Source organism: Bacillus sp. FSL K6-0268 (assembly GCF_038005425.1).
Classification (GTDB): domain Bacteria; phylum Bacillota; class Bacilli; order Bacillales; family Bacillaceae_G; genus Bacillus_A; species Bacillus_A thuringiensis_S.
This window is the reverse complement of the sequence record NZ_JBBOTF010000004.1, coordinates 1-57,671: the sequence shown is the minus strand read 5'-3', so window position 1 is coordinate 57,671 and position 57,671 is coordinate 1. Positions and strand designations below refer to the sequence as shown.

Genomic DNA, 57,671 nt, shown 5'->3' with positions numbered 1-57,671 from the left:
ACATAATCCACATGCACATGTTTTATTAACAATGCGTCCCTTCAATGAAGATGGAACATGGGGATTGAAAAAGAAAAAAGTAAATGGAAAAACTGTTTCCATGACAACTTGGAATGATCGAGGTAACGTCACAAAATGGCGTGAAAATTGGGCAACTCTTCAAAATGAAAAATTCTTAGAAAAAGGTTTAGATATTCGTGTTTCTCATGAGTCATATGAAAAGCAAGGATTAGATATTGTTCCTACAAAACATATTGGATATAAATCATATGCAATGGAACAAAGAGCGAAAGAGCAAGCCTTGAAAGAGGGAAAAGAATATAAACCTGTTACGCATTATGGAAAAGAAAATGCAGAAATTGCAAAGTATAATGACGAATTAAGAAAGCTCGAAAAAGAGGAAGTCATTCTTCTTGAAGAATATAAAAAAGAAAAACAAAATCAAAGACAACAATTTGATTTCAAAATGCAATTGACTCCTGATGAAAGAATCGCTGTAGAAAAAGTAAGGAATCGTGTGAAGCGATTTGTTGATTATAAAGTAGCATTAGATACTGCACAATCTCTTGGAAATTGGAAACGAAAATTAGAAAAACAGGAACGTGAAATTCAAGCCGAAAAGAATATCTTAAATCGTGCGAATCACACTTATAAAAGCGAAAATGATAAACAAAATATTGATTATTATGGATTCCATGTTGAAGAAAAACTGTTTGCACAGCAAATGCAAGAAAGAATCTCAAATTTACAGGAAAGAACAAATGAATTAGAGGAAGAGAAAAATAAATTCGATGATCTATATACATCTGTTCACACCGTTATTTCTCTTCATAAACAATTTGTAGAACAAGAATTTGAAACCTTGTATGAGGGGAACTATCAAGAATTAGATACCCTTGAAAAGTATCATGTTTTACAACAATTCACAAAACACGGAATTGTGATGAATGATGAAGAGATACAAACGTTTATCACAACATTACAAAGTGAAAATCAGAAGTTATATGATGTAGATTTAGAAAATGCAAGGCGTTCTTTTGTTATTACTGGTTTATCTGTTCGTAAAAAACAGAATGAACATCGTTCAGCTTTAAAAACAAAAGATGTTGAGAAGACGTATGGCACGGTGACAAAACTAGAAATACTAAAAGTTCACCAAAAAGCATACGAAAAAGAATTGAAAAAACAACTGTATCAGAATTTGTCTCCAGAGCAAGTCGAAGCATTTGAATTTGTTTCTAAACAAGAAAAACAATTTGTTGCGGATTATGCACAAGTAGCATTTTTACAACGTGGATTTTTGCAACAAGAAAGACAACTTCAACGAACAGAAAGAGCGTTAAAAGCCGAAAAATCGTTATTACAAGAAGTAGTTGCAACTCAAAAAGAACATCCAAAAGAAATTGTGAAATATGGATTCACTGTAGAGAATTATCAGCAAGAAATGAAAGAACGTTTTGCTTTGCTATCATCTAAAGCAACAAAATGGAAACAAGAACAAGAGAAATTTGAAGCATTAAAATTAAATTTTGAAAAGGTGTCACACGTTCACAAGGGAATTGTGGATAAAGAATTTGATGCAATTTATGGAACGAATGATGAACTTAGTACAATACAGAAATATCACTTAGTCCAAGAATTTAAACAGTACAATGAAAAAGTTGACACGCTAGATTATGAAGCATTCTTTACAGAAAAAGGTCTTCGTCAAGATCATATACAGCATAAAAAACCATCACAAGAAGAGTTGAAACGTTCGATTACACTAACAGGATTTGCGATTTTAAAACAGGAACGTTTGAAGAAAGAAGCTCTTTCAAAAGGAAATATAGAACAAGTATATGAAGCATTGAAAAAAGTGAAAGAATTACACTTGCAAAAAGAGGAACAGCTTATGGCATATAAGCCATATCTGTATACGCAATTACATGGTGAAGAGAAACATGCTTTTGATATCGTAGAACAAAAATTGCATACATTCCCTGTAGATTATCGACAAGTTCTTTCTATACAACAATCCGTAGCATTTACGGAAAAACGATTAGAACGACGTGAAAAAGAGTTGAAAGTTGAAAAGGCCGTTTTACAACAAGTTGTAGAAGTTCACCGTGAAGAACCAGAAGAAGTCGTGAAGTATGGATTTACTGTAGACAATTATCAGCAAGAAATGAAAGAACGTTTTGATGAATTGTCCATAAAAGCTCATACATGGAAAGAAGAAAAAGACAATTTAGAAGAACTGAAACAGCATGTACAGGTTATAACGAATGTTCACGAAAGATTATTGAATCAAGAATTCAATCAGGTGTATACAGAAGATATGGAACGTACAATGATTGAAAAATATCACTTGATTGAAGAATATAAGCAATATCAAGAAATCGTAGCCCCTGCTCACTATGAACAGTTCTTTGCAGAAAAGGTGTATAACAAACCTGTAGAACCAGAAGTGGAAATCACTCCTGAAGAGCAAATCGAAAAGATACGTAAAACTATCTTGGGGTTAGGTGGATTGATTCGAAGAGAAGAAGCGACACGGGAAAAATTCATGGAGAAATTGGATGTAGGTCTTGTGAATCAGCTAGCACAAAAAGTGCAATCTCTTCTATCCAATAAAGAAGCTGTAAAAGAAGTAGAGGATGAAAAGACAGTTGGTTTATATGAACTGACGAAGAAAATACAGTCTCTTGTCCTTAGAAGAGATGAAGCGTATCAGGCGTATAAACAACTGTTTGCTGAGAAAGAAGGGTTATCTCATACAGAAGTGCAAGCAATTGAAAAAGTCGAGCAATTAGCGGAGAAACACATTTTAAGCTATCAAGATGTTCAATATATTGAGCGCAATTGGCAATATGAGAATAAGCAATTGCAAAATGAAAAAGAGGAACTGCAAGGAGAAAAAGCTGTCTTGCAACAGGCTCATGAAGCATACAAGATATCCAAGCGTAGTGTTGCGGAGCACGGATTCCATCCAGCTACATTCTTGCAAGAATTTCAGCAAAAATTTGATACATTAAAAGTGGCTGCGTTTGAAATACAGGGGAAATTAGAAGCGCATGAACAGTTGAAAGAACAACTGGATATTGTAACACAGGTTTATGAACGATCTGTATCGAATCAATATCAACGTGTATTTGGAGAAGAGATAGACCTGAAACAAAATACAGTAGAAAAACTGTATCATATACAGGCGTACCAATTGTTTGGGCATAAAGAGGAACAAGCAAATGAGCGAATGGTATATGTACAAGAGAAACTTAGCAAACAAAAAGAGCCAACTATATATGAGCAAGCCAAACAATTATATGCATCACTTCGTATTAATCAATTAAGCACTTGGAAACAAGAGAAAGTGAAAAGAGATGCGACTGAGCATAGAGATTATCCAACGATTTATGAAGCGAGTAAGAAATTAGAGCAATTGAAATTGCAAAAGGCATCTTTAGAAGCGGATGTTGAACCATTACTTGCATATCAACAACTATATTTAGAAAAACAGTTTCCACATTATATAAAAGCGATTCAAGCATTAGATGGGGTTATCATCAATGAGATTGCTGAAAGAGTTCGTATGAAACAAGAATGTGGTGTGAAGTATATTAGCTTTAGACAAGAGCTGAAAGCATATGAGAAAGAAATCCAGCACAACCAAGATAAGCAACAATCATTCTCTCCATATACGAACCGTTCCCTGTTAGACAATGTGTTAGTGGCGTTAGAAGAGGTAAGTCAGGAACGAAACAAGCGTAGATTACAAAAGGGACGTTCTAGAAGCGGAAGACGTGTACACACAAAACGTTTAGACACGGATTTAGAGTTATAGCATGAGGAAGGAGAAGAGATTTTTCTCTCTTCCCCTTCTACTCTATATAGAAGGGAATGATTCGTTGTGACAGGTTATTTTATGATGGATATTTGGTTAAGTCGTTTGACGATGATGTTTGTATTTGGGATATTTGTGACAATCCTTTGGCGTATTATTCGCATTTGGTTTCGAGGGTTTTTGGCTTGGATCGTTATAATGGGGATAGGATATGGCATTGTATATATGTTCGTGTATATTCGACAATTTAGTGATATGTAGTGGAAATTTGAATGAAACCACTGTGTGGATAATCCTTTAAATATAATATTTGGAAAATTTTTATTATTTTATATAATTAGAATATAAAATTAAAAAGGAGTGTTGAAATGCCCGTTTCTTTTACACCAACTCAACCAATGAAGAAAGTAGAATTTGACTTTGAAGGTTATTTAGATTATTTAGGAGAGCATATAGGTAGTTTATCTTTTTTCCCAGAATGGAAAAAATATTGGTTAGAAACTTTTTTAGAGCAAGAAGAAGGATTAGATGAATACATGAAGAAGTTTCCTAACTCGAACCCCATTTTGCAAAGACTAAAATATTATCCAGATTTTGCATTGTACAATGAAAATTATGAAATGTTTCAGTTTGAGCATGTAACAGATTACGGGACATTTGTTTTCCATTTTGATGTGGAACGGGTGAGACATTTTCTATCTTCCAATTCCATGCAAACAGAAACAATTCAATTGAAGGATTTATATATTGATCCTGAAACTCCAGTAATAAGGGAGAAGTTACAAGATAAAAGAGAACCATATTTTGTTAGAATTTATGGGACTCCACAAGCATATATTTGTATCGATGGAAACAAGCGTATTCAGGCTAAAATCCAAGAAGGAAAAACGTCCTTTACAGGGTATGTATTTACACCAGAACATCATGAAATTTTATTTTTTGGATTAACAGAAGTATACTATTATATTTTAAATTATGAAGTGGATATGATCCTACGCTTAATGAATGAGGGGCAAGCAGAAAGAGACATCTATGAGGTCACTCAAATGGCTTTACAAGCCCAACAACAAAATATGTAATAAAAATAAGCTATTCCTTACATTCGTGTGAAAAGGAATAGCTTATTTTTATTGTTTTTAATGGTACAAATTCAGAATATAACAACGTATTCATATGTATCTAGAGAACCTAGAATCTTATGTGGATGGTGGTGCGAAACGTTGTTAGACCAAGAACAGGTGGCTTCGGCTATCATGTTCGTAAAATCTAGCGGATCCTGTTTCTAAAGATTTACTGGGGTCTAAGTAATATACTGTTATTTCAAATGAAGGGGTAACGCCTGGAAGGGAATACACGAGGTCGGAGTGCACGAACTGGAAGGTAAATTTCAGCGTGTTCTAAGCCCGATGTCATATGGTGGAAGAATCCGCCCTTATCTTTTGATAGGGAAAACCAGCCCGAGGGGGACGGTGTGGGTCATGCTGCTGGTGTCTGGTTGTCATGGTGAGAATGTGCTCTAAAATCCATTTAATATGGAGGACAGCACTGACGAACTTTCGAATGTACGAATCTAAACCATAGCCCCCTCTAAGCGATGGGGTGTAGCTGAAGGCTACGATGATTGAGGATAAGTAAAACTCACCATTATGAAAGTCCTTGCAGAGTTACAGGCTCTGGATAATTATCAGGTTCATAGGAAGCACCTAAAGCAATCACTGGGTTTCAATAAATAATTGAACACAGTAAAAGAACGGTATATTGCAACGTTGTAAGCCAGGGACGTGGAGGATTTGCCTCCTGTGAAGCGGTCATAGTGAATACTTAAGGTGATATTAGCCGATAAAGGATAAGCTAGTTTTGCTCTGGTGAAGGTGGAGGCACAGTACCACACGAAGCTTGCTGTAATGGCAGGTGGATAAGGGATAGCCTCTAGTCTTTCAAGAGGTTACACACTTTCAAATTAAGATTCTATGACGCTTTCAAGGTTCGAATACGACTAAGAAAAGTGAATCTTTGCACTCTTCACCCGCAAGGAGGAACCAACTTGAATTCAAAAAAGAAGCTTAGGCACAAGGAGTATTATGGACTTCAAGAATTATTTGATGGTCTCTATTCAAAAAGCCTAGAAGGACAAAAATTCTATAAACTAATCCATTTAATGACATCTGAAGAAAATATCCGGTTAGCTTATCGAAATATCAAGAAGAACACTGGAAGCAAGACAAGAGGAACAGATGGACTTACTATTAATTATATATCTAAACTTTCTATTGAAGAGGTTGTTGGGAAAATAAGAAGTATGTTTGACTACTATTTTCCTTCGCCTGTCAGAAGAATGTGGATCGAAAAAGATAATGGTAAGATGAGACCCTTGGGAATTCCAACTATGTGGGATCGACTGTTTCAACAATGCATCTTACAAATACTAGAGCCAATATGCGAAGCTAAATTCTACAAACATTCATATGGATTTCGTCCGAATAGAAGTACAAAGCACGCTATTGCGAGACTGATGTATTTAGTGAGTCGTGCGAAATTTTACCATTGCGTTGACATCGACATTAAAGGGTTCTTTGACAATGTTGATCATGGGAAACTACTGAAACAGATGTGGACCATCGGCATAAAAGACAAAAAACTCCTTTCCATCGTGTCGGCAATGCTAAAAGCTGAAATAAAAGGGGAAGGAATACCAACTAAAGGCACACCGCAAGGTGGTATACTTTCTCCTCTTCTGTCGAACATCGTCTTAAATGAATTAGATTGGTGGATTGCAAGTCAGTGGGAATTATTTCCGGCAAGGAGCCGGAGGGGCAAAACAAAAGGTTTACCATATGACAATATAAACAAATTTAGAGCTTTGCGTAAAGCTTCAAACCTTAAGGAAATCTTCATTGTAAGATACGCCGATGATTTTAAGATACTTTGTAAAACTGCAACCCAAGCAAAATTAATTTCTGCATCTGTTAAGAACTTTCTTTGGAAACGATTGAAATTGGAATGTTCGGAGGATAAATCTAAAGTTGTTAACCTGAAGAAAAAGAGTTCCGAATTTCTAGGACTTGAACTTAAGGCAGTCTGGAAAAGGAAAAGGTCCGTTGACAAATACTTTACAACCAAAAAAGGCGGAAAAAAGAAAGCAAATCCAAAGAGAATCAAGACCACCAATCGTGAACGTAAGAAAAATGGTAATAGTGCAGAGTATAAAGAGTTATGGTCCATATCCAGTGTGATGTCTGTTAAGTCTATACACAAAGCTAAACGGAAAATCAAAGATGCTATTAAAATGTTACAAAAACGTCCTACACGACAGACGGTTGCCAATTATAATTCAGTCATACATGGTATTCAAAATTACTACAAAATGGCAACATTGATTACTAAAAACCTATCAGAGATTAACTTTCACTGTCGCAAGAGCTTGAATTGCCGTCTTAAACAGAAATGGATCGACGGAAATCGAACTCATATGGATAAACACCAAACTGAAAGGTTCAAAGGGTACGCATGGGTTATGAAAGAAATACAAGGTAAAGTTTTATCACCTATATATGCTCAAAAGCATGTATCGCCTATGAATTTCAGTCAAGACATCAACAACTATACAATTGAGGGAAGAAATTCGATTCATAAGAACTTAGAGCGAATAAACTCAGTTACTCTCCAGCATGTTATGAGGTCATATATCCCAAGCTGTTCTATCGAATATAATGACAATAGAATATCTAAGTTTATCTCACAAAATGGGAAATGTGCCATAACCAAAATGGAGCTGGGTAAGCATGATTGGGAATGTCATCATATTATGCCATTTAGGAAAACGGCAGACGACTCTTACCAAAACCTTTTAATTCTCTGTAGTGACATTCACAAATTGGTAAGAATAAAAGACATTATCAAAATTAGAAGAATTGTTGAAACATATTCCCTGACGGAACAACAAATTGACAAAATCAATGCTCTAAGGAAATATGAAGCCGTTCCATTGATCAATCTTAATGTTTTATATGAAAAATCTAACAGCCCTGTAGCATAGTAAATTTTATTTTAAAAGTTGCATTAGCTATAAAGGTTAGTTTATGGAATGTGTAACTGGAGGAAGATGGGACGCCGTGTGAGCTCGAAAGTCTCACGCACGGTGTTAGGCGGGGGAAAACTGTAAGATAATATCAAGCAGTAACCTATCGCAACAGAATGTATGGGACAATATCAAATGTTGTACAGCACACCGTATCTCTATTCTTCTCGTACGTTGCAACAACTGTACAAAAGTGCAAGGAAAGAAGAGGATGTAACAGCGATACAGGAGCATATGCTCCGTCATGACGTGTATTTAGATCGGCAATATCGAGGGTACTATTCTTTGAGTGAAAAAATTGAAGATGATTTGTATGGAAACGAACATCCTGTCTCTTGGAATGAGTTATTAGAAGATTACCAGTTATACAAGGATTCTCAAGGGAATTTATCCATTCAACCGAAAGGATGGCGATAACATGACCATTGTAGGCGAATTAGGGGTTGTATATGGCGTGACAGGTGCAACCGTTATGGGTATTAAATTGCTGAAAAGAAAAGGGCTTCACCTTCCCGATTGGGTGCTACGTGCGGGTCTTAAATGCTTGTTGATTGGCACGGTCTGGTATGTGCTACGTGATATGCTCGATGTATTTCTACGCTAGTATTTTATCGGGTAGTTGAAGGGAGCTGTCGCAATGCATGGAAACAACTTCTTTCTTATGTACTACATAACCCCAACTACCTCTAGGGAGGTATGGAGTTTATGTTTTCGCTTTTGGTAATTCCAGTTACTTTTTTAACAGTAGCGTATTTTTTTAAGGGAAAAGAGCTAAGTGATAAAAAGAAAATCAAAGCGTTTTTTGAAATCACGAAAGTGTGTGTACAGCATAAAGGAGAAATGCAGTACCCCGTATTTTTGAAACAAACAGAGGATGATATTAGTACAACATTTGTCTATCGGCTGCCATTAGGTGTGCCGAGTCAGCTCATACAGAAGTTAGCGCAAGTATTAGAGGAAGGGTTGTATAAACCCGTAATGATTTCCTTTCAAAAACGGGAGCTGTTTATACGAGTATTCCAGCAATGTATTCCTGAAAAATGGCATTGGTCGAGTGAATTGTTACGAGAGAAGACATGGAACGTCATTATGGGAAGAGCGTTAGATCGAATGATTTATCATGATTTTGAAAAAACACCGCATATGTGCGTGAGTGGGATGACTCGTTTTGGCAAGACAGTTTTTCTCAAAAATATGATGACCAGCTTAATTTTACAGCAACCCAGTCATGTGAAATTCTATGTGATTGACTTAAAAGAAGGATTGGAATTCAGCCCTTACAAGGACTTGGCACAAGTAGAAGAAGTGGCGGAGAATCCCATGCAAGCATTTGGCGCGACACGTTTCTCTATAAGCGTTTAGACGTGAAGTGAGAGTGTTGCTGGAATTTATCTTTAGCAACAATAACTAATATATCGAGAGTTGGAATGAAATTCGTCATGTTGAATTGAAACAACTCCATTAATACTCCTACATGCATGATTTGTTAGTAGACAGATTGTGTATGAAGCTAGGTGAAGTCGGCTGAACGAGCCTAAGTGATTTTTAATCATATGGTGTAGGATAGGTCGGATGGCTGAAAAGATAACTATGGTGAGAATGGCTCTTATGGGTCTGACGAATTTGCGAATGTACGGGTCTAAAATTGCACTATATCGAAAGGTATAGCACACAAGAGTGTGGTAGAGCACCGAAAAGTAAGGGTCGGATGGCTGAAATTCGGGATAAGCAACGATGAGCTTATAAACTCTACAGGCTTATAGCAAACACCTACGGTTATCATGAATAGCTAGATATATTGGAACGTGGGAAGCAAAAAACTGCTACATGCAAACAGCTACTACTGGGCAGGTGGATATAAGGTGATGAGCCGAAATTCCTTTATTTTTGTGAAGGTAGGGGCACAGTACCGTTGAAGCGTCTAATGAACGTGGAGGGATGGTCCCAAGTCTAGTTTGGTTTATGTTTAATTTTAAGAAAATGAAGCTCAATGGTCAGGTAGGAATGTGGGCAAAAACCGAGGAGGTTTCCACAGTTGAGCACAACAATGAGATATTGGGAATATTACAATATGCAAGAAACATTTGATAGGTTATATGAAGAAAGTCAAGGAAATAAATCATTCCATGGTCTATATGAACTGATTACTTCGGAGAACAATATTCTTTTAGCATACCGAATAATAAAATCTAATAAGGGATCCAAAACAGCTGGCACGGATTTGTTCACGATAGATAATTATAAACCAATGTATAAAAAGGAATTTTTATCATTGGTTTGTAAACAACTAGAGATATACAAACCAAAAGCAGTAAAGAGAGTTTTTATTCCTAAGCCCAATGGAGATAAAAGACCTTTAGGTATTCCAACTATGTTTGATCGGTTAATTCAACAAATGATTAGGCAAATTTTGGAGCCGATTTGCGAGGCGAAATTTTACGAACATAGTTATGGATTTCGTCCGATGAGAGGAACAAAACATGCCATTTCTAGAGTAATGTTTTTGATAAGCAGAAATACTTTTCATTACGCGGTAGATATAGATATAAAAGGATTCTTTGACAATGTTAATCACACATTACTTCTAAAACAATTGTGGAATATGGGTATTAAAGATAAGCGAGTGTTAAAACTTATCTATTTAATTCTAAAAGCACCAATTAAGGGATTTGGAATTCCAAAAAAGGGAACACCACAAGGTGGAATACTCTCGCCATTACTATCCAATATAGTTTTAAATGATTTAGACCAATGGATAGCAAGTCAATGGCACTATTTTGAAACATCATATCCATATACAAATAATGCAAATCAAAAGCGAGCGATGAAAGGTACTAAATTGAAACAAGGATTTATTGTTCGTTATGCAGATGATTTTAAAATTATGGCAAAGGATTTCCGAACGGCACAAAAATGGTTTTTCGCGATAAAAATGTATCTCAAGGAACGATTGAAGCTAGATATTTCACCAGAAAAATCCAGAATAATCAACCTTAGGAAAAACAAATCTGAGTTCTTAGGATATTCATTATATGTAGTACCTAAAAGAAACAAATGGGTGTGTAACTCTAGGATATCAAATAAGAAAAAGAAGCAAATCAAACTTGAGATTAAAAAGCGAATAAAGGCTATTCAATTGTCAACAACTCGGAAAAATGTGCAATTATATAATGCCTATGTACTTGGACTGCGTAACTATTTTAGGTATGCTACACATGTAAATATTGAAATGAAACAGCTTGCATTTAACCTATCATTAGTAATATTCAATCGATTAAAAGGTGTCGGGAAATATGAAGTTCCAATCAATGCACCTCCGGTGTATACAAAATTCTTTAAAAATAAGTATCGAACATTTAAAGTATGTGGTATTTACCTATTTCCACTAGCGGATATACAAACAGCAACTATATGGAATTACACGCAAACTCAAACGCCTTATACTCAACAAGGCCGAAGGATTGCCAAACATATTGAGTTAAATAAATTGGTGTTAAGCGAAATTAAGAAACTATTAACTGCAAATATCCCGAATGAAAGTATAGAATACTTGGATAATCGAATGGCAAGGTATTCTATGTTGAATGGAAAATGTGAGATACTCAAAGAATTTTTATCAGCAAGTGAGCTGCATTGCCATCATTATATTCCGAAGGAATTAGGTGGAACAGATGAATACGCAAATCTTAGAATCATTCATAAAGAACTTCATAGATTAATTCACATGACAAATAAACAAACGATTGAATTTTACTTTCAAAGACATTCGTTGACTGTGGAACAAGTTAAACGAATAAACCAATATCGAAGAGCTTGTAATTTAGAAAAAATTAAACAATAAGCAAATTAGATGGAGCGCCGTATGAGATGAAAGTCTCACGTACGGTGTGGAGTGGGGGAAAAGGTAGAGATAACTTCAAATCCTTACCTATCACTAACATATGTTGAATCGTATCCGTGAAAAGATGGTAGAACAGGTAGTACGCATGAAAGAATCTTATTTTACCAACATTGTAGATACACCAATCAAAGAACGCTATTTCATTATAGTTGATGAATCAGCGAACTTGTGTCCAACACAGGGATTGCCAAAACAAAAGAGAGATATGCTCTATATGTGTCAAGAAATGTTATCGGAAATAGCGAGGATTGGCGGAGCATTGGGGTTTCGCCTGATTTTTTGTACCCAGTACCCGACTTCTGATACATTACCGAGACAAATAAAACAAAACAGCGACGCCAAGATTGGATTCCGCTTACCGACCGTAGTGGCTTCACAGGTGGCAATAGATGAAAGTGGATTAGAAGAACTTCCATCCATACCAGGGCGAGCACTTTTCAAAACAGATCGTGTAGAAGAAATTCAAGTGCCTTATCTGTCCAATAAGGAAATGTGGAATGCATTAAAACAGTATAAGGTGGTGAAACAAATTGAAACATCAAAAACTAAAACAAAAAGCGAGACAAATCGAGATTTTATCGAGTTTAAGTAAATTGGAATTTGCGTCTAGACGACAGTTGCAAGCCATTCATTGTCTAGGTAGCATTCGGAATGCCAATCGTATTCTGAAGGATTTACGCTCCTACTGTCATGTGACTTCGCACAACCGAGAGTATGTGTATTACCTCAATAAAAAAGGGATGGCATTGCTCGGCATACAGGCGAAAGAACGAAAAAGGAAGCATCAATTAGAACATATTTTATTGCGAAATGAAGCATGGATGTGGTTAGATTTTCCTGATTGGAAAACAGAGCAAGTCATCACTCTGCGCTATCAAGGAGAAGAAAAAACAATTGTTCCAGACGCATTTTTCACAAAAGACAATGTTCCTCACTTTGTAGAAGTAGACCGGCTACAGCATATGAAGGTAAATGAGAAAAAAATACAGTATTATGCTTATTTAACTAACATTTATCAGAAACAACAACAAATTAAGCCCATCATCATCTTTTGTACGATATCTGACTGTAGGGAGAAGCAATTAATGAATTATGCGCTGAAACATAATGTGTATGTACAGACGTATTTGCTACAAGATGTGATATAAAAGGTGAGACTAAAGCCAAAAATCACTATAGTCTACATTTTTATTTGTTAATTTTTTTAAAGCTAAAAGAACTCTCTTACCATTTTTAAAGGATGGATGGAAAGCATCACCTTTACACAAACGACTAATAGTAGATTTACTCAGACCACTCATTTCTGAAACTTCTTTTTGAGTTAATTTATGATGATCTAAAAATTTTCCAAATTTACTTCTAGGCTTATTAATAAAAAACCAATTCAATGGAATCACCTCGAAAATATAAATTTATTATCATCAGCTTGTCCATAAGTTTCAGTTTTTAAAACTTCCTAAAAATTTGGAATGAATTACAATTAAGTTCATAGAATAATAAAGAAGCAATCTAAGAAAGGTGTAATTATTTTGTGGAATATAGCATACATATTAATAGCTACAAGTTGCGACTACATTGAAGTATAAATTGCAACTTGTTGTAAAGGGTATGCTAGTAAAATAACAAAGCGAAAACTCTTACTCTCGCAAGGGGTTTCGCTTTTTGTATGGAGTGAGGAAGTGGAAGTAGATAAGTAGAAAACTAATAATTTCACGTACTATAATGTAAAAACATGTAAAATAAGAGAGAAACATCTCAAATAAGGGGTTTTCTCTGTCATCCTGTCGATATTTGCTGTATAATAAGGAAAATCAATTAATATGACTTCCAATATGCGGAGTTTAACATGTTTCACTTTTTTCATAGTAGCTTCAACAAAAATCAAAATCCCTATGGATAGCAGGCACACAATACTGACGTTGTATTGTATGCCTGCTCTTTTTTTAGTATAGGTAAGCGTAGCAAAGCACACAGTCTTGGCAACGGAATGGCTATAGAATAAGAGAGTAGTAGCGAGGTGTGTAAAGGGAATCCCCTTGAGAGTCACATGCATGTTTCATGCGATTCCAAGGGGATTTTGTGTAGGAACACATGATGAATTTTCCAGTATTCCTCTATAGGAGTATATGATACAATCAAGGTGTTCCTTATATTCCATTATATTGAACACCGATAGCAAATGCCTACAAGCAGGAGGCATTTGTTTCGATTTTTCCCTTTAGGTAAGCTAACGACCTGAAGGGTTTTTATCGTTAGAAAAGGGACAGTTGGATGGGTTCGTGTTCTTCTTTTTCTTGATTTGTACAAGAGATATGTCGATTGTATCCCTTCCCTAATCTTCGCTGCATTTCATCATCTAGTAATTGAATCGCACGCTCTTGTGAGGCTGTATACATGAATACTTCTTGTGTCGGGTATATTTCTCCACTTGGTGCTACGATGGTATAAGAAAGTGTATAGGCACTAATTTTCAAAAAAACGCCTCCTTATTGCGCATAATAGTGAAAGCAATAGAATACATACGTGATGAGGACACCTACAAATATGATACCGTATAATTTTAATCCGATCAGTGCGCATTTAGAAAAAATAGATAATCCTTTTTTTAGAAATGTAAATAAAACACCAGCCAAGAATAAGACAACAGAACCACTTATGAGAAAACTAATCAATATTTTCACCTCTTTTTTTGTGTATGCTGTATGATCGGTTATAGTCTTCCAAATCTGTTTCCATCATGTATACAGGTGCAACGTGTTCTTGTTCCAGCAAGGTTTGCAACTGTTGTTGGAGTTCAAATCCATCTCCCTACTCAGCCAGCAGAAAAGACTTTGAAAAGTTGTTTCCATCCACAGAATAGCTCACATCAAATAGGTACATACTCACTGTGCCACTTTTTACAGGATTTGAATGGAACGGGTTTATATTGCTCATGTCGAACAACTTGGCGTCCATCAATTCCAAGTTGGAAAAAGGATTCCATTTCAGAAATATCTACCATACTAGTATGTTCAAGTACCTTTACAATGTATCCTGTTACTTGCAGAGAAAATTATGACGATAAGAAAATGTTACATAATCCCCAACGTTAATTTTATTAATGCTTCCATTAGAAGCCATAGTAGACACCTCCCATCACGTACGTTATTGTGAATAGAATAATAGGTGCAAGAAAAGTACCGAAAAAGTATAGTTGAGACTCGTTACAACCATCAATTCCAAACCATTCACACAGTGCGTAATATTTGGTAAGTAGCTTATTTTTTGGCGTCTGAGGTGTCTGTTGTGGTCTTTCAGAATGTGATACAATAGCTTCATCATTTTTAATTTGTAAAGCGTTTGACATATTTGTCATCCTTTCTGAATGGAAATGATATTGTGGAAAGTCCTCGCAGTCTTGGTGGGTGCTGAGGGCTTTCTATTACCTTCTTTTTTCTTTACCATAAAGACGTTCCATCGCTTCAACAGTGAATAAATATTCTCCACGTTTGTTTCCGGGTTTCAGGAAATACTTAATTAATCCTTGTGTTTTTAACTCGTCGATTATAGGACTATTTTTAATCCGCATTCGTAAGGTGGATTCGTTAATATTCCATCGATAGCTTGCTTCGTTAGTGGTCATAACATCTTGTAGTTTCATGTCATTCATATGCATCTCCTATATGTTGTAAAGGTCTAATGTTCTCTTTTTCCTATATTATAGGTCTATTGTAATGACTTATAAGTCAATTGTAAATTGATATTTTCAAAAAATTATATTTTTAATTGAACGAACTTGAATATCGAGATAAAATAATGCAATGTGACAAAATGTTCAAACAGAAATGGAGAGAGGCATCGCATGTATCCCAAATGGATTGACAAAATGGCATTTTCAAAAGCACATCAAGAGTTATTAATTCAGTTGTATAGAAAGCAAATCACACGAAGAGAATATGATTCTTTGGTGAATGAGCTATATGTTTTAGAAACAAAGGGGATCTCAAAATAAAACATTAAAAAAATTATTTTGAGAGGTTTTTGATATGGAAATAGAATGGAGTGAACTGTAATGAGGGGCAATAAAAAAGAAGAGCAAATACAGAAATTCATACTTATGCAAGAAGAAATCCGGCTATGGATTCAATATGTATTTCAGCAATGGGAGAGCAAGAAACAAGAACAGCACAATTCATTTCCGAAATTAGCATATATAGAGACAGTAGCATTTGAAAGCTCAGAATCATATCAAGAAATAAAAAGACTTTCTGTAGGAATGGTGCGGGAGATGAAAACATATAAAAGAGAAAAATTATTGCTACAAATAACGGAATTGCATCAACATATGCAAAGCATTGTGTCAGCTGTCCTAGAAACGATACAAAAATATTCTGCATCCTAATTAATATATATGGTGATATCCCATTTGAAAAAGTATTGTAAGTGAACAGTAAGTAATAAAAAAAGAGTAGCTAATAATGGCTACTCAAAATGGAATACATATTATGGATGATTAACAGTTTTCTCATACAAGCTGTACTTTATACAAAAGGTTAAGAAAATTATAGGTGGTTTGTATCTTTTGTCTGTTTTTATTTTAAGCATGTTGTTTCAATTTGGATCGAGAACTGGTATTGCTCGTGTGATTCTTCTTCTAACAAAGTAGCGAGCGCTTGTAATTGGTGAATGACTTTCTGTTTTGATTTACGGCCTGTATAGTGGATATGAAAGGATTCTGGAATAGAAGGCTCTATCGGTGCTGACGGAATTGTTGTCGGTTTAGTTTCTGAAATCACGGGTACATCTTGCATTGGGATAGTTGATGGGAGTGTTTGCGTTTGAGCTGGTTCGGTGGAATGAGTATATTCTAGAGTGTTAGGTGTATCTTCTTTGGGAGTAGTTTTTTCTTTTCCTTTTCGTTTTGCCTGCATGTGCCCTTGGGTCGTAATTTCATGTTTTTTATACAAATCATAGAGTTTATTTTTATAGGTTCCTAATCCTTCTAAGATTTCTTTGCTTGAAAAGTGCTCTTTCCAATATTGTAGTCGCATCTTTTGTTCTTCCACAGGTAGTGCTTCTAAAGAAGCCAAAGGCAAGAATGTGTTGAGTTCCTCAATTTTTACGATTTCTGTCAATGAAAATCACTCCTCTAAACAGGGTATGGTGTATAGATTCGATAAAAAGACGAAATTCCCTTTGAACAAAGAATGAGAGTGGTAGTTCGAAACTGTTTTTTGTGAAAGTAATGGAAGGAAAAATATAATTTCTGAAAAGTTAAAAAACTATTGCATCTATATCCATTCAACGTTATAATAAGAAAAATTCTTTATTAGGGAAGGGGATTTATACATATGGCCATCACAATCGCTGTGTTAACATTTTTCGGAGCTGTTATTCCAGCAGCTATAGAATTATTAAAAGTACTAGGTACATAGTCTAATCCCATCTTTTTTATCTTGTCATATATATAAGTAGGATAGATTATTATCTTGTTCCGGAGTAATTCGCATATGAGTACCTGTTCCGTAAACATGTGCTTGCTCATCATCCTGATTGGTACGCCTTGGTTTTGATACCAAGGCGTACTTTTTGTTTGAAATCCTTGTAAAGGCCTTGAAAAAGATTACATGGTGTTCGTTTTTTCATTTGTTTTAGAAAAAGAATTATATAACATATAGCGATGATATGTTGAATAGGTATCGCAAGGGTAGAACATGTTTATAATATGTTTTCTGCCACTTCGATGCCAAGTAACGATCGTACATGTTCTATATGATTGGCGATTGTAACTGAGGTTGAACCAGCAAATAACAAGCCAATGGCAACGCCATCATTTGTCGTGATTAAAGAGCCAGAGTCTCCGCCCGAAGAAAGGTTGGTTGTGACAATTTGATCTCGAAACCGTGCAACCCTACCACTTCCGTAATTTACATCGACGGTTGCGTTTACTGCAGTGATGACGCCATGTGTATGATTTGTGGTCCGTCCCGTTTTCATGACGCGTGTACCGACGGTAACATTTTGTTTTCGTCGCCAGCCTTGCACAGAACCAATCCAATGAATCGAACGATCTATCTGATGAAATGGTGCTTCTGCAATCGCGGCATCAACGAGATTGTTTTGATTTTCAAGTGGTACTTGCGAAGAAAAGGTAATTGGGATAAACCTTGATAAGGTTGCAATCCGATCCGTTGGATCGCTTCCCCCATCAATTGGACCAGGTTGTAAAATAGGATCGCCTATGTTTGCATTATTACTATTCGCTAATACATGATTGTTACTTAGTATATAATATCGACTTGGGATACCATATCCATGTGCGGGCGGATTGGTAGAACCATTCGGTAATATATCATATACGCAAGTCGCAATCGTACCTGCCGTCACATTTCGATGAGCAACGCTATACCCTCCTTTTGCTGGGCGAACTCGAGTGGAAAGGGCTTGTGTATCAACTTGTAATGTTTGTTGAGTCCCAGCAAATAGATATCCTGTTTGAATGACGTCGGTTTTGATTCCGTTTATTTCTTTTGGAATGACTTGATTCGTTTCTAATATTTCAATAGGTAGTTTTTGGTCTACAAATACAAGTAAAGAGGGTGTGCCTGTCATAACCCCGTTTACCTGTTGAATACCAGCTCCAATACCTGTTACATTCCGAAACTGTAAGAAAGCATCCTCTACATCTTGCTGCACCTTTTGAATGTCTTGTTGTTCCTGAACAGTCAACACCTTTATATTTGAATGTTTCCCCATAACACTCTCCTCCTTATCCCGTGTAATGATTTGTAATGGTCCCCACTTCTATAATGTTCGTTGGGTATGTTTCTAATTGTGTAGGTATTTGTTCCGCTGCTTTTAATGGAGAACGTGGTACTTTTTTCGAAACAAATACTTGAATCACTTCTTTTTCTTGTACAAATCCCATTCCTACTCCTACAACATAAGGTAAACGTAATAAATCTGTTTCATATTTGCGCACAACTTGTTCTAATTCCATCGGACCGCTCCCTCTTCATTTAGATGATATATTCGGTTTGTCTTCGATGGTTTTAAAAAAATGGTGTATGACACCACTATAAGTATTTAACTATACTCCTGTATTTTCCTTCTTGAAGCATAGATGAGAAAGAAAAAAAGAGACCTTCTATAGAAAGTCTCTCTAAAAAACTTATTTTGTTTCCTACTCTTACAAAATAAGTTACATAACAGCTTACTTATAAAATACTAGAAATTTTCTGTATAAAAAATCAGGAAAATATGTAAAAATATAGAATTTCGGAATATAACATTGCAAAATATAAGCCCCACTGAATTATAAACAGGGCTTAAGCTATTGATAAAACATAGATACAATTCGTCCTTTTCATATTCAGCAGTAACAGATGGTGTACGAGTATGTATTCATATTTTGTAGACAAACGAACATATAGGATTAGAAATATGCCTATTTATTTTCTCAATAGATTCCCTGTATTTCTACATAAAAAATGATAACAAAATGATAACGCTCTTATTATAATAGACAGCGTAGAAAGAACTTCTGAGAATGTTTTACATGTCTGCATTCTACAATTAAAAATGAAAGGCGTGGAAAAGATGATGAAAGGGTTATCAAAATTTACATTAGCTGCCTTGATTGGCTGCAGTATCATTGTTGCACCGCAAGCCCATGCAGCTGGTCAAGAAAAAATTACTGCTATGAACCAAGAATTTCTACAAAATGACCAATATGTCTATAATGGCTATCGTGTAAAGGAAGTAGGAAAACCAGCCATCTATTTAGTGGATAGAGGCATGAAACGTTACATTACAGATTCAGATACGTATAATCGTATTTTTAAAAATTGGGATGGGGTATTAGAATTTCAAAGCTTACATACGATTCCAAATGGAAGAAGTATTGATCCGGATATGGGATTAGTACGGTTTGAAAAGGATTCGTTCATCTATTTTCTTGATAAAGATGCGACTGGAAAACCAATGAAACGCTGGATTACGAGTCCGTCTGCCTTGAACAAGTATGCTTTTCATTCAAAGGCAGCTATGCTTCCTCAGTGGATGAAAAATGCTATACCAAATGGCGCAGCTATTCGTTAAATATAAAGATTCATAACATAAGTAATAGAAAATAGAACGTTATTTTTTATAAACTTGTATGCTAGCTATGGAATGTATTAAGGATCTTTATAAATACAACAAACAGAGGCGTATACCAAAGTACCTTCTGTTTGTTGTATAAGAAGAGATTCTGGGTTCTATCTTAATGAAAATAATGATTGGGATCGTCCAAATTGGAGGTTGTTCCATGTAAGGGAACCTATCAATTTTTCATTTTACATACATATATGATGCGCTACTCGTTACAAGAAGAAGCTATCGCATCATTGGTACCTGTATACAGATAGGCGTCACTCATCCAATACCCATTTGTTAGTTGATTCCATCTATTTGTGCTCCCCTTACGACCAGTAAATGTCGCCCCATTTGCGGTACAAGAAACCGTTACAACCTCTCCATCATGAAGAGAACCTACAACCGAATAGTTCGTACCGGGGCCTGTACGAAGGTTTACTGTACGCCCTCCATTGGCATCTACAATTCCTTGATTCACCAGAAGTTTTCCGTAATTATACAAAGTATTGCCTGTATATCTCATTGTACTCCCATGCATTGCATAGCCATTATAAGGAGAGGTTTCAAAGAATACCCAGCCACCTAGTTCTTTTCCTTGTAAAGGGATACGCGTATTGCCCTGCAAGAGCGAAAAATGCACATGGCGACCACTTGCATATCCACCACACGATACATCCGTCCCCGTATACCCTAAAAAGGTTCCTTCTTGGACTGGCTGACCATTTGGTATCATATTATTCCACAAATGATAGTAATCCGTGGCATATCCATTTTCATGATAGATACGGATCCAGCCTCTGTTATTTGCGCACATGGTGTAAGCGATGCCATCTCCCGCAGCTAACACGCGTTGGTCTCCGCCATATAAATCAAGAGAACTATAGGGTCTATCTGATCCTGACCATCCATGAGGACCGCCAGACATCACCCAAGATTGTCCTTTTTCGTAAGGTAACCGAAGTTCAGGCCTATTCTGTGAGAGGGCCTGCGCATTCCCAAGTAAAGAAAATGCCTTCTTTTCTTGCGCGCTCATCATTGCATCGGGAATTTGTTGTGAGAGTTCGCTGAACAAATCCATTCCTTCTAAAGCGACTTCCCAATTTGTAGTAGCGTGTTTCGCAATAAAGAGTTTTCCTTCTGGAAATGCGCCTGTTACATTGGGGGCCAATATCACTACAGATCCAAATGCCCAGTGCTCATCTTTGGATAATCGCTTCACATTCACCTGCACTTGTGTATCTGTAATCTGTGGTTCTTCCCCTAGTGTCTTTTTTTGTTGCGATAATTCCTGTAAAACAGCATGTTTAATCGACGTTTCTGGTGTTTGCACGGGTAGTGCGTTCTTCATCGGTTTTGGATTGTCTGGTCGTAATATTGAAGAATACCCCACTCCTATTAGTAGTAATACTAGAAATACACCAAATAAAATCCATCGAAACCTCTTCTGTAACCTCATTCTTTCACCCCTTACCTTTATAAAAATAGCTTTCATAAGGGGTATATGCTATGTTTTAGCATTTATTATTGAGAAAATCATGTGGATAGGTATTTTATACTTGAGAGCAAAAATAAAAAGTAGCAAGATGTTAGGGATACACGTAACTTTGTATAGCGATGCATTTCGAAAAGCGAGATGACCATAGAATTTTCTCAATATGTCATGTTTTGATTTCCATATAAACTTCTCTCTATTCGTGCTATATCTATATCAAGGGGGTCTTACATAGATTAGAAATAGAATAGGAGGAACAAAATATGTCATTCAAAAAGAAATTAGGGGTAGGAGTGGTTTCTGCCGCTCTTGGTTTATCTTTCATCGGTGGGGGAACATATGCCTATTTTAGCGATCAAGTGGTAACGAATAACACATTTACGGCGGGTACATTAGATTTAGCTATGCAACCTACTACTTCATTGGATTTAAATCAGTTGAAACCAGGGGATAAAATATTAAAAAAATTCAACTTAAAAAATAGTGGTACGTTAGATATTCAAGATGTTGTGATGAAAATAGATTATACGGTAAACGATGTTCTGAAAAATAATCAAGCAGATGATTTTGGTAAGCATATAAAAGTACAATTCCTTTGGGATTGGGACCCAGCAAAGAGCCCTGTTTATGAAACAACCCTTGCAGAACTAAAAGAACAAGGATCAGAAGTCGTTTCAAAGAAAGTATTTGCATCCAAGTGGACGGAATCACGAGGGTTACAACCTGGGAAAATGGATTGGTTTTGGATGAAGTTTATATTTGAAGACAATGGAAACGATCAAAATATGTTCCAAGGAGATAGTATTGCTTTGAAAATGGAATTCCAAGCAAATCAAACAGAAGGAAGGGAAAGATAAAAAATACTGCACAAAAAATTCGTGATACAATAAGCACTTGATGTATCAAGCTATTGTATAGAGTAATTTACAAATTCAAATGACACATAAAAAACCTTTATATTTGTTTCATTACAAAATATAAAGGTTTTTATAGATGTTTATCCCTTTTCACTATTCTTTTCATCCTATATTCTTTTGTGTGATGATTGTACTTTTCTATCTCTTTATTTACAAATAGGGAATTCCGCCCTTAGCCATGCTAGATATCCACCTTGTACATTTATTACTTCCTTTACACTATGTTTCTGTAATATACTTGCTGCAATAGCGGAACGTGTACCAGAACGACACTGCACAATAATCGGACGATCTTTTGGAATGTCTTGTACATGCTTTGTCAGGTGTTCTAGCGTGATATGTTTGGCATGCGGAAGATGTCCCTCGTTCCATTCCGATTGATTTCGAACATCAATAACGGGATGGGTTCCCGATTGTATAAGAGGGAACAATTCTTGAACAGTTCTTTCTTCATACGTCTCTAATGGCTCTATATCTTCCAGTGTGTTTGAAGGCATATAGGCTATCGTACGGTCTAGTCCAATTTCTTCCAAATCTCTCCGTACCTCGTTTATATTCGCAGACAGAGGATCGATAACGATGATAAGGTCCTGGCTATCCTCTAGGAGCCAACCACACCAGGTTGTAAAAGACTGGTTATAAGGAATATTCAGGGATCCCTTTACGTGACCAGATGCAAAAACCGTTGGTTCTCTTGTATCAATGATTTGTTGGTCTGCATGTGCTAGTTGTTGCCATGCAGGGAAAGAATGTATTTCTTTTATGAGACCTTGTGTACGAATCGGCGGGCCAGCTTGATTAATTCGTTTCATTTTAGAAAAATAAGGTGGTGGTTCCGGCTGTCCACTTAATACATGCATCACAAAAGAATTTTGTTCCTCTGTTTGAAAGGCCCAATTAAAAAGTTTCTCATAGCCTATTGTAGAGGAGGGAATGGCGCCTAATGATTTTCCACATGCGCTACCAGCACGATGGGAGGGCCAAATTTGTAGGTATACCGGCATCGTTTTGATTTTTTGGATCGAATGAAATAAGTCTTTGGCACTACTCTTCGCATGATGTGGAATACCAACAGCGGTTTCTAATAAATCTGGTCTACCTACATCACCAACAAATAGAAAATCTCCTGTAAAAATCCCTATCGGTTTGTCATTGGTTTCATTATGCTGTTTTGTATCTATGACTAGAAATGAAATACTTTCAGGCGTATGTCCTGGCGTGTGCATAACTTGAAATTGAATCGTACCAATATGAAATGCACTACCACCTTTGACGAGATGGTATGGCACTTGATCGAGATACTGATATTTCCACGTGCTTCCCCCTTCAGCTGATGCATAAAACGTTGCGTTACAAGATAACGCAAGCTCTTTCGCACCAGATACAAAATCAGCATGAATATGTGTTTCTGTTACCGCAATGATGCTTAATCCGCGCTTTCTAGCAAATTCCATATATTGTTCGATGTGGCGTCCCGGATCAATAACGATGGCTACTCCGTGATCCTGACACCCCACAATATAAGATGCATGAGCCAATTTGTTATGATAAAAGCATTCGAATAACATACATCTGCCCCCTTACATTTCAAATTCTTTTTTAGCCAGGATTTCTTTTGACAATGTATCATTTCTTATACAATGCCTTTCAGCATATATCTCCAATATAGAAAAGGAAGTGCATATCTCTTTAACAAAAACATACTATATCTTTCTTTCGATTGATCAAACGGAAATGTTTCTTGTTCTTCCTGATGATAATCAAATTCTGCTAAAATCAAACTTTTATATCCCGTGACAATGGGGCAAGATGTATAGCCATCGTATGTCGCTTGTACCTCCTGTCCCTGTAAAAATGCCAACAGGTTTTCTCTTACAACAGGGATTTGTTTTCGAATAGCCGCCCCCGTTTTAGAAGTTGGCAAATTGGTACAATCCCCAATTCCAAATATATTGGGGTACCGTACATGCTGCAGTGTATAAGGGTTTATATCTACCCATCCCTCTTCGTCTCCTAGTAAACTATTCTTGATCATATCAGGTGGTCCCATAGGCGGGACAACATGTAAGAGATGATACGGTATGCTTTCTCTGTTACCTGTTTGTATATCTTCAAAAATCGCTTCTTTTTTTTCAGCGTTAATTTCTACTAAATTCTGATGAAATTTCGTTATAATTTGTTTCCTCTGAATTACCTTTTCTAAAGAGGAAGCATAGCGAGGTACATGAAAAATATGTGGATTTGCTGTTTGAAACATAATCTTACTTTTCTCCCGGACACCTTGGCGACAAAAGTATTCCTCGGCTAAATACATAATTTTTTGAGGTGCACCGCCACACTTGATAGGGGTATTCGGATGCGTAAAGATGGCGTTTCCTCCTTTAAATTGTTGGATTTCTCTCCAGGTTGCATCCGTATAGTCATACGAGTAATTACTACAAACCCCATTTTTTCCAATCGATTCTTTCAATCCTTTAATGTGATCCCAATGAATTTGAATACCCGCAGCTACAATTAACATTTCATAGGCAATAATAGTTCCATCCTCTAGTAGCAACCTGTTTTCTCCCGGACTTATTTCCGAAACTTTCCTTTGCATCCAATGTACGCCTTCTGGAATGAGGTCGGATTGCTTTTTCATCGTTGCTTCTTTTTTGACAATCCCAGCTCCCGCAAAGGTCCATAGTGGCTGGAAATAATGTGTTTGAGCAGGGTCTATGATGGCCACCTGTTCTTTTAATACAGGGGCATGACGGAGCAAATGGGCAGCCAAGGAAATCCCAGCTGTACCAGCTCCGATAACAACAATTGTATATGCTTGTTTCATGTTTATTCACGTCTCCCAAAAGTTTATTCGAACGTATGTCTTCCGTTCTACTGTAATTGAAAAACAGCACTCACAGGATTATGATCACTATGTGTAAACTGTAAATCGTGTCCCTTGACTTGAAGGATTTCCACATTAGGTGAGACTACAAATCCATCAATAATGGTCACAAAACTTTTTCCTTTGATGTATGCCGTACGATTATCGCGTACCGTATACACAGAAGAATCTACAGCCCATTGAAACCCTCCTTCTGTAAAATCTTGGGGCAAACGCACTAACCATTTGGGCCAGGCGGCTAGAAATGCGGGGTCTTGTAACTGAATATCTGACAGTAGCTGATTCCAGTCGCCACCTATAATCACATAATCCCCCTTCTGATACTGTGTATGCATATACTGTTTTATGTATTGCAATTGTTGTTTGCGGATATTCCCACCTGCATCATATGCCGAGACATGTAGATTTACGATTCGTAAGTTCTTTCCATTTTCAATCGGGATCATGTGTTCTACCATCGCACGATCTAAATCAAAGAGTTGCTTAGGCCAAGGCTCTCTCCCTGGTAATTGAAAACGAGTTGCTTGTTGTATGAAGTAGGTAGAAAACGTAGCGAGTCCTGATTCCACATATCCCATGGGACGCAAAAAGGGAACCGGAACCCATGGATTCCTATAATTATAACCAAATGTAGACGCATGAGAGGATAACTCCTGTTGAAAAAATTGATATTCATTTTGATCAAAAGAACGGAATGCTTTCATATCGACTTCTTGTAACAAGACAAAATCTGCATAATCTGCTTTTAAGAAGGAAGACATGTGCTGTAAATTCTGTTTGGTTTGTTCTTTACTACGAGAACGTGAGCCTGTTCCTCCGTCCATGAAGAAATCTTGTTTTGCATCTAATCCTGCGTAACCAATGTTGAAGGTAGTAACTTGGAATGGCGTATAGGATGGTAATCTGTTTTCTTGCGAGTTTTCTATCATAAGATTTACAGATTCGGATGGTTTTTTATGCTTCCATGTAATAAAAGCTAAAAAGATGATAGGCAGTCCGAGCAAAACCAATGAGAAAGTAACCAATATTCGGGTTCCACTTTTCATCCTCTTCCCCTCCTTTTTCTATGTTCCTAGACAATCCTGCCAGGTCTCCCCATTATATATCGGATATAAGGGAAGTATTTTGAGAAATATCTCGAAACGGCTAGAATAAAAGGTTTTTCTCTTTTGGAGACCGAATATCATGAGAAATTATATGTACAAAAGGGGGGCCGAGAAGATGTAATCTTCATTTGAAAGTGTGTATAAAGATTAAACACATGGGGGGATCCATTTGAAACATTGTAAAATACTATTGCAAGCATTTCTTTTGATTTTCTTATTTTCTATTTTTTATAACGCGCCTTCTGTATCTGCAGAAACACATCCAGATTACGGAAAAGTATTTCCACCAAAAGAAACATTCCGACCGGGCGATTGGTTTGTAGGGGCAACACCTGCACAGGTAGATCCTACAAAATCACCAATTGTATTTGTACATGGAAAAAATGGAAATGCAAAAGATTGGTATGGAGATACATACTATCATGGGAAAAATACTATGTATGATCGTGCTTACTATGCTGGCTATCAAACTGCTTTTGTACAACTGTATGATGCGGCAGGAACAGGGTCTGTAAGTCCTTGGACAAATGGGAAATTATTAGCTGAAAAATTAGAAACCATTTCTCAACATTTTGGAAAAAAAGTAAACATCATCGCACATAGTAAAGGGGGCATTGATACACAAGCGGCCCTTGTACAATATGGTGCGCATCGCTTTGTTGATAAAGTAATCACACTTGGATCCCCTCATTATGGGACACATCTAGCAGATTTATCCTATAGTTGGTGGGCAGGATGGCTTGCCTCTTTACTAGGACAGAAAGATGAAGGAACGTATGCGTTACAAACCGGGGAAATGGCACGCTTTCGCTCGATTATTGATACGAACCCTATCACAAAATCCAATCAGTATTACACGATAGCAGGAACCAGTTGGGGGCCTACTTTTTCTGCTTTATCTATGGGAGGATTGTATTTGTCACCATATGGAAATAATGATGGCCTTGTCAGTGAATGGAGTACCACTTTGCCGTACGGTGCCCACCTTTTTTCTGATGTTACATTAGATCATGATTCAATTCGAACGGGAAGTGCCGTCTTTTCTCGCATAGAACCTTACTTACGAACGAAAAAATGGGGCCAGTATGGTCACCGTCTGCCGCGCCTTCTAGGAATGAGCCCTATACAGAGTTAGGACCGACAGAAAACCAAACGGTTTTAGGCGGAGAACTGATCCCACATCAAGAAAATCGCGCTGTGTTTTCTGTGGATACATTGACATCAGGAACTGTATCGGTTTTGACTGCGCGTAAACAAGTAGAGATACAACTTATTTCGCCATCAGGGAAGGTTTACACCAAACAGGATGCGGTAGTAACAACGGGTGATGATACCTTTTTTAAAGGGGCCTTTATTCATACATTTCAAATAAAAAGTATGGAAGTGGGAGACTGGAAGATACGTATGAATACGGAAGGGAAAGATGCTTATTTAGCGATGGTACAGTATCAACAAGAAGCACCTTTCCATTTGAAAATACCGGCTAAGCTGAAAGCAAATCAAGCAAAATTACAAATCCAATCTGCTGATAAAAACCCAGTTGAAGCGGAGGATGTCTCTATGACGGTTCGAATTGTCGATCAGACAGGTACACTGATTTCACAATCTGATGGCGTTCAGCAAGTAGATGCACATACGCTATCTACCACGTTACAGCATATAGAGCAATCCGGTGTATACAATCTTACCATTGATGTGAAAGGGAAAAATAAGGCGGGGCATCCATACACACGTACGATTATACGTTCTATATATATTGAGAAGTAATATATATATTAAAATTCTATAAACAGAAAAAGGTACCTCTAGGAGCACCTTTTTCTGTTTGTTACATGTATTCATTTTCAATCTTATCATGATCCATGTAACTGTTTCTGGATTAGGATTGTCCATACCCGTATATATTCTAATAAGAAAGGTATACAAATAGTGATGGACCTTGTAGGATTTGAACCTACGACCGGACGGTTATGAGCCGTCTGCTCTTACCAACTGAGCTAAAGGTCCCTAGAAAAGCATATGGATAAGGAGTATATATGTATTACATACTCTTTTTCTTAGCACTCATTATTTTTGGAAAAAGAAAAACACTCTCATGGGTGTCTTCCTTTGACTTGATAACCACTTTAATTTTAATAACATCTCTTGATATACTGACAAATATACATAAAATTCCTATCTAGATTTATTCTATCATATGTACCTAACATTTTTGTTGAGAAAATAATCGCGCTCACTATGACTTCGCACATACACAGCTGATATATGTGATGGGAGAAGGAACTTACTGTGAATTATTCAGGTACCATTTCAAAAGTGACAAACTCTTCAAGATGTTGTAACGTATCATGAAATTCATTTTTATCAAAGGATGCACAGCGCCCCCTCACTTGTACCACTTTTCCCTTTTCATATTAAGGTTCAAGATATGTGATTACAAATATATCTACATTACGATCTGGAAAACAGTAAAAAATCACTTTTTTTCCGGACCAAGCTAATGGATAAATGTTTTGTGATTTTTTCCTTGTGGCTTCATCTCCAAGATGCGGTGCAGTATCTATGGTTTGTCCTACAAAATCAGTTCTTTGTTGATGAACAGTTTGTAATAATGCATGATTCACATCAGTAAAAACATAGTCCCCTTCGTCTTGTTTGAACATAAAATACATACGTGAGTGATGTTTTTCATAGTCTCGCAACAACTCTTCTAATAATGAACATAAGACCATTTTCATCTCTTTTTAATCCCTTCTGTGAGAATGATAGAATATAGGTTTATTTTAATTCAAATGTTGAGAAAAAAGCAAATTCAAAATTCCGAATTTTGAATTTGCTTTTATTACCCTCGAATATCTACTGGTCTGTAATTACATTGCTCCTAAAAAGTTTATCTCTTCGGAATATGCATGATCTTACACATTCATTTTAAGCGCCATGCACCCTATATGTAATAAAAAGTTGTTACATATAGATTACAAGACATCTTTATTTCTCAATCATTTAGCTATAAGGACAATATGTTTTTTCTAATATAACAAACTTGGTTCATTTCATACAAATTATAAATAAAGGGGGTTTTTTATAAAAACATCTAACAAATTCTGTGTTATTTTCAAGCAAATTACATGTATCTAAACTAGCGATTATAAAGGCAATCAAGATGGTAATAAAAAAAAGGTAATAGAAATTGATGTATTTTATTGTAACTATTTTTGAAAGCCAATTAGCCTCCATTTATGAAAAACTTCATCAAAAAGCGGAGAACCATTATCATCTATTTGATACATTTGATGAAGTAAGATTAGATATTATTATTCCCTTTTGAAATGCATGGACAAACGAAATACGGAAGGAGTGATTGTGTTGAATAAAGAACAAGCTTATACATTTCTAAAACAAGTGTATCAAGATGTTATCTTAAATTTGAAATTATATAAAATATCAGATTGTTTTAGTGACCAATATATGCAAGTTACGGATGGTACAGAGGTGAATATACAAGGGTTTCATACTCATATGGAAACTTTAAAAAGTATAGTAGACACACTGGCATTGTCACCTTTTTACGATTTTTGAATTGAAAGATGGGAAAATTTTACGTTGTAATGAACTAACTCGTTCCTTACAACCTGATGATGAATTTCATACCATTGGAAAAATTAATATAAAAAAATAACACCTAAGTTTGCATGCATCATATGTTGCGAAGCCAAAACCTAAGCTCAGGTTTTGGCTTCGTTTGGCTAGTATACGGCTTATGTTCATCCTATTGAAGCAAATTTACTTCCTTCCATACCCACTAGCATGTCTCTCAATAAGAACTGGCAGATGAGCAAAAATACCGCATGCTAACATTGCAAGCTTTTTATGCACTTTTAAATACCATCCATATTCTTATAACATCGTTGATACATCATTCATATAGTCCACGCTTTTTCAAATGCTCACGTAAACTACTGGCGCGACATTTTAACCGTTTTGCAATTTCCACATATCCCATTCCTGTATTCCGTAACTGAACCGTATCCTCACACAATTGATCCCATTTCCATTCTGCATTCTTTGCTTTCACATTTTCCTCCCCAGACAAATGCTTTCCTAACTGGTATACTTCTTTCCCCCATTTACAATTTGCAATGCAATGTTGATAGGAGCCGAATAGATATTCACATCCACGGCAATGCTGTTCTTGTATATTTATAATTTGAATTCTCGTTTCTTTTGCATTCATTTTCTATTCTCCCCTATGTTTCTTTTTCCTTATGATAACAAAAGAAACATATTTTGTTTATGAAACTAATTCCGGCGCTAAAATAGCTTGTTTTACAATTTTCGACACAAATAACTCATAGAGCATCTTATTCTTTTATAACATGTATCCAAATTTTAATTGAGAAAATTCGGATTGTGTTTACAAGAGGAGAGACTCGATTTATTATATGCGCATATATAAATTGGAAATTTAAAGGAGGTTTGTTATGCAAGCGAAAATAGGAGAAACAATCGTATTTGAAAGAGATGGTATGGAGATTACTGGTATCGTGATCAAAAAGTATGAACGATCCATATTAATTGAAATTGTAACCGCTATGGGTGGCGACTTTCCATATGATAGAACCGTTGTGAATCATAGAAAATATCGACTTTGTATAGACAAGGCTAAATAACGGGGAGACTTTTTATGTATAAAAATAAGCGAGTTTCATTTTAAAAAATAATAATTCTCAATGGTATTGATGTTTCTTGTTTCATGATATGGAACTTGATTACGAACCGCTATGTCTAATTAGGATGAATCGTAATACAAGATTTTAGAAATATAAATTGGTAAGGTCACTGAAGATAGAGCGATACAAAGGTAATCCCCCTCCGCTGATTCAGAGGATAATCAATCGAAATAAGGAGTATACAGTGTATATGGAGTTGTATTTCACCTACGAAAAACACCTATTGTATTTAAAGGTATCTAAAACCTTTATAAACGATTAGTAATCGATTTATTCGTTTTTTGCTATTCAACTTAATTTAAAACGTCTTACAATAGAATATCAGCGCCACAAATGAACTGACAGCGAGAACGTTTGGTCGTTACAGCCAATTCATATGAATTATTGGTTGTAACGATAGGTGCTTTTTCTGCAGGTACACACAATAAATTAGATACATTGATTATCGCAACAATGCATGAATCTTTTTAGCTATGCCTGATTGTACAAAATAGTGGTTCTGGTGCAAAAAATTCGAGGAATTGCAAGTAATCTCTAAACTTTGGACATACTGATAGTATTACTCTATAAAAGATGTGTGATTAGTATGCAAAGGGACAATTTGTTTAAATGGAAGCATTACCAACCGGATATCATTGTATTAACTGTACGTTGGTACCTACGGTACAATCTAAGTTTTCGAGACTTGGTGGAAATGATGGAAGAAAGAGGATTATCCTTAGCTCATACCACGATTATGCGCTGGGTCCATCAATACGGGCCGGAACTGGATAAACGGATCCGACGTCATCTTAAACAAATGATTCATGGCGAGTGGATGAAACGTACATAAAAGTAAAAGGGCAATGGGTGTATTTATACCGCGTGGTTGATTCTGAGGGAAATACGATTGACTTTTAGCTCAGTAAAACTAGGAATCATAAGGCTGCAAAGCGATTCTTTAAGAAAGCTTTGCAGTCTTTTCATGTCTCAAAACCTTGTACAATCACAATTGATAAAAATCCTGCTTATCCAGTTGCCATCACTAAATTAAAGAAAGAGAAAAAAGTGCCGTTAGGCACTCAAATTCGACAGATAAAATATCTAAATAACGTAGTGGAGCAAGACCATCGGTTCATTAAAAAACGTTTACGCTCTATGTTAGGATTTAAATCTTTTGGCACAGCTACATGTATTCTTGCAGGAGTAGAAGTCATACATATGATAAAAAAAGAACAGGTTGATTTACGGAATCAGTCTGTTCAAAATCAAAAAGAATTTATTCATCAATTATTTGGATTAACAGCGTAAAGAACGATTCCGATAGGAATCCCCATTGCTCTTTGGAATGTATCCTTTATTTGCACCAGAACCATATGACGGAAATGGTATATTTTAGAGGGGCACAGAAACCCATATAAAGAGATGGGGGATCAAGATTTTGTAAGATACCTTGTTGTAGACAACACTGGCGTTTTACTTTCACCTGATAGTGGGCTAGGTATTGGAAGAAGGGGGTTACGTACGCATCGCGTGCAGTTTTTTCGCAAAGTGTTCAAAATCAATAAGGAGATATACAAAATTTTGTATATCTCCTTATTCTTATTCTATATTTGTAGTGTCCAACTATGCCACAGGACTTTATTACGTGTGTTTTTTATGTTTGCTTTCATTCAATACGCCATCAGCTAGAAATTTAATGCTAGCTCCAATACTTAAAGCAAATATAACTCCCCCTATTTTAGTCTGATAGAAATTAAATATAAATAATACAAGAGAAAGTACAATACTTAAGATGGCAATCATATAATACTTATTCATAGACTCACTCCTTTTATTGTAATGTTGAAAGAGTTTTATTTCGAATCTCATAGATAAAATCACTTAGTTGATTTTTAAACTCTTCAATATGAGTAACAAATAGTAAACTATTTCCTTTTTCAAGAAAGGTAATTAAAACTTTATATATTTCTTGTTGAGAATTTTTATCAAGTGCTGTAAAAGGTTCATCTAATAATAGAAGGTTAATATTACGACTAATCATAGAGATAAGAAAGAGTTTATATTTCATTCCCAAAGAATAAGTATGTACTTGATCATGTAAAGATTCTTGACTAAGTTCAAATAAATCACAGTACATTTGAACATTTTTCAGGTAATTCTCTTTATCTTTTATTTTCCACAAAGAGCTTATATACTGAATATTTTCCCATCCTGTAAGTAAATCAAAAATGGGTGGGTTGTTAGGAATAAAAGCGGTAGTTCTTTTGAACGCTAACAAATCAATTTGTTTTTGATTCTTATAAATTTTTGTTTCAGTTCCTGTCAGTATATAATTTAACAACGTAGTTTTACCAGAGCCATTTGCTCCGGTGATACAGTAGGATTTTCCATCTTCAATGACTAAAGAGGATTCTTGTAATATTATTTTATTTTCAAATTGTAATCTCGGTACTTGAATCTTATATGTCAATATCTATACCTCCAAATAATTGAACCATGTTTAAGCTGATAACTATAATAAATAAAATGGATAAAATAATTTTTGAAAATTTTGTACTAAACCCTACTAATTTCGTGAATCCAACATACATAGCTATACAAACGAATCCAACACTTAGTAATGAGAATACTACAAAAATAAACTGAGGTAAATCTCCTCCAAAATTTATAATGGTTAGAAAGTTTAATGCTTGTGTAATTAAAAAGATTGAAGTTCCTGATAATATTACACTATACATTCTTTTTATGGATAGATCCGGTTTATTCATTAGACCTATCAATGACCAAAACATTGTAAAAATAAAACATAGTATGAGTATAAAGGGTGTTATCATTGCCGTTATTAACACCAGTATAGTTAACCAATCTTTGAATTCATGAAAGGATTTGAAATTGAAAATAATTGTAGATAATAACGTGTTAAAAAATAATAAAGAAACAATATTAAATAAAACAATCTTTTTTTTGTTATTAAAAAATGAACTAGAATTCTTTTCGTTTTCTTTCATAGAAATTCTCCTTTTAAAATGAACTATAGTAACCTTCAATTAAAGATGCGAATCCACAACATATCGATGCAATTAAAATCACACTTCCTATTTCTAAATAGACTTTTTTCCAAAAAAAGGATACGGTTTTTATTTAAAGATAAGAAAGTATAAGTTTTTAAGCACGAATTGCTTCCTTGGAAAGCTTGTTATGTAAGGGATTTTGAACAATATTTGGAATTTCCATAATGCGCTAGATTGTGATATTTTTTAGTTATGGAAGCAAATATATTAAAACGTATTTTCTTTGATGAACATAATCATTGGGAACGATTTAAAGATAAATATGGAGCGAGGATCCGTCCAGTTGTTTTGAAAGAAATTGAAAAATTTAGAGGGTGTGGAGACCCTGAAAATGGATTTAAATTGTTTGTATGTGAAGGGTGTCATCATGTTCGAAAAGTTCCTTATCGTTGTAAAGGACGATTTTGTACAACTTGTTCTGTAGGAGAAAGTGAAGAATGGAGTAGACTTCTTTCAGAAGACGTACTTCAGGTGAATCATCGTCATGTTATTTTTACCGTAGATGAAGGACTTCGAGATATTTTTCTTTTGCACCGCCATTTATTAAAGATTTTTATGGATGAGGCCGCCAGGCTGTTGGTGGATTATTTTCAAAAGAAAATTAAGGTAACACCCGGTATTATCGTAGGTCTTCACACCTTCGGCACTAGAATTAATTTTAATCCGCATGTTCATATACTTGTTACAATGGGTGGGATGACAAAGATTGGAGAGTGGAAAGGGTATGATTTTCTTCCGTTTGAGATGCTTCGGAAACAGTGGCAAACCATCGTGTTAAAACTGATTCGAAAAGAGCTCACGGTGGCAGAAAAAAAGCCAATTCAATCGAAACTTCAAAAAGCATTTTCTGATAATGGGAAAGGCTTCTATGTACATGCTCCGAAACAGAAAGGAAACGTAAAAAAACAACTTCGGTATATTGGCCGCTATATTCGTCGACCTGCTATTGGGTTGAACCGGATCGAGGAATATGATGGGCAATCTGTTTCTTTTACATATACGGACAAATTAGATGGGAGGAAAAAAGTAGAAACGATATCTGTAGAAGAGTTTATTTCTCGATTAATTCGTCATATTCCAGATGAGCAATTCAAAATGATTCGTCATTATGGCATGTATGCACGTCGAATTAAAACATTATGTAAAAAACTATTAAATGAATGGCAAAAGAAAGCCAGACGTTGGATAATAAAAGTGAAAAAAACACTACGTCGTCAGACGTGGAGGGAACGAGTTATCGCGAGTGGAAAAAAAGATCCTCTTCTTTGTCCAAAATGTGAATCATTTTATGAATACAAGGGGGAAGTCTGCCTAGAAAGCAGAGAATGGAAAATAAAAGTAGCTTTATGCCAAAATACGCGAAATTATTTAAAGAGGGTGATTGATTATTTCGCCAGTAAGCAAACATCGAAAAAAGAAAAAGAAGAAAAACACAGTTGGACATAAGCGAATTAGCTATGTACAGTATGTTTGTGTAGGCTGTGCTCAAACAGAAAATATTCCCGATTCTGTGGTAAGAAGATTTGATATCATGGATGTAGGAGATTCGATTGTTCCGCCTAGGTTTTCCTGTGAACGATGTGGTGAAGATATGTATCCGCAGGATTACACAGGGATTGATGGGATTATGTACAATTTATCGGATTTTCGCTAGACGAAAAAGGACCGGGTGGTTTTCCCGGTTTTTCTTATCTCTCTACTCATGTATAATGAGATGAATCCAGAAGGTAAGATTTTTAATAAGGGGAGGAATAGGGTATGTCAATTGCAATCGCAGTCTTAACATTTATTGGGGGAGTTGCTCCATTAGTGACACAATTGTTAAAAGCATTTATGTAGTATATCGTTTCTAACATGTTGAAAAAGAGGTAAATACCCACGGCGTTAGTTATGGGCATCTACCTCTTTTCGTATTGAGAAAGTTACCTTTTAAATTCGGGACAACAAACAATATAAGTAATTCCCGTCCCAATCCTAAGGTAATACGCTGCAATAGGAAATAAACCCCTATTGCAAATCAAGGTCAAATACGAGAAAAAATAAAAAAAGATTGAGTGAGTTCACTCAATCTTAAGAAGGAGACAAATGACAGATTATCACAAAGCTTATTAAATAGTATAACTCATATTGTCAGAAAATTAAATTCATTCTTTGTATATCAAATGCCGTTTCTGTTGCAAAGTTTTACACTACCCTAAAAATATAGAATTGAAATACAAATAGGAAGAATAAATCGTATGAAATATACAAGATGAGGTATAGGGTATTCATAATTTTTGATCGTTTTTAAACTTTGCAACAGAACCTATTTTTCTTCTTGAGGTATACAAGAGAAAAAAAGAGGGCCTTTTATAGAAAGGCCCTCTAAAAATGTATGTCTTTTATAAACAAACGAATAGCTAGGATATAGCAATCTATCCTCCTAATGTTACTTTATGATTTACAGGTTAATTTCCACGGAAGAACGTTTCCTGTCTAAGTCTGTTTCTGTAGATTGTTCAGAAAGTGTCGTGCATTCTTGAAAGGCAAATTGTTTACAGCCCTTACATTTGGATGTCTCTAATTCTTGTAGTGCAAAATGCAATGCTACTCCTGTACGTGTGAAAAAGTGTGATTCGCCAATTCTTTCGTATAATCCTGTTTGGTGGAATATGTCTTTCGGTTGATGCTGGATACCGGAAATCAAAAGGGTTCCTTGTTTTTCTAGCATTTTCTTTCGAATGTGTTCTACTGCTGACTCTGCCGAAGTATCCATAAAAGAAATATTCCCCATACGTAGGAGAAGAATGTGTGCGTTAGACTGTAGGGATGACTCTATAGATGTTTCGAATTCTTTTATAGTGCCGAAGAATAAAGGGCCCTCTACGGTAAAGATACTGATTTGCGGACAATTTTTCCCACTTGTGACGATGTCTGACTTGACATAGGAATCTACTGGATCTGGCAATACTTTTTGAACGTGTAAAGATTTGCTCATTTTTCCAATAAACAGAAGAAACGCAAGGAGTAACCCCACGCTTACTCCGGTTGTAAGATCTGTGAAAATGGTTAAGAAAAAAGTCCAAACAAGTACCAGGGTGTCCCCTGTTCTTGTTTTCAGAATATGAATAAATTCATGCTTCTCACTCATATTCCAAGCAACGACCATTAAAATAGGTGCCATACTAGCTAGTGGAATATGAAAAGCAAGCGGAGACAGGAATAATAATACTAGTAATACGACTATTCCGTGTATCATACCTGATACGGGAGAAGTCGCCCCATTTTTAATATTCGTTGCGGTTCTAGCGATGGCACCCGTCGCAGGAATACCGCCAAATAACGGTGCCACCATATTTGCAATTCCTTGTCCCACCAGTTCTTTATTACTATTATGTTTGCTGTTTGCCATGTTATCTGCCACCATGGCAGACAACAATGATTCAATCCCACCTAATGCCGCAATGATACAGGCTGCTGGAAGTAATATAAGGACAGTATCCCATGTAAATTCAGGCATTTGGAAGTCCGGTAGTTGATGCGGGATATCGCCGTATGTAGTCCCAATCGTTTCGATTTGATTCGGAAATAACAGGGTTGCGATCACACTTGAAATGACCAATCCCAATAATGCGCCTGGAATTCGAGGTAACCATTTTGTAGCTGCAATCACAATTCCTAAGCATAGAAAAGCGGTAAGGATACTATACGGATTTAGTTCTGCGATATTTGTCCCTATTTCTTTCATGTTATAAAAAAAGGTTTCTTGCTTTTCCAGGTGATGAAGCCCTAAAAAATTTGCAATCTGTCCAGAAAAAATAATAACCGCAATCCCCGTTGTAAAACCAATCATGACAGGGCGCGGAATAAAGGTGATAAACCTTCCTAGTTTGCAGACGCCCATGATAACAAGTAAAATTCCTGCCATAAAACCTGCAATCAATAGGTTTTCATAGCCATATTGCATCACAACGCCGAGTAAGATTGGTACAAATGCGCCTGTTGGTCCTGCAATCTGATATTTTGATCCACCAAATACGGATACGAGAGTCCCTGCGATAATCGTCGTATAAATACCATATTCGGGTCGTACGCCACAAGCAATAGCAAATGCCATGGCAAGTGGAATCGCTACGATTCCTACAACCAATCCTGCTAACATATCTTTTTGTAAGTTCGCGAAGTTATATCCTGTGTATCTGCCTGAAAATCTCATCTTTATGCCTCCTCTTCCTGCAGTCATTTCATTTAAGGACTTGTTGTATGTGCGTAGGAATATCCCTCTACAACGACTTCTAAATTTCCTGTTTTGGGGTGAATGACAAGTCCATGCACAGGTACAGAAGACGGTAATAAAGGATGCTGGCGTATCATTTCTACACTATGTTGAACACTTTCCTGTACGTTTCGGAAACCGGTTAACCATGTAGATAGATCGATTCCTGCATGTTGTAAGGTACGAATGCAGGTGGAATCAATGCCTTGCTGTTTTACCTTTTCTAATAGCGGCTCAGCTTGCAAACCCGCCATGCCACAATCTTCATGACCAATTACACAAATTTCCTCCACTTGTAATTCATAAATGCCCAGTATGATACTTCGCATCATACTACCAAAAGGATGGGAAATCACAGCACCTGCGTTCTTTATGACTTTAGCATCTCCATTTTGTAAGCCCAATGCCTGTGGTAACAATGTTAGCAGTCTGGTATCCATACACGTTACAATCAATAACTTTTTATTTGGAAATTTGGTCGTAGAAAAAGGTTTGTACTCTTGTTTTTGTACAAACGTTTCATTATGCGTCAATATATTTTCTAGCAATGTCACTTGATAACGCCTCCCTTATTAAGTACGATCACATGAATAGGCTGAAATAAAAAAAACTTGCCAATTTTTAAGATTGGTAAGCTTTTGATACGAATTCGGACGTGATCTTATGTTTAGTCTAGAGAGGATAAAATTTGGTGTCAATAACCTAAAACATGAGAAATATATTCTTATATTCTATAGATTTCTTATAAAATATGAAATTCTTTTTTCTGATTCTTACCTGTATCTCATGTTAAGAACATATATAGGAAAAATAAGTATCATAAAATCACTATACATCTACGTTGTTTCGATTTTTCACTGTTCTACACAGGGAAACATTGTTTTCTGATTCGCAATATGCGTAGGTTGAGAAATACAGATAGTACCTTGTATGTCATATGAAATCCATTTACAATGTAACTAAAGTATCGTTAATGATGCATTTAAGTTTCGCTAACATGAGAATTACCTATATATAATTGATTCATGGTGAAATAGAAAAGAATGAAAGCTGAATCTATCATCATGATAGCTGTTTTATGTAAAACTTGGAATTGTTACGAGGGAGACAAATTGAGAAAAATGGATGTTTATTAGGAACAATCCATTTCATATATGAAGGAGGAAATAGAATGAACAAAACTGTAAAATATGCAATTCGATTTCTAGCTGTACCCTTTGTAACAGGTGCAGTTCTGTTTAGTGCAGCGGCAACGCAAAATGTACAAGCAGCTAGTGAACCATCACTACAAACACAAAAAAGTGAAGTGGGAACATTAGAAATTACATTGACAGCTATGGAATGGAAATATGATCATAGTGAGCCCGGGGGATTTAAATATTATCCTGGAAACAACTTAGCAAATGTAGAATTTACAATCTATAATAAAAAGGACAATACAGAGTATGCAAAGAAACGAACGGATAAAAATGGAAAAGTTTCGTTTCAACTCCCTTTGAATCTTTCTTTTTCCTGTAAACAAACATCCGCATATCCAGAAACAAATGGGGGAAGATATGTCCCTGAGACAAGAACGTTTTCTGGATCTTTTAAAACAAATGGAGAAATCTATCAGCATAATGTGTACAATATGTTCACATTATATTAAAAAACAAAACCCTTTGAAAAACGATTTCAGTTTTTCAAAGGGTTTTAACGTACTAGAGATTATGTAAATATTTTAGTATGAGTTCCAAATTTGCGGAACCCATTCAGGGTAATCAATAAGTGGATTTTGATTCCTTTCAAAATCTTCGCCATGCTTCACGTACATTAAAAGGAATCGAAACGATTCATGCTATATATAGGCAAAAGAGAAGTCACATTCTTGATTTCTCTTTTGCGGCGTGCAAGGAATTACAGGAGTTATTCAGGGTACTTAAAATCTAACCAGATTTTGTGAATTATCGTATACTTTTTCGAGCTTTGCAACAGAACCTAATAATGTTATAAATTTTGATAGTAGTTACAATAAAATGTATTAAGCTTTAAAACGGCTTGTAATACTTTTCTTGGATCATCTTTTTCAAGCATTTGTGTGATGGATAAATAATATAACCTGTCATTTAATTGATTTGATTTTATAGTCATTCTTAAACCTTTAAGTTCGTTTAACATTAAATGATATCTTTTAGCATCTTCAGGATTACTAGGAATATTTTGTTTTATAATACGCTCACAATCTAGAGCTAAACTTATAAATTCATGATGATTTGTCACGGTATCCTCCTAATCATTTTTTATTGTAACCAGTTGTTATCTACCTTATTAATCCAGTATTGCATAGCCCCACCTTCCCTATATTCTTGAACTATACTTGTACTTTCAAGGTATTGAGTTTGAGAAGCTGTAATTCCTTTAAGTATTCTGCTCCCTTCAGGTACCGTGATTTTATATTGTATATTGAGCGGATTCCCCCAAGCCTCTAATACGGCTAACTCATTTCTAGTTTCTTCAATATTTCTTTCTTTATCTCCCCACCAATAACCAAGACCACGTTTAGATTCTGGTTCACCAGCCTTGCTTCTTCTATATAATGTAAGTACCTGATCAATCTCTATAATTTCTATTTTTAATTCCTTAAATGCTAATACGTCTGCATTTGTTCCTTTAAAATCGAAATTAGAAAATCCTGAAGAACGTATGACCTCGCTTTTTAAACTTGCTCGTTCCATTATACTCAGATTTAAATTATCTAATTTATCTAGGACCTGATTCATTTCTTGAACTGGCCAATCATTCAAATCATTATTTCTAATATAGCTGATTTTTTCTCCTAGATTAGTATTATCGTTAAAAACGCTAATCATTTTCTCAATATTACTTAAATGGCTGTTGTTTTCCTGTGCATATGTAACGGATACAGGAAGATAAACCATGAATAAAATCAACATAGTCATACTAAAAAAATATTTTCTCATACTTAATTCTGTTCCCCTTATATGAATCTATTTTTAACTATTTCAATTTTAAAGCGTTTCACTTTTTGCACCAGAACCTGTTAGCTTAATAGCGATGTGGTGGAACCAAAAATTAATAAAACATATTTCATTATTACTTCACTGCTTTGGCTACAAGTGCTGCGTAAGCTTCTGCACCTACTTTGGTTAAATGCACACCGTCAGGTGCAAAGTAGTCTTTCTTTCCAGCACTTGCTGCATACCAATCAACTAGAGTTATATTCGGGTATTCAGATGCCGTAGCTTTCAGTCTCTCATTCACGATTGATTCCCATGGACGTGGTACTCTCGTATTAATAAATATGATTTTACGTTCGTTTCCAATTACTTTTATTAATGAGACAAGTTGCTCAGTAGTAAAGGCTCCATTTGTACCTAATCCAATAATGACATAGTTTCCTAAATTCCCTTCATATTTTAACTGTTCAACTACCGGAATCGCTTTTGACAGCTGGCGACCAATTTGCGCATCAACCCTAATATCAGGAAAAGTATTTTTTAAATACGGAGTAATATCAATCATAACGGAATCGCCTATCGCAGTAACTGTCAGTGAATTTTTAGGTTGCGCAGAATTTACTTCTCTTGATTCCCCTTGTTTTTGAGACGTCACTTGATTTGGATTTTCCCAAACTGCAACTGGATGTGGCGCCGGTTGTGTTTGTGCTGTTTCCACCTTATCTTGTTGAGAATTCTCCTTAGCCTTACTAGCTTTTGATAACCCTACGACGGCTATTGACGAAACGAATAATGTACAAATTAAAGCTAACTTAACACCTAAAGTGACATTTTGAATTCTTAAATTCTTAAACTGAATGTTCTGGAGCGCTCCTTGTCGGATTGGTTTTTCAATAAACTTCCATGAAATTTGCGCAATCAATATAATCAAAAGAAATTGAAGGATTGCTCTTATTAATGAAAAATCCTCAGCGTTTACCTTTGGAGTCGTCAATGTAAGAATTGGATAATGCCAGAGGTATATGCCATACGATCTTATCCCTATCCAGCGTAAAGGTCTAAATCGTAAAAATTGAGCAATACGACTAGCTGGATGAGCTAGATTTGCCACTAACAATGCTGTTGCAATTGATAAAAGAACCATTCCTCCCTTGTATAGAAATGGATCATATTGATTGGTCTTCCAAAACATAATCAAAATAATAATAAGGGCAATGCCCCCCACTACATCAAGAATGAAACGCGCCTTTGGGATAATTTTATTTGCTAGCCTATTGCTTGGCCAAACTAAGGCAAGTACCGCTCCGATAAGTAAGGAAAAGGCCCTCGTATCTGTACCATAATATATTCTGCTCGGATCAGCTCCAGGTTCATACAAAATTGCCATCGCTAAAGCGGAAGCAACGGCTCCCAGACAAATTAATAAAATCATACGGGATTGTTTTTTTATGTAGTAAAGCCCTAAACTAATGATAAACGGCCAAACAACGTAGAATTGTTCCTCAACTGCTAACGACCAAAAATGATTCAATGGTGAAAGCTGGTTAAAATTATCAAAGTACGATAATTTATGATAAATATACCACCAGTTACTAACATAAAATAATGCCGCTAATGAATCTCCGCGCATTTTTTCAAGTAAAGAGCTATGAAAAATCGTAATCCATGCCAACGTTATAACGAGCATAACAAGCATTCCCGGAAGTAATCTCCTTGCCCTACTAAGCCAGAATTTTTTTAAATCAATTCTCTTATTTCTCTTCCACTCTATCGCTAGAATATCTGTAATCAAATAACCTGAAAGTACAAAAAATACAGTAACTCCTAAAAAACCTCCAGGCATCCAATTAAAATTAATATGATACAAAATAACACCTAGTATAGCTAGGCCCCTTAGACTGTCCAACCCAACCATATAACGACTACTTTTTTTAAAAGGTTTAGTCATCCTACATTCACCTCTATTTCTTGGAAATTAGGTTAATAATAATGGCACAAAATGATATTAATCCCCTAAAATTGTATAAGCTAAACTATTACAAATAGCATTTCGTAAGAATTTTTTTTAATTGCATGCACAGTAATTATTCAGACTCCCTTAAACGTTAACCATATTTTGCAAATGAGTTTATGTTTTTTTACACTTTGCAGCAAAACCTAAAATCCTACACTTGAAAAAATTGTAGCCCACTATGGTTATTTCGTAGGCATCTTTTTATAAAGATGCCTGGTATTCCATAACTGAAGAAGAATTTATACGTATTTTATCGTATTCGAATATATATGACAATCAAAAATGGTCAAAGAAAAAACACTCTTACGAGTGTTTCCCCTTGACTTGATAACCACTTCAATTTTAATAACATATGATTTTGTAGATGTACATACGGACTTAGCCCATCCTATATCCATTCTATCATAGATGTTTCGTGTTTTTGTTGAGAAAATGATAAGAGGAATGTTTTCATTACACACAGTATCTAGCCATTTAAATAGAATATATTTCTCAATACACTGGCAAAGGTTAAAAAAATGATTTGCCATATATATAAGTACTGTTGGGATGATTTTAAACCAATAAACGATAGGCCAAAAGCTCATACAAGTTAGATACCTTTATATTGGTACAATCCCAACAAGACAAAAAAGAAGAATGGAGGAATAGTTATGAAAACTATTTGTGTTTTTCATGAATCCTTGCCATAGTCAAACCATTTGGTTTCCATACTCTATGAGAAAATCTAAACCATCATGTGACAGTCAACTAGAATTTTTGATTTTTGAAATGGAGGAATTGGATGAAACGTATAAGTAAAATTATACTCATGTTGTTGTGTTGTACGATGTTAGGTTCCATACATGTTGTACAGGCAAGTTCTATACAAGTTTCTAGTAAACCAATCGTATCTAGGCCGGTTAGTAGTGTAGCGCAAGGTATGCTTGGGAGTTCATTGGTACCACCACCTAATCCAAGCCCATATGGTTTCCATGTAAATTCATCAAAAATCAAAAGACAATATATGTCCCAAAAAACTTTCCATAAACCATATCCATATACTTCAAATTTGTTCCCTACACCATTTCAAATCGACCGATCGATTCAACCACCTAATGAAAAAATAAACTTTGCAACGCTCACTACTACATTATCCGCTCAGCAAACATATACGATGGCACAATTACAAGCGCTTAGCTATGGAAACCTTGTACAAGTACTTTCAACCATACGTTGGAGTGACATTACGGATTTATTTCAATTTAATACAGACTCACTCGCATTCTATCAGGATAAAAGTCGTGTTCAATTCTTAATTCAAGCATTAGAAAAAAGAGGAGCGACGTATACCGCAACCAATTCAAATGGGATAGAAACGTTAGTGGAAGTATTGCGTTCAGGATTCTATTTAGGCTATTACTATAAAGAGCTTGCCTATCTCAATGAGCGAACGTTTCATGATACATGCTTACCTGCTTTACAAGCAATCGCAAGCAACCCTGCTTTTCGACTTGGAACAATGGAACAAGATCGAGTCGTGGCGGCTTATGGGAATTTAATTGGAAATGCCTCGAGTAATCCAGAAATTGTATCGTTAGCGGTTCCCATTTTAAATCAATTTAATCAAAATTTACAAATGTACGCGAAAGAATATTCAAAAGGAACAGCGGTATACAGTCTCTTAAGTGGCATTGACTATGATCTTCAAACGTATTTGTACCAAACTGGTACATCACCTAACCAATCGCCTTGGTATGGGGAAATAAACGCTTTTATCGATGAAATTGGAAAGATAGCATTATATGGTCAAGTCAATGCCGATACAGCATGGATGATTAATAATGGGATTTATTACACAAGTAGAGTCGGTGTCTTTCATACTACGCAACAAAAGGGGTTACAAATGATTACGAATGCATTACAAGTTTATCCCTATTTAAGTGAAGCATATCTAATTGCCGCTCAACAAATTGACGAAAGATATAATGGAAAAGATTATAAAGGAAATCTGATTTCGTACAAACAAATCCAAGAAGCAGGGAAGAAAAAATATATACCGAAAGCTTACACATTTGATAACGGATCTATGATCATTCGAACGGGCCAACAAGTAACGGCGGAGAAAGCCCAAAGACTGTATTGGGCGTCTAAAGAAGTCCAATCCCAATTTTATCGTGTAGTGGGGTCGGATACGCCATTAGAGCAAGGACATCGCGATGATATTTTGACTATGGTGATTTATAATAATCCAGAAGAATATCGGTTGAATCGTTTATTATATGGGTATGATACGAATAATGGTGGGATGTATATTGAACAAGATGGAACCTTCTTTACGTATGAGCGAACGCCACAGGATAGTATCTATAGTTTAGAAGAGTTATTTCGTCATGAGTATACCCACTATCTTCAAGGACGTTATCTCGTTCCAGGGTTATTTGGTGAAGGGAAGCTCTATGAAAATGAGCGTTTAACTTGGTTCGAAGAAGGTGGTGCAGAATTTTTTGCTGGCTCTACCCGTACCCATCAAGTTGTACCCAGAAAAACAATCGTTCAACAGTTAGCGGTGAATCCTGTGAACCGATACACTTTACAGCAGACGTTATACGCCACATATGGAAGTTGGGAGTTCTATAATTATGCATTTGCCTTGCAGTCCTATCTGTATGAGAATCGATGGGATTTATTTTCTCAATTGCACCATATTATAAAAAATAATCAAGTGATACAATATGATCGATATCGTGAAACAGTAAGTAAAAATGTGACACTCAATACAGCGTATCAAAACTATATGCAGATATTAATTGATCATCAAAATGAATATACCACTCCAGCTGTTTCCGATGAATATTTACAACAACCCACAGCAAAGTCTTTGACGGAAGTGCAAAAGGAAATCACCCAAATCATACCACTTCAAAACACCAATATGACAGAGCAAACATCTGACTTCTTTCATACGTTTACCTTACGAGGTACGTACACAGGAAAGAAAACAGCAGGTGTTGAGTCCGATTGGAGAAATCTAAATACTGTATTAGATACCATACTGCAACAGTTATCTACGAAATCTTGGAATGGCTACAAAACAGTGACCGCCTATTTTACAAACTACCGAGTCAATACCAATAAGCAAATAGAATGTGAGATTGTTTTTCAAGGTATTGCAAATAATATAGTAGAATCCAAAGAACCAAATGAATCCATTCAAGATGCAACGTCACTACCTTTTCGAACAAATTTTATAGGTCACTTTGATGCAAATAATTCCTTAGATATTTATCAATTAGATGTGCAATCACCAACCAAATTGGCTATTGAGGTAATCAATCAAAATCAGATTCAAATGAATTGGATCCTATACTATGAAAAAAACTTAAAAAATCCAGTAGCGTATGCCAAGTTTCAAGGACAACGATTATTTGAAACATATACGGCACAACCAGGAAAATATTATTTGTATGTATATAGTTATGATAATCAATCAGGTGCAGGTGGGTATCAGGGGCTTGTTACAATAGAATAGAAAAAGTTTGAATCGTTATTCTTGTACAGTATGGAGTGTATATCCATACTGTTTTTTAGTTTTCTCCTCTTTTTTATGAATTTATTTCTCAACTTCAAAGGATTGCATCTTTTTTACTCGTTTTATATGATTCACATAGAGTTTTGCTGTGGAAACCTTGGAATTATCCCATTATTCGTTCACTTACCTGTTTTGCAGAAAGTAAAATAGGTAAGATAATAAACTATATGTACTACATTCTATTCTGAATTGTTACATAATGAAAAATATAGGAGGGTTCTTATGAGTAAAAGAAAAAAATGGTGTAGTAGTTTATTCATCTTGTTAGCCATAAATTCTATACCAGGTATGTCTGCACAAGCTGATGAGAGGCATGTACAACATACCTATAGCACACAAGATGAATATCTATATATGGGAACGACCTTTTTACAGTTACAAGACATGTTTCAACAAAATGGAAACGTATATTATCGATTAGCACCACCAGGTGCAATGGATGCCCCAGCCCCAGTTGCATTACCGCCTCATATTGGAGAGAAGTATCTGATACGCCCAGATTCTTTGCAAGGATGGGTAATTCAAACCTATATGAAGCAAAAGGAAGTTTTGCCAGGAAGATGGGTACAAGAAAGAAAATTAGATTTTTATAATCAATTTAGACAGTATCAAGGAACTGCGTATCACCAATATACAGTTCCCCTATAAGATGACAAATAAAGCCGTTTATTTATCCAGTCCATATAAGAAATAGCTGTATGATTTTGTTCGATATATTACAATAAAAAGTCCCTAATAGTTTTTATACCTAAAATACAATCAAAAAATAACTCGGCACAAAAGTTCCGAGTTATTTTTTGATATCTAATGGTGGAATTGAACATTTATGTATGAAGAAAAATTATTGGAATTAGAAATGCTAAAACAACAGTAAGAGAAAAGGAATGTACCATTGTTTATTTTCTCTTTTTTATAGACCATAAAGCTTTTTTGCAGATACGGTACATACACTGTGTTCTCCTTTTGTCTCCCATTAAAAGAAGAAACGTTAAAAAGGAAACATTCGTTGTTTTGTGCATCACACTTGCGTTCATATTTGCACAAAGATTTTGATATTATGTAATAATTTCCATTTGAATGTAGGGAAGTGTACATAGCCACTCCTTGAGAACACCCTATATAGATTGAATCCTTATAGTGTATTCTCTTTCTTTTGATATTGTGTCTTCAAACAAAACAACAAAAAGAGTATAGGAATATAGATATAAATTAAGTAAAATGTAAAACGTGAAGTTTGTGTAATAAATGTATTAATACTATGCCGATCTTGGAGCAAACAGGCGATGATAATATTCAAACCCAACAAGATTAGTAACGTATATCTTTGACGAATCCCCGCTATTTCTCGCATACCCCGTGTACAAGCCCACAGGGGTAAAATGATACTTGTCACCATCTGCCAAGCGTATGTTGATACCATAAGGGTTTCAAACCTTTGTAGGAAAGGAAATGTAATCACTTGAGAAAGTGACAGTTGGGACCAAATGAGATGCGAAAGTTGTTGTTCATTAAAACATGCCAATGCAGAAACAAAAGTTAAGACATATAACAGATTCGAAAACAGCAAACCATATTGTGCGAATTTATGAGATTCTTTAGGAGTGTGAAGAAAAGGAAAAATCATAAGAATGATTTCGGAACCAGCCATCGTATAAACGGATTTGTGCATCGCATCCGCAATATCCAAATAAGAATGATTCAAAATAGGTGTAAAATCCTCCCAATGCCCATATAATCCTAAACAGTACACACAGAGAGCGGCATAAAATATGGATACAAATATAGAGGCAATACAGATTGCAGTCATTACCCGAAATCCTGATGAAATAATGTAATATACTAAAATAGACAAAATAATCGCAAGTATAAGAGTAGAAGCAGTAGGAAACATCCATACTTGTACGATTTCAATATAAGTTCGTAAGATAGAGGCACTTACAATAAAGAAATAAACGAGAAATAGGAAATTCAAACACGTTCCGATAAATCCGCCAAACATATACGTTTGAAGTTTTAAAATGCTTCCTTTAACCCAAGAGAGCATACGATACATCATCCACATTAAAATATGTAAAAAAAAACCTGCCAGTACGACTCCAATCCAGCCATCATATCCTGCTTTTTTTGCGATAATTCTAGAATACCCCAGTACACCAGCTCCAAATTGCGCACTATGTATCAAAAAGAAGACATAAATTGGAGATACTTGATATGCCTGATTAATCTTCATTGTTTTTAACTCCCGCTATATGGTATGTGATACAAATGAAACAATATCCAAATAAAAAAATAAACGACAAATGCTTTCCTGATAGATGTGTTATATAGAGGCGGCGCTATTTGGGCAATGTCGATCCAGATCGTGTAATCTGGGGTTGTACGTGAATACGAATTTGACAAGTAGAGAAATATTGTTTGCCATTCTCCCAATCATCCTCTATCTCTTTCCATTTTTTGAAGTGTTGTCGTTGATACTTGTCTCCAATTCCCATAACATCTAATTTATATTGCTTTTGTAGACGCTTCGTCGTAGTTTGTAGTTGTTTTTTCATGCTTTTTGCCAATACCTGATTGAGCTGTTCCATTGAAAAGCGGTGAGCTAGGGATGGATGAAGCTCTGCAATCTTTCCATCTACTGTTACATATATATCGACCTTAGGGTACCTGGGATTTGTAATATTGAGTTCCGTACGCTGGTGTACACGGTGAAATTCATAGGTGATGCGTTGTTTGTTCATAGGGACAGTAACAATTCCCCTTACTTTTGGGTCAGCTATATATTGTAAAGCCGCTGTATCCGTTTCATTTAACATGGAAACTAAACGATTATCCTTGCCCCTAAATAGGGCAGAACCACTTAATTCTACTCCTTGTTTTGTTCGAAATACAACCGGAAGGAAGAAGCTTTTCTTTGCAATGATTTTACTGTGAATATCGCCAATTCGCTTTTTCTCCACCATTTGTGCGTTTTTTTTCGTATGTTCCGATAACATCCAAACGTACTTAGCAGGTAAATATTCAGGGCCTGCGTTTTGTGCTAAAATTGGTTCTGCACGCCCCTTTGATACAAATAACCGAATGTTTCTTCGCATCGCCTCATCACGTGTATATACATCTAAAATATTTTGAAGCATATAGGGTGTTCGTAATACCTTTTCAGAAAAGATAATCACTTGTATATGTGGAAAAAATAAAGGACGACTAATTCTTTTGGCAATCATGCGGAAATGTGCAAAAATACTTTCACCTGTAGAACTTAAATTTATGAAATTTTTTTGTGTAGCTGTTCCACGCTCTGAGCTATTAAGTGTGTTGGGTAATACCATTTGATAGGTTCCTTTAATGGCTGACTGCGGTACTTGATCATAGGCAGCACCAACAACAAATCCTAATTCTTCGATTTCTCTTCGTTCCGCACAAGCACACAATAGACAAAAAAGAGACCCGATAAAAATGAGTTTCAGAATAGCGTTCATATCTACTCCTTATGTTAAGAATTGGTATGTATAGTAGCGTGTGTTGTTTGAATCGAAATTATGTAAAAAAGCAAAAATAAGACTAACATCAAGCAAAGTTCATGCAATAAAAATGGGGTGATTCTATTGTTTATCTATAAGATCTCGCCATACCATTTTGGGAAAATTGTACGTTTAGACACGATTTGAACAAAAATAACCAATTCTTTATACGTTAAGAAGACGAAACATTAGCGCTTTTGAGAAAGAGAACAAAAATAAGGAAAAATATATAAAATAAGAAAATTTTAGTCTTACATTTCATTATGAAACATATATATAATAATATGGGAGGTTCCTGTTCCTCCCGTTGCACCTGTGTGTGTGAAAAGTAGGGCTACTATTTATACGTATATAAATATGGCTCTACTTTTATAAGTTTTGTACATAATATCCAGTTTTTAACGGAGGGTAAAAAAAACGGACACTCAGATTCTTTTCTAACAACAAAGAAGGAAGGGGTTAATACATTTACATACCCGAAGAAAAAAACGACATATACAACGCGAGGAGGCGTATAAAGGACAGTGAAAATTTCAGGGAATAATTTGAAATTTCACGTACCATAATGTTTTAAAAAATAAAAACCAATAAAAAACTCACAAGGGTTGCTTCTTTCCCCTTTTCTCCGCTACAATGGACATATACATTCTTTGCCCATCGCCCCGAAAAAGGGGAATAACAACAGACATATAGAAGAAAGGTGACTCACGCTATGAATCAACCTTTAGTCAATTTACGAGTCGATTTTGCTTTTAAGCAATTATTTGGTGTACAAGGACAAGAGGAATTACTGATTTCTTTCTTAAATGCAATCTTGCAGGAGTCATTATCTACACCGATTGTATCCTTAAAAATTGAAGACCCACACCTCCATAAAGAATATGAAGAAGATAAATTATCCATACTAGATATATTAGCGACACTTCAAGATGAGACAAAAGTCAATATTGAAATTCAGTTACGAAATACACAAGAAATTGTGAAACGTTCCTTATATTATTGGAGTAAATTATATACATCTCAATTAGAACAAGGGATGCCTTATCGCTCTTTGCGAAAAACGATTGCCATCAATCTATTAGACTTTCAGCTCTTTCCTCATTATGATGATATGCATACCGTCGGACAATTTTGGAGCAGGCAACATAAGGAAGTGTTACTTGAGGACCTAGAAATACATTTCATTGAGATTCCAAAGTTATTAAGACAATGGAGAGAAGAAAAAATTAATCCGTGGGAAAATGAATTTGCTCGTTGGTTACTTTTACTACCAGCGCATGAAGATGAACATTTGACCCACACGCTGGAGGATATCGCCATGAAGCAAGATCCGATGTTACAAAAGGCCATTCACAAATGGGAAAATATGAGCCAGAGTAGTTCGTTCCGTCTGGCATATGAAGCAAGGGAAAAAGTATTATTTGATGAACAAGCAAAATTAGCACATGCTCGTGAGGTTGGTATAGAAGAAGGAATGGAAAAAGGAAAAGAAGTTGGCATTCAAGAAGGGAAAATCCAACTGATTCAGGGTATGCATAAAAATGGCATGGATATCGAAGATATTGCGAAGTTTACAAATATGGAACTGTCGGATATACGCCATATTTTGGGACAATAACAGGTAGGCATCTCATGTAGGGGTGTCTACCTGTTATTGTCTGATTATTCAGGTTATTTAAAGCGTATTTCTCTCCTACTAAACAATTGATTGTACTGTTCCTGTATACTTTGGAGTTGTAGGCTTAATCCTTTTGCGAGGGATGTCACCTTGGGGTCTTGTTGTAAGATGAGCAACAATTGGGATACTTCTATCATCATTTGATGGATCTCATCTACTTCTTCTATCTGCCAATCCCCAAAAATTTGTTGAAGGATAGACTCGATGAGGCTCATCTTTTGATCGATTTCTTGTAATACCTGCGTAGAATCACTAGGCCATGATTTGTCCACTCTCATCCATCCCCTGTCTTCAGCATTTACGCTTAACATACTCATATTTCTATGTCATTTTGACGGAGTAGGAGAAACAGACATCTGTCCATTTCCCCTACGGAGGTTTGAAAAACGTCAACTATCTATTTTCAAATGGGATCCTTCGATTGAAAAGGATTATATATCTTACTAGTCCTATAGACTTAGTGATATACAGTATGAGCATTCCTAATTTCCAGTAAAATATCCGCAATTCGTTTGCCATTTTTCAAAATCATGCGGTCTTTTGTATATCCATCTATACATTGTCCTAATTCTTGATTTAACATCACTTCTATTTCACCGCTGTCTTGTATGTTACTTGTTAGCAAAGTAGGTTGCTTACTTAAAGAGCAATACAATTGTAATGTTTCAGCCAAAAATGTTACTAATGGTCTCAACAAGACATCATATGGCGGAAGCATATCGGCAACGATTTGTTCATTTAAAACAAAATGAACGCGATTCTCTTGTACATCAAATCGATATAAGAAAATCATAAACACGAGCCCCCCTTTATATATCCTGTGTGGAAATTATAGGAGCGGAATAAGAGTCATATACAGTTGTATCATTCCCTCATTCCCATAACCGAATAAAAGAATGGTATATACTCATTATATATCGTGGGAAGGCACTGTTCAATTTGTTATTTTATTTTGTAGTGACAGGGTATCTGCTCTAGTCCGTAGGTCTTTTCCTAATAATAGTAAAAAAGGGTATTCTTGAAGGTTATGCTCTCTCTCAATTATACTATTTATTACATAAACGTAATGAGATGAGGGGAAATATGGATTTCTCTTCTATTCATGATTTTTAAAGTAAGTATATCTCATTTTCACTAGATAAGTAATATTGTTATACTAAATGTTTTGGTTCGCTAACCTTCTTGCGTGAAAATTATCTTTCTAATCTTAGTGTGATTACACCATCTAATTCTGAAGTACCAGGTACTGCTACCGGCGTACTACCTGAAATCCGATTTGAAGAAATAAGGTTCCCCCAGATGTCACTATACGTATTTACCACTCCAGTAGTATAGAATCTTTTAGCTTCAAAACCAATGAACCCCCTTTGTCCTGGTTTTAAATTAAAACTATACGTACTAGAGTTGGTTAAAGCCTCAGCCCAATGGTATCCTCCATTTAGTTTTACAAATTTTATATCTAATCCGCCTCCAGCATCCCAGGTCTCTGTTTGTGTAATGGCATATGTCTTCGCTATAGAGCAACCATTTCCATTAGCCGGACAGTTCATTGTTGCACTCGCTCTTTGAGAGGGCATATAAAAATTATACTCTCTCTCTGGCTTATATTCTTTTCTATTCGCCATTGCTGCAATAGAGCCTGTATTGTTATTTTGTAGTGCTGCTAATTTTTGTTTATTATTAGATTCCCTCTTTTCTTGTTCATATTGCATAATAGGAACTTTTTCAGCCTTACCGTTTGAAATTTTTATGACTTCAGCTATATACGTATTCGCTTCTGTTAATTCCTTTTTACTATTTTTAGGACCTACATCGGTAGAAGCATTTGCAACTCCAGGTAATACACTTCCTGCAAGACAAGATGCAATAAATAAATTACGAACTGTTTTTTTCATATTAATGATTCCCCTTAATTTTAGTGGCGCCTAAAATTAAGAATAGACTGTTTTTTTTAAAATATATAGTCTGTTTTCCCCGAAATATTTTTGTTATACTTACTTATACACATCAAAAATCATCTTAAAATAATATAATCATCGATATGTTAAGTCTCCCGATACTTGGATTTTTCGGAGAAATGCCATTTAATATATGCTTCTATAACCATATAAGGGTCACCATACATGCCCATCAAAACAAAATGAGCTTTCGTGCATATTAACGAAAAAAACTTAAAATATTTTGTGTCCTTAAAAATGAATATAGCAAATAAACCTAGATAAGTAGCATTTTTAAAAATTATGCTACTTTCTTTTGTTTTTCAAATCCATTATATTGCATAAGCAACACCCATAATGTCAAAGACTGTTTTTGTCTGTTATGTTCGAAATTGTAAGGCATATAAGAATGAGATACAGGAACAATCCAATGAGAAGTATGTATTTTATATAAGTTGGATCATGAAAATCACTAAAAAGAATGATACCGACAATTGTAATCAACATAATAGATAATAAAATGACTGGATGCAAATAGAGTGGGTTGTTGGTTATATATATGAGGTAACAAGAAAAGGAAATAAGGAATAGTAAGAAAGCAATGAAATTAGATTTATACATAAGAGGATTCCTTTCTTAAAAAGTGTATACAAAACATTGACGAATGGTAGCGAATCCGCATTGGTTTCGCATGAAGGATGACGAATCAAACATTTGTTTAAAAATATGGATACGTATAGAATCCCACTATAGTTACTATATAAATATTTCACTATCAAGGGGATCCCCTTGATAGTATCGTGGCTTCGCTACATTTTGCAACCTCATCAGCACCGAAGTCGATGGGGGGAGACAACATAAAAAATCCTTTTATTTGTTATTGCTTTTCATTCAATTGCTCAATGAGTGGCTTTTGATATAAAAATAAACACCACAAGTAGGGGCCTGTGGTGTTTAGGAGAAAGTTATAAAAAGCTAGTATAAATGTTAGCATCTTTTATTTTACTAGAAATTATATATATTGGTATTGAGAAAGTTACTCTCTAAATTCGAGATAACAAACAATACATGCAACGATTATCCCCATGATGAGATAACCTAATAGAATATCTATGCCAAGTACAAACAGGATGTTTCTTCCCATCTATCGGTTATTTTGCTAGTTGAGCTTCATATTTTTGAACCAGTCGATAAAACGTAGTTTTTGGTACATTCGCTTTCTCCATTGCTTCCACTGCTGTAATGGCCCCAGTTTTCCAAATATCATATGCAGTGATAAATGCAGGTGTAATTTCCGCTTTGGGTCTACCTAGGTGTTTTCCTTGTTTTTTTGCTAAATCAATCCCTTCTCTTTGACGTGTTTTGATTTTGGTACGCTCTTCTTCTGCCAACCAAGAAAGAATTTGAAGTACAAGATCGGTAATCAGATTTCCCAAATTATCTTTATATTTGGTTGTATCTAACAAAGGCATGTCTGTAATGATAATATGTGCTTTTATACCTTTTGTGATATCTTTCCATTCATTTAAAATTGCTTCTTTATTTCTGCCAAAACGATCAAGTGATTGTACATATAAAATATCCCCTTCCCGTAACATCAGTTTGACAAGTTGATAATTTTGACGATTAAAATCTTTTCCAGATTGTTTATCCATAAAAATATCTCTTTCATCAATTCCAATTTTTCGCATCGCTTCGATTTGTCTACCTTCATTTTGCTCTTTACTACTCACTCTTATATATCCGAATTTTCTGTTATTCAATATACGTGAACCCCTTCAATTTTGTTTACATAATGATAGTATAACAGAGAAATAGACCGAAAGGTGTCATTTTTATAGAAACGTTCCTAAATTAAGAATTTGATGTTTAGGAACAAATTTTTCGTATATTTTCCATAGTATCAAAAGGTGTACCTTTATGAACTGTTAATCTAAAATATTTATCAACTTATGAATCTAGTTTATATATTTGATTTGTTATATATTTAGTGCGTAGCTAAAGTTTTAGTTTACGGAAAGATAATATATTTGGAGAGGGGAATTGTATGAAGGATAATACGTTTAGTTTTTTTATGATGACATTAGTCGGAATTATCGGATTTTTATTTGTACCCGTTGTACATGCTGAAACAGAGAAATCATTTCAACCAAATGATTTCTCTACGTATGGATTGGGTTTAAAAGATACGAAGATAAACGAAGCTATACCCGATTATACACCACCTATTTCTTATCTCACAAAACAAGAAGCAACCAAACACAAACAACAGGGAATTCAAAATCCAAATATTCTTCCCAATCGCATCGATTTACGAGAATATTTTCCGGAAGTACGAAGTCAAGGGAAGTTTGGTACATGTGTCCCATTTGCTACAACTGCTTTAAGAGAATACTATATTGCAAAAGATGCAGGAGCACGTGGAACAAACATTACGTATTTATCGCCCTCTTATATTTATTATCCAAGTGGGCCAAAGGACGGTATGTATTTCGAGTCAGCCTTTCAAATTTTAAAACAAGAAGGAGTACCTCCAGAAACAGAACGCTTGTATGATTTAAATCCAGAAAATACAAACCAATTTAAAGAACCTCTTACAGCCTTACAGCAAAAAAATGCAGTTCCTTATAAAATTAGTTCCTATCAAGCTATACGTCAAGCAAATATGATTGCTGATATTAAGCAAGCAGTAGCCAATCAAGACCCTGTTTTAGTGGGAATACATGTATATCCCAACTTTGATGCAACTCCTACCTCTGGAATTGTACCACCTGTTACAGAAAAGAAATCGAGAGGGGGACATGCTCTTGTGATCGTGGGGTATGATGAGACAAACCAATGGTTCATTGTAAGAAATAGTTGGGGGACAAAATTTGGCGATCAAGGATATGCATATATGCATTATCAGACATTATTTGATATGTCAAATAGTGTGGCGTATGTGATTAAGCCTATACACAAGAAATATCCGCCATTTGGGGTACAAATGCAAACTACGGATATAAGTCCTTCTGAAATTAAATTCAACATTTCAGCAAAAAATGCGACTGCATACGATTTGTATAAAAACAATCAAAAAATCCAGACTTTTTCAACATCTACTATTACAGATTTAAATATCGTACCTGAGCAATCTTATATGTATCATGTGGTAGCGAAAAACGCGATGGGAGAAACTCGCAGCTATCCTTTATCTATTTCGATTCCACCTATCATATTGATTCAACAGGCTAGTTAATATCTTTAAAATAAGAAGAATCTAGTGGGAGCAACGTACTAAAAAAATGGATGTACTTGTAAAGAGAAGGAAAATATATCTATTTGAATATACACGTGGATAAAGATGTGGTTAGTACAATGCACGAGTGTAATGAAATGATGACTTCTACCATGTCTATGATAAAATCTACGAAAGAGAAATGCTGTTAAGCACACGATCTTCTATATGATTTGTAGGTGTCATCTAGGAAGTTTTTTTAGAAGACGGTCCTTTTTCGACCCTCTTTTCACCATACATGACCAACAGGTGAAAGATGAGCACAACAGAAACGTTTCTGTATTCGGTAGTTTGTACATAGAGGATATGTTAATATTAATCTAATAGGTTTTAATTTTCTGAACTTTACCTATTTTGTGACC

Annotated in this window: 46 protein-coding genes, 1 tRNA gene and 5 pseudogenes (1 of these 52 running past the window's edge); 24 read left to right on the top strand and 28 right to left on the bottom strand. The window is 35.5% G+C overall.

All coding sequences use genetic code 11. The annotated features are described in order from the left end of the window. The 10 genes and pseudogenes from mobQ to MHI28_RS34400 all read left to right on the top strand — a co-directional run. Nucleotides 1-3,823, top strand: the 3' portion of a protein-coding gene (gene mobQ, locus MHI28_RS34445; protein ID WP_340829041.1) for a MobQ family relaxase. 383 nt of this gene lie to the left of the window's left edge; 3,823 of the gene's 4,206 nt are visible here — the last part of the coding sequence; its start codon lies off the left edge, out of view; its stop codon occupies nt 3,821-3,823. A gap of 66 nt (nt 3,824-3,889) precedes the next feature. Continuing rightward, nucleotides 3,890-4,084 carry a hypothetical protein gene (locus MHI28_RS34440; protein ID WP_086409964.1) on the top strand — a complete coding sequence of 65 codons (195 nt, stop codon included), beginning with the start codon at nt 3,890-3,892 and terminating at the stop codon, nt 4,082-4,084. A 107-nt stretch (nt 4,085-4,191) separates the two neighbouring features. After that, nucleotides 4,192-4,902, top strand: coding sequence for a hypothetical protein (locus tag MHI28_RS34435; RefSeq protein WP_340829038.1), 711 nt, complete (start codon nt 4,192-4,194; stop codon nt 4,900-4,902). A 965-nt stretch (nt 4,903-5,867) separates the two neighbouring features. Further along, entirely contained in the window at nt 5,868-7,859 is a 1,992-nt protein-coding gene (locus MHI28_RS34430; RefSeq protein WP_445661815.1) for a reverse transcriptase domain-containing protein, read from the top strand. 162 nt (nt 7,860-8,021) lie between these two features. Further along, a complete protein-coding gene (locus MHI28_RS34425) occupies nt 8,022-8,318 on the top strand; it encodes a hypothetical protein (protein WP_127063745.1) in 297 nt (98 codons plus the stop codon). 1 nt (nt 8,319) lies between these two features. Then, nucleotides 8,320-8,505 (top strand): hypothetical protein, encoded by a 186-nt coding sequence (locus MHI28_RS34420; protein ID WP_078185683.1) that lies wholly within the window; start codon nt 8,320-8,322, stop codon nt 8,503-8,505. 101 nt (nt 8,506-8,606) lie between these two features. Further along, nucleotides 8,607-9,230, top strand: a pseudogene (locus MHI28_RS34415) (FtsK/SpoIIIE domain-containing protein); the annotation flags it as partial. 706 nt (nt 9,231-9,936) lie between these two features. Beyond that, nucleotides 9,937-11,742: a group II intron reverse transcriptase/maturase gene (gene ltrA, locus MHI28_RS34410; RefSeq protein WP_340827644.1), complete on the top strand. Its 1,806-nt coding sequence runs from the start codon at nt 9,937-9,939 to the stop codon at nt 11,740-11,742. Between the two features lie 78 nt (nt 11,743-11,820). Further along, nucleotides 11,821-12,394 (top strand): annotated as a pseudogene (locus MHI28_RS34405) (FtsK/SpoIIIE domain-containing protein); the annotation flags it as partial. Next, complete coding sequence (locus tag MHI28_RS34400; RefSeq protein ID WP_197263296.1) at nt 12,333-12,950, top strand: replication-relaxation family protein; 618 nt, start codon at nt 12,333-12,335, stop codon at nt 12,948-12,950. The pseudogene MHI28_RS34405 and the gene MHI28_RS34400, both read left to right, overlap by 62 nt. A 9-nt stretch (nt 12,951-12,959) precedes the next feature. On the opposite strand, the gene MHI28_RS34395 is transcribed toward MHI28_RS34400, so the two are convergent. From MHI28_RS34395 to MHI28_RS34375, 4 genes are all read right to left on the bottom strand, one after another. Beyond that, nucleotides 12,960-13,190 carry a helix-turn-helix domain-containing protein gene (locus MHI28_RS34395; protein WP_016099630.1) on the bottom strand — a complete coding sequence of 77 codons (231 nt, stop codon included), beginning with the start codon at nt 13,188-13,190 and terminating at the stop codon, nt 12,960-12,962. Between the two features lie 864 nt (nt 13,191-14,054). Next, the gene (locus MHI28_RS34390; RefSeq protein ID WP_197263295.1) at nt 14,055-14,276 is read right to left on the bottom strand and encodes a hypothetical protein; all 222 of its coding nucleotides are present in this window, start codon (nt 14,274-14,276) and stop codon (nt 14,055-14,057) included. 635 nt (nt 14,277-14,911) lie between these two features. After that, entirely contained in the window at nt 14,912-15,148 is a 237-nt protein-coding gene (locus MHI28_RS34380) for a hypothetical protein (protein ID WP_078188140.1), read from the bottom strand. Between the two features lie 75 nt (nt 15,149-15,223). Then, the gene (locus MHI28_RS34375) at nt 15,224-15,451 is read right to left on the bottom strand and encodes a helix-turn-helix domain-containing protein (RefSeq protein WP_078188141.1); all 228 of its coding nucleotides are present in this window, start codon (nt 15,449-15,451) and stop codon (nt 15,224-15,226) included. 402 nt (nt 15,452-15,853) lie between these two features. Between MHI28_RS34375 and MHI28_RS34370 the strand changes: the two genes are divergently transcribed. Next, on the top strand, nt 15,854-16,183 hold the full coding sequence (locus MHI28_RS34370) for a hypothetical protein (RefSeq protein ID WP_065486456.1): 330 nt from the start codon (nt 15,854-15,856) through the stop codon (nt 16,181-16,183). 190 nt (nt 16,184-16,373) lie between these two features. Here MHI28_RS34370 and MHI28_RS34365 read toward each other — a convergent pair whose 3' ends face one another. The 3 genes from MHI28_RS34365 to MHI28_RS34355 all read right to left on the bottom strand — a co-directional run bounded on the left by MHI28_RS34365 (nt 16,374) and on the right by MHI28_RS34355 (nt 18,781). Next, nucleotides 16,374-16,916: a hypothetical protein gene (locus tag MHI28_RS34365; protein ID WP_340829022.1), complete on the bottom strand. Its 543-nt coding sequence runs from the start codon at nt 16,914-16,916 to the stop codon at nt 16,374-16,376. Between the two features lie 583 nt (nt 16,917-17,499). Further along, nucleotides 17,500-18,537, bottom strand: coding sequence for a hypothetical protein (locus tag MHI28_RS34360; protein ID WP_340829020.1), 1,038 nt, complete (start codon nt 18,535-18,537; stop codon nt 17,500-17,502). A gap of 13 nt (nt 18,538-18,550) precedes the next feature. Continuing rightward, on the bottom strand, nt 18,551-18,781 hold the full coding sequence (locus tag MHI28_RS34355) for a hypothetical protein (RefSeq protein WP_127064265.1): 231 nt from the start codon (nt 18,779-18,781) through the stop codon (nt 18,551-18,553). A gap of 599 nt (nt 18,782-19,380) precedes the next feature. Between MHI28_RS34355 and MHI28_RS34350 the strand changes: the two genes are divergently transcribed. Continuing rightward, nucleotides 19,381-19,881 (top strand): hypothetical protein, encoded by a 501-nt coding sequence (locus MHI28_RS34350; protein WP_236828834.1) that lies wholly within the window; start codon nt 19,381-19,383, stop codon nt 19,879-19,881. 256 nt (nt 19,882-20,137) lie between these two features. Here MHI28_RS34350 and MHI28_RS34345 read toward each other — a convergent pair whose 3' ends face one another. Continuing rightward, a complete protein-coding gene (locus MHI28_RS34345; protein WP_236828950.1) occupies nt 20,138-21,373 on the bottom strand; it encodes a peptidoglycan DD-metalloendopeptidase family protein in 1,236 nt (411 codons plus the stop codon). A gap of 299 nt (nt 21,374-21,672) precedes the next feature. Between MHI28_RS34345 and MHI28_RS34340 the strand changes: the two genes are divergently transcribed. After that, the gene (locus MHI28_RS34340; RefSeq protein WP_127064266.1) at nt 21,673-22,266 is read left to right on the top strand and encodes a TasA family protein; all 594 of its coding nucleotides are present in this window, start codon (nt 21,673-21,675) and stop codon (nt 22,264-22,266) included. Between the two features lie 206 nt (nt 22,267-22,472). On the opposite strand, the gene MHI28_RS34335 is transcribed toward MHI28_RS34340, so the two are convergent. The 3 genes from MHI28_RS34335 to MHI28_RS34325 all read right to left on the bottom strand — a co-directional run bounded on the left by MHI28_RS34335 (nt 22,473) and on the right by MHI28_RS34325 (nt 26,259). Then, complete coding sequence (locus MHI28_RS34335; protein WP_127064267.1) at nt 22,473-23,894, bottom strand: MBL fold metallo-hydrolase; 1,422 nt, start codon at nt 23,892-23,894, stop codon at nt 22,473-22,475. Between the two features lie 65 nt (nt 23,895-23,959). Continuing rightward, nucleotides 23,960-25,153 (bottom strand): NAD(P)/FAD-dependent oxidoreductase, encoded by a 1,194-nt coding sequence (locus MHI28_RS34330; RefSeq protein ID WP_088023892.1) that lies wholly within the window; start codon nt 25,151-25,153, stop codon nt 23,960-23,962. Between the two features lie 47 nt (nt 25,154-25,200). Further along, a complete protein-coding gene (locus tag MHI28_RS34325) occupies nt 25,201-26,259 on the bottom strand; it encodes an endonuclease/exonuclease/phosphatase family protein (RefSeq protein WP_127064269.1) in 1,059 nt (352 codons plus the stop codon). Between the two features lie 244 nt (nt 26,260-26,503). Between MHI28_RS34325 and MHI28_RS34320 the strand changes: the two are divergent. Further along, a pseudogene (locus tag MHI28_RS34320) lies at nt 26,504-28,086 on the top strand (esterase/lipase family protein). Nucleotides 28,087-28,252: 166 nt separating this feature from the next. Here MHI28_RS34320 and MHI28_RS34315 read toward each other — a convergent pair. Together MHI28_RS34315 and MHI28_RS34310 are read right to left on the bottom strand one after the other, a co-directional pair. Then, nucleotides 28,253-28,326: transfer RNA gene (locus MHI28_RS34315), tRNA-Ile, on the bottom strand. Between the two features lie 407 nt (nt 28,327-28,733). After that, nucleotides 28,734-29,057: a hypothetical protein gene (locus tag MHI28_RS34310; protein WP_340829013.1), complete on the bottom strand. Its 324-nt coding sequence runs from the start codon at nt 29,055-29,057 to the stop codon at nt 28,734-28,736. Nucleotides 29,058-29,685: 628 nt separating this feature from the next. Here MHI28_RS34310 and MHI28_RS34305 point away from each other — a divergent pair. Then, nucleotides 29,686-29,898, top strand: coding sequence for a hypothetical protein (locus tag MHI28_RS34305; protein ID WP_236828952.1), 213 nt, complete (start codon nt 29,686-29,688; stop codon nt 29,896-29,898). A gap of 337 nt (nt 29,899-30,235) precedes the next feature. Here the strand turns inward: MHI28_RS34305 and MHI28_RS34300 are convergent, their stop codons facing one another. Then, nucleotides 30,236-30,553 (bottom strand): hypothetical protein, encoded by a 318-nt coding sequence (locus MHI28_RS34300; protein ID WP_000991919.1) that lies wholly within the window; start codon nt 30,551-30,553, stop codon nt 30,236-30,238. A gap of 247 nt (nt 30,554-30,800) precedes the next feature. Between MHI28_RS34300 and MHI28_RS34295 the strand changes: the two genes are divergently transcribed. Continuing rightward, nucleotides 30,801-30,989 carry a DUF2187 family protein gene (locus MHI28_RS34295; protein ID WP_065486707.1) on the top strand — a complete coding sequence of 63 codons (189 nt, stop codon included), beginning with the start codon at nt 30,801-30,803 and terminating at the stop codon, nt 30,987-30,989. A gap of 646 nt (nt 30,990-31,635) precedes the next feature. Then, nucleotides 31,636-32,339 (top strand): annotated as a pseudogene (locus MHI28_RS34290) (IS6 family transposase). Between the two features lie 333 nt (nt 32,340-32,672). On the opposite strand, the gene MHI28_RS34285 reads toward MHI28_RS34290, so the two are convergent. The 3 genes from MHI28_RS34285 to MHI28_RS34275 are packed head-to-tail and all read right to left on the bottom strand — an operon-like array spanning nt 32,673 to nt 34,039. Beyond that, on the bottom strand, nt 32,673-32,849 hold the full coding sequence (locus MHI28_RS34285; RefSeq protein WP_164727829.1) for a hypothetical protein: 177 nt from the start codon (nt 32,847-32,849) through the stop codon (nt 32,673-32,675). 13 nt (nt 32,850-32,862) lie between these two features. Beyond that, the gene (locus tag MHI28_RS34280) at nt 32,863-33,501 is read right to left on the bottom strand and encodes an ATP-binding cassette domain-containing protein (RefSeq protein WP_127064270.1); all 639 of its coding nucleotides are present in this window, start codon (nt 33,499-33,501) and stop codon (nt 32,863-32,865) included. Further along, on the bottom strand, nt 33,491-34,039 hold the full coding sequence (locus MHI28_RS34275) for a hypothetical protein (RefSeq protein ID WP_069356916.1): 549 nt from the start codon (nt 34,037-34,039) through the stop codon (nt 33,491-33,493). The genes MHI28_RS34280 and MHI28_RS34275 overlap by 11 nt, the downstream gene beginning before the upstream one ends. A 255-nt stretch (nt 34,040-34,294) precedes the next feature. Here MHI28_RS34275 and MHI28_RS34270 point away from each other — a divergent pair, with 255 nt between their 5' ends. Then, complete coding sequence (locus MHI28_RS34270) at nt 34,295-35,548, top strand: IS91 family transposase (protein WP_100910182.1); 1,254 nt, start codon at nt 34,295-34,297, stop codon at nt 35,546-35,548. Between the two features lie 994 nt (nt 35,549-36,542). Here the strand turns inward: MHI28_RS34270 and MHI28_RS34265 are convergent. Together MHI28_RS34265 and MHI28_RS34260 are read right to left on the bottom strand one after the other, a co-directional pair. After that, nucleotides 36,543-38,297 carry a SulP family inorganic anion transporter gene (locus MHI28_RS34265; protein ID WP_340829000.1) on the bottom strand — a complete coding sequence of 585 codons (1,755 nt, stop codon included), beginning with the start codon at nt 38,295-38,297 and terminating at the stop codon, nt 36,543-36,545. A gap of 32 nt (nt 38,298-38,329) precedes the next feature. Then, complete coding sequence (locus MHI28_RS34260) at nt 38,330-38,911, bottom strand: beta-class carbonic anhydrase (RefSeq protein ID WP_098487794.1); 582 nt, start codon at nt 38,909-38,911, stop codon at nt 38,330-38,332. A gap of 617 nt (nt 38,912-39,528) precedes the next feature. On the opposite strand from MHI28_RS34260, the gene MHI28_RS34255 reads away from it, so the two are divergent. Both MHI28_RS34255 and MHI28_RS34250 read left to right on the top strand, forming a co-directional pair. After that, complete coding sequence (locus MHI28_RS34255) at nt 39,529-40,005, top strand: SpaA isopeptide-forming pilin-related protein (RefSeq protein ID WP_098487795.1); 477 nt, start codon at nt 39,529-39,531, stop codon at nt 40,003-40,005. A 134-nt stretch (nt 40,006-40,139) separates the two neighbouring features. After that, nucleotides 40,140-40,286 (top strand): annotated as a pseudogene (locus MHI28_RS34250) (IS6 family transposase); the annotation flags it as partial. A 57-nt stretch (nt 40,287-40,343) separates the two neighbouring features. Here the strand turns inward: MHI28_RS34250 and MHI28_RS34245 are convergent. The 3 genes from MHI28_RS34245 to MHI28_RS34235 all read right to left on the bottom strand — a co-directional run bounded on the left by MHI28_RS34245 (nt 40,344) and on the right by MHI28_RS34235 (nt 43,262). After that, nucleotides 40,344-40,616: a hypothetical protein gene (locus tag MHI28_RS34245; protein WP_069356799.1), complete on the bottom strand. Its 273-nt coding sequence runs from the start codon at nt 40,614-40,616 to the stop codon at nt 40,344-40,346. Nucleotides 40,617-40,636: 20 nt separating this feature from the next. After that, the gene (locus MHI28_RS34240) at nt 40,637-41,317 is read right to left on the bottom strand and encodes an autotransporter (protein WP_098487796.1); all 681 of its coding nucleotides are present in this window, start codon (nt 41,315-41,317) and stop codon (nt 40,637-40,639) included. Nucleotides 41,318-41,450: 133 nt separating this feature from the next. Further along, on the bottom strand, nt 41,451-43,262 hold the full coding sequence (locus tag MHI28_RS34235; protein ID WP_340828992.1) for an acyltransferase family protein: 1,812 nt from the start codon (nt 43,260-43,262) through the stop codon (nt 41,451-41,453). An 850-nt stretch (nt 43,263-44,112) separates the two neighbouring features. Between MHI28_RS34235 and MHI28_RS34230 the strand changes: the two genes are divergently transcribed. Together MHI28_RS34230 and MHI28_RS34225 are read left to right on the top strand one after the other, a co-directional pair. Continuing rightward, a complete protein-coding gene (locus MHI28_RS34230; protein ID WP_340828989.1) occupies nt 44,113-46,839 on the top strand; it encodes a collagenase in 2,727 nt (908 codons plus the stop codon). A gap of 282 nt (nt 46,840-47,121) precedes the next feature. Next, the gene (locus MHI28_RS34225; RefSeq protein WP_078185951.1) at nt 47,122-47,547 is read left to right on the top strand and encodes a hypothetical protein; all 426 of its coding nucleotides are present in this window, start codon (nt 47,122-47,124) and stop codon (nt 47,545-47,547) included. A gap of 484 nt (nt 47,548-48,031) precedes the next feature. Here the strand turns inward: MHI28_RS34225 and MHI28_RS34220 are convergent, their stop codons facing one another. Continuing rightward, entirely contained in the window at nt 48,032-49,129 is a 1,098-nt protein-coding gene (locus MHI28_RS34220; RefSeq protein ID WP_197235306.1) for a GerAB/ArcD/ProY family transporter, read from the bottom strand. A gap of 106 nt (nt 49,130-49,235) precedes the next feature. Continuing rightward, the gene (locus MHI28_RS34215) at nt 49,236-50,375 is read right to left on the bottom strand and encodes a Ger(x)C family spore germination protein (RefSeq protein ID WP_340828982.1); all 1,140 of its coding nucleotides are present in this window, start codon (nt 50,373-50,375) and stop codon (nt 49,236-49,238) included. 754 nt (nt 50,376-51,129) lie between these two features. On the opposite strand from MHI28_RS34215, the gene MHI28_RS34210 reads away from it, so the two are divergent. Continuing rightward, a complete protein-coding gene (locus MHI28_RS34210; protein WP_127064314.1) occupies nt 51,130-52,035 on the top strand; it encodes an Rpn family recombination-promoting nuclease/putative transposase in 906 nt (301 codons plus the stop codon). Between the two features lie 53 nt (nt 52,036-52,088). Here the strand turns inward: MHI28_RS34210 and MHI28_RS34205 are convergent, their stop codons facing one another. From MHI28_RS34205 to MHI28_RS34190, 4 genes are all read right to left on the bottom strand, one after another. Then, nucleotides 52,089-52,373, bottom strand: a complete 285-nt coding sequence (locus MHI28_RS34205) for a hypothetical protein (RefSeq protein ID WP_340829125.1) — start codon at nt 52,371-52,373, stop codon at nt 52,089-52,091. Nucleotides 52,374-52,552: 179 nt separating this feature from the next. Then, nucleotides 52,553-52,888, bottom strand: coding sequence for a hypothetical protein (locus MHI28_RS34200; RefSeq protein WP_164727830.1), 336 nt, complete (start codon nt 52,886-52,888; stop codon nt 52,553-52,555). A gap of 400 nt (nt 52,889-53,288) precedes the next feature. After that, nucleotides 53,289-53,990 carry a DUF6060 domain-containing protein gene (locus tag MHI28_RS34195; RefSeq protein ID WP_078185947.1) on the bottom strand — a complete coding sequence of 234 codons (702 nt, stop codon included), beginning with the start codon at nt 53,988-53,990 and terminating at the stop codon, nt 53,289-53,291. Nucleotides 53,991-55,183: 1,193 nt separating this feature from the next. Beyond that, on the bottom strand, nt 55,184-55,795 hold the full coding sequence (locus MHI28_RS34190) for a recombinase family protein (RefSeq protein ID WP_069356927.1): 612 nt from the start codon (nt 55,793-55,795) through the stop codon (nt 55,184-55,186). 284 nt (nt 55,796-56,079) lie between these two features. Between MHI28_RS34190 and MHI28_RS34185 the strand changes: the two genes are divergently transcribed. Then, nucleotides 56,080-57,270, top strand: a complete 1,191-nt coding sequence (locus MHI28_RS34185; RefSeq protein ID WP_197263022.1) for a C1 family peptidase — start codon at nt 56,080-56,082, stop codon at nt 57,268-57,270. Nucleotides 57,271-57,671: the final 401 nt, after the last annotated feature.

What these genes read in the sequence shown, in the direction of transcription:
- MHI28_RS34275 (WP_069356916.1), bottom strand. Translation starts at nt 34,039, where the DNA reads ATGAAAGAAAACGAAAAGAATTCTAGTTCATTTTTTAATAACAAAAAA.
- MHI28_RS34255 (WP_098487795.1), top strand. Translation starts at nt 39,529, where the DNA reads ATGAACAAAACTGTAAAATATGCAATTCGATTTCTAGCTGTACCCTTT.
- MHI28_RS34210 (WP_127064314.1), top strand. Translation starts at nt 51,130, where the DNA reads ATGAATCAACCTTTAGTCAATTTACGAGTCGATTTTGCTTTTAAGCAA.
- MHI28_RS34225 (WP_078185951.1), top strand. Translation starts at nt 47,122, where the DNA reads ATGAGTAAAAGAAAAAAATGGTGTAGTAGTTTATTCATCTTGTTAGCC.
- MHI28_RS34185 (WP_197263022.1), top strand. Translation starts at nt 56,080, where the DNA reads ATGAAGGATAATACGTTTAGTTTTTTTATGATGACATTAGTCGGAATT.
- MHI28_RS34195 (WP_078185947.1), bottom strand. Translation starts at nt 53,990, where the DNA reads ATGAAAAAAACAGTTCGTAATTTATTTATTGCATCTTGTCTTGCAGGA.
- MHI28_RS34235 (WP_340828992.1), bottom strand. Translation starts at nt 43,262, where the DNA reads ATGACTAAACCTTTTAAAAAAAGTAGTCGTTATATGGTTGGGTTGGAC.
- MHI28_RS34215 (WP_340828982.1), bottom strand. Translation starts at nt 50,375, where the DNA reads ATGAACGCTATTCTGAAACTCATTTTTATCGGGTCTCTTTTTTGTCTA.
- MHI28_RS34335 (WP_127064267.1), bottom strand. Translation starts at nt 23,894, where the DNA reads ATGTTATTCGAATGCTTTTATCATAACAAATTGGCTCATGCATCTTAT.
- MHI28_RS34350 (WP_236828834.1), top strand. Translation starts at nt 19,381, where the DNA reads ATGATGAAAGGGTTATCAAAATTTACATTAGCTGCCTTGATTGGCTGC.
- MHI28_RS34200 (WP_164727830.1), bottom strand. Translation starts at nt 52,888, where the DNA reads ATGATTTTCTTATATCGATTTGATGTACAAGAGAATCGCGTTCATTTT.
- MHI28_RS34265 (WP_340829000.1), bottom strand. Translation starts at nt 38,297, where the DNA reads ATGAGATTTTCAGGCAGATACACAGGATATAACTTCGCGAACTTACAA.
- MHI28_RS34240 (WP_098487796.1), bottom strand. Translation starts at nt 41,317, where the DNA reads ATGAGAAAATATTTTTTTAGTATGACTATGTTGATTTTATTCATGGTT.
- MHI28_RS34205 (WP_340829125.1), bottom strand. Translation starts at nt 52,373, where the DNA reads ATGAGAGTGGACAAATCATGGCCTAGTGATTCTACGCAGGTATTACAA.
- MHI28_RS34375 (WP_078188141.1), bottom strand. Translation starts at nt 15,451, where the DNA reads ATGAATGACATGAAACTACAAGATGTTATGACCACTAACGAAGCAAGC.
- MHI28_RS34325 (WP_127064269.1), bottom strand. Translation starts at nt 26,259, where the DNA reads ATGAAAAGTGGAACCCGAATATTGGTTACTTTCTCATTGGTTTTGCTC.
- MHI28_RS34380 (WP_078188140.1), bottom strand. Translation starts at nt 15,148, where the DNA reads ATGTCAAACGCTTTACAAATTAAAAATGATGAAGCTATTGTATCACAT.
- MHI28_RS34330 (WP_088023892.1), bottom strand. Translation starts at nt 25,153, where the DNA reads ATGAAACAAGCATATACAATTGTTGTTATCGGAGCTGGTACAGCTGGG.
- MHI28_RS34285 (WP_164727829.1), bottom strand. Translation starts at nt 32,849, where the DNA reads ATGAATAAGTATTATATGATTGCCATCTTAAGTATTGTACTTTCTCTT.
- MHI28_RS34355 (WP_127064265.1), bottom strand. Translation starts at nt 18,781, where the DNA reads ATGGAATTAGAACAAGTTGTGCGCAAATATGAAACAGATTTATTACGT.
- MHI28_RS34270 (WP_100910182.1), top strand. Translation starts at nt 34,295, where the DNA reads ATGGAAGCAAATATATTAAAACGTATTTTCTTTGATGAACATAATCAT.
- MHI28_RS34425 (WP_127063745.1), top strand. Translation starts at nt 8,022, where the DNA reads ATGGGACAATATCAAATGTTGTACAGCACACCGTATCTCTATTCTTCT.
- MHI28_RS34230 (WP_340828989.1), top strand. Translation starts at nt 44,113, where the DNA reads ATGAAACGTATAAGTAAAATTATACTCATGTTGTTGTGTTGTACGATG.
- MHI28_RS34310 (WP_340829013.1), bottom strand. Translation starts at nt 29,057, where the DNA reads ATGAAAATGGTCTTATGTTCATTATTAGAAGAGTTGTTGCGAGACTAT.
- MHI28_RS34360 (WP_340829020.1), bottom strand. Translation starts at nt 18,537, where the DNA reads ATGGGGAAACATTCAAATATAAAGGTGTTGACTGTTCAGGAACAACAA.
- MHI28_RS34340 (WP_127064266.1), top strand. Translation starts at nt 21,673, where the DNA reads ATGTCATTCAAAAAGAAATTAGGGGTAGGAGTGGTTTCTGCCGCTCTT.
- MHI28_RS34295 (WP_065486707.1), top strand. Translation starts at nt 30,801, where the DNA reads ATGCAAGCGAAAATAGGAGAAACAATCGTATTTGAAAGAGATGGTATG.
- MHI28_RS34420 (WP_078185683.1), top strand. Translation starts at nt 8,320, where the DNA reads ATGACCATTGTAGGCGAATTAGGGGTTGTATATGGCGTGACAGGTGCA.
- MHI28_RS34345 (WP_236828950.1), bottom strand. Translation starts at nt 21,373, where the DNA reads ATGAGGTTACAGAAGAGGTTTCGATGGATTTTATTTGGTGTATTTCTA.
- MHI28_RS34300 (WP_000991919.1), bottom strand. Translation starts at nt 30,553, where the DNA reads ATGAATGCAAAAGAAACGAGAATTCAAATTATAAATATACAAGAACAG.
- MHI28_RS34220 (WP_197235306.1), bottom strand. Translation starts at nt 49,129, where the DNA reads ATGAAGATTAATCAGGCATATCAAGTATCTCCAATTTATGTCTTCTTT.
- MHI28_RS34370 (WP_065486456.1), top strand. Translation starts at nt 15,854, where the DNA reads ATGAGGGGCAATAAAAAAGAAGAGCAAATACAGAAATTCATACTTATG.
- MHI28_RS34435 (WP_340829038.1), top strand. Translation starts at nt 4,192, where the DNA reads ATGCCCGTTTCTTTTACACCAACTCAACCAATGAAGAAAGTAGAATTT.